The sequence below is a fragment of the Schleiferilactobacillus harbinensis DSM 16991 genome (assembly GCF_000425885.1).
Lineage (GTDB): Bacteria > Bacillota > Bacilli > Lactobacillales > Lactobacillaceae > Schleiferilactobacillus > Schleiferilactobacillus harbinensis.
In genome coordinates, this window is the sequence record NZ_AUEH01000009.1 from 1 (window position 1) to 56,396 (window position 56,396).

Below are 56,396 nucleotides of genomic sequence, written 5' to 3' on the forward strand. Positions count from 1 at the left end.
TGCCAATTCGATAAGAGTGCATGATCCCGTATTCGCCAAGTACTACGACAAAAAATACGGGGAGGTACCAAAGTATCAACACCGACGTGCTTGCATTATGACCGCTCGCAAGCTCGTACGCGTGATCTATAAGCTGTTATCTGATCATGAGCTGTACGTGCCTGCCAAAGTGGTCTAACGCGGCAAGCGACAACTTAGAAAGCTAGGACTACCCAGAAAAATCATCACGTTCCTGGGCTGGGGGAGGTATACGCCATAAGCTCTTACTAACCATCAATTTTCTTCCTGCACCTTCTTGACTTCAGACCGCAAGTCTCATATTAGGAGCACCGGTGTCGGCTTCTCCACTCAGAGAAGGGCTGACGCCTACAAACGACTACACTTCCTAGTTTAAGGGTGGCGTGTAACAAGTCATTGGTGATTTCTGTCATCCTTGCGCCGCATCCGGGTAAAGATTGTGTCACGTGTCAAAACAGGGTAAAAAATAGACCGAAACAGTGAAATTCTGTTTCGGTCTAGGGGTGCTGGTTATTTGCCGATCTCTTGGAAGTACTCTTTGATAAACTGCTTCATGAACGCTGTCCGCTCGGTTGCCATTTGTCGGCCAATTGGCGTATTCATCGTGGCGGCCAGCTTAAACAGCTTTTCGTAAAAATGATTGACGATCGTGCTGGGCTGGCGGTAATTGGCGGCGGTCAGTTCTTGGCGGGGCGGAATATGCGGGTCGTAGTCGGGATTGCCATGAGTGGCGCCGTAGCGGATAGCGCGGAAGATGCCGACAGCGCCCAGGGCATCCAGGCGGTCGGCGTCTTGGACGATCTGGCCGGCTAGAGGCAAGTGTTGATGGGTCTCGATGTTTTTACTAAAGGACATGTGGTCAATGATGAAGGTGATTTGATCAATGCGCTCCTGGGTTAACCCCACTGCGGTGCGCAGCGTTTGGACCAGCGCGGCTTTGGCCGCCGTGGTATTGGCGACCAGCTTTTCATCATAGTAATCATGCAGATAGGCCGTGCTTAACACCAAGTCCTGGTCAGCATCGGGATAAGCCGTTAACAGCTGGCGGGCATTGGCCGCCACCCGTTGAATATGGGCAAAATCGTGGCCGGACTGATCGCCGGCCGCTTGCTGGCGGGCTAGGTCAATAATTGCTGGTAAGTGATCCATCGAAACGCTCCTTTAATTAAGCCGCCGGGGTGGCCGGTGCCGCAGGCGTACTTTCAATATCTTCGGTCTTGGTGGTATTCGCGGCCGTTGGCTTGGTCGGTGCCGGCTCTTTGTCGTCTGGCGCAGGCTTAGTCCGGTCATCATCCTTAGGCGGATCGGCCTTGGCCCGGATATCCGCCTCAATGGCGGCGGCCGTATCGGGATGATCATTCAAGAACTTCGCGGCATTCACTGGCCCTTGGCCTAAGCGCGTATCCTGGTAAGAATACCAGCTGCCGCTCTTTTTAACGACCGCGAAGGCATCGCTGCTGCCCAGAGCGATCATATCCGCATTCTTTTCAATGCCGTGACCGAAGTACATGGTGGTCTCGGCCACCTTAAACGGCGGGGCAACCTTGTTCTTCACCACTTTAAGTTTGCTGACGAAGCCGACGTTTTCCTTACCGTCTTTGACAAACTCGCCCCGGCGCACCTCCAGCCGAATCGTGGCGTAAAACTTCAGCGCCCGACCGCCGGGCGTGACGTCTGGGCTGCCGAATTGCACGCCGATCTTTTCCCGCAGCTGATTGATGAAGACGACCAGAGTATTAGTCTTGTGCACTTCCCCAGCGAGGGAGCGCAGAGCCTGAGACATTAAGCGGGCTTGCAGACCGACGTGGTTGTCCCCGATCTGACCTTCAATTTCTGCCGCCGGTACCAGCGCGGCGACCGAATCCACGACCACCATGTCCACGGCGCCGGAGGTGACCAGTTTCTGGGTAATCTCCAGCCCCTCCTCGCCGCTGGCGGGTTGGGACAGCAGCAGGCTGTCGATGTCCACGCCCAGCGCCTTGGCGTAAACCGGGTCCATGGCATTTTCTGCATCAATGTAGGCGACGGTGCCGCCCTCTCTTTGGCATTCCGCCACCGTCTGCAAAGCGATGGTCGTTTTCCCGGTACTCTCAGGACCGTAGACCTCAACGATCCGGCCCCGGGGGAACCCGCCGACGCCCAAGGCCATATCCAAGGATAGAATACCGCTGGAAATGGTTTGGATGTCCATGTTGGGCTTCTCCCCCATTTTCATGATCGCGCCTTTGCCGTATTCTTTCTCAATATCCGCCAACGCTTTTTGCAATGCCTTGGCCCGTTCCGGTTTCTCCTTGAGCTGCACGAGATCCTGTGTTTTCGCAATTGTCTTGGCCATGCGATCGCCCGCTTTCTTCACTCTCCATTATACAAACAAATGTTCTTGATTACCACCGCAAGCAATTAAAAAACTGGCCCCGCAGGACCAGTCAATAAGTAGTAGAAATCAGAACGCCCGGGTCAGCAGGATGACGCCGAAGATCAGCAGGTACGCCGCCACCAAGTAGGCCAGGGTAATCACGGAATACAGCGGATTAAACAGCATTGCGATCCCGACAATAATCCCCAGAATCCCCATCACAATATTAAACGTACGGTGCAGGGAGAAATCCGCCGCCGCAATGGAGGCAATCGAGTCCACCAGGAACCACGCGGCGAACAAATAAGCCATGAACAAAGTGCTCAGCAGGCTGTTGGCAAACAACAGGATAGCGAACAGGATATCCAGGATCCCAGTCAGCAGCACATAGGTCGGCCGCTTGACGCCGGCCTTGCCCATGTCATACCACACGGCGATGTCCATCACGCCCTTGAACAGGATCCCCAGGGCGAAGGCCCAAACAATCCCGCTAATAGCACCGCCGGGCCGGCTGAACGCCCATAAGCCCAACACGATGAAGATGGCCCCTAAAATGGCCAATGGCCAACGGAACCGTCGGCGGGGAGAATCGAATCTATCCATAATAATACAAACCCCCTTTTTCTTTCTATTTTCATTTTACCATATTGACCGCCAAGCAGACCGTTTAGTGGGCGAAGCTGGAAATCGGCAGGGCGGGCGAAACCAGGGTACAATTAGAGGATACACAATGGAGGGATCAGGATGTTCAAATCGACGATCTGGCGAATGCTGCGCTTCTTTGCCCGCCAACTGGCTGACGCCAAACATTACTTAGCCCTGGTGATGGTCATGCTCGTGGCTACCGCCGGGATTCAATACGCGATTCCGCGGATCACCCAAACAGTGATCGATAAAATCATTCCCCAACAGGCGGTGTCTCTGCTGCTGCTCAGCGTCAGCGGGCTATTGGGCCTGACCGCCGTCAACGGCCTGCTATCCGCCGGCAGCAGCTACTTACTGGCCCGGGTGTCGCAAAACGCGGTCTCCCGGCTGCGCAACACCCTGTTCACCCATGCCCTGGGGCAGGACTTCGCCTTCTTTGAAACCAGCAAGACAGGGGACTTGATGGTGGTGCTCACCAGCGACGTCAACGCCCTGCAAGGATTACTGTCACCCAACGCCTTGGGCCTGGTGGGCAGCGTGCTGACCGCGCTGATCGTCCTCGTCATCATGTTTACCCAGAACGCCCTGCTGACCGGATTGATCGTGCTCACTTTTCCAATTCTATTTATGGTTAATCTCTTCTTCACCCGCTTAATTCGCGGCGCTTGGCGGCGGGTGCGGCAATCTTCCGGGGTAATGAACAACCAGATTCAAGAAAGCCTGGCCAATATCCTGCTGATCAAGAGCATGGCGACGGAAGACCAAACCGCCGATACCTTTGCCCAAGTCAATGAGGATAATCGGAAAAATCAGCTGGCCGCCACAAAGTATTTCGCCGAGTTCTCTCCGCTGATCGACTTTGTCGACTATCTGGGTACCGCCCTGATCATCGGCGTCGGGGCTTACCAAGTGATGGGCAAGAACTTCACCGTTGGCGGTATCGTCGCCTACCTGTCCTACTTAGCGATTCTGCAAGCCCCGGTGCGGTCCTTAACCAACTTGATCGATCGATTCCAGCAAGCCGTCGTTTCCTACGAACGGATCGAAAATCTGATTGCTCAGCAGCCCCAAGTCATTGATCCGCCTCTCCCGCAAACGCTGGCGCCATTCCATGATGCCGTGGCGTTTCAACATGTTGATTTCCACTACAGCAACAATGTTGCGATTCTCAAGGATGTATCTTTCACCCTGCCCAAGGGCGAAACCGTCGCTCTGGTTGGCTCTTCAGGCGCCGGTAAAACCACCATCACCAAGTTGCTGGACAGGTTCTACGATGTCACCGCCGGTGCGATTACTTTTGACGGCACCGACATTCGCCAAGTCCGCCGCCATGATCTGCGCCGCCAGATTGGTGTTGTTACCCAGGATGTGTTATTACTGGACACGTCGATCCGGGATAACATTGCCTACGGGCTGGGCTCGGTCACCGATGAAGCCATCTGGTCCGCTGCTGATGCGGCCAACATCACCGACTTTATCAAGTCCTTGCCGGACGGCCTGGATACACGGGTCGGCGAACGGGGCGTGCGCTTATCCGGCGGGCAGAAGCAGCGGATCGCCATTGCCCGGATTTTTCTCCAGGATGCCCCCATTGTGATTCTTGACGAAGCGACCGCAGCCTTGGATAACGAGACGGAACGCTACATCCAAGACTCCTTTGATCGGCTGATGACCAACCGGACCAGTCTGGTGATTGCCCACCGATTATCCACCATCCAACACGCCAGCGAAATCTTGGTTCTGGAGCATGGCGAAATCATCGAACGCGGCACTCACAAGGAATTATTAGCTAAGAACGGCCGCTACGCCCAGCTCTACGCCTTACAGTTCAAGTAATCTCAGAGTCGGAAAAAACTTCCAACCAATTTTAGCAGACAGTTGACACAAGTGCTAATTCCTGCTAACATAATAAGTGCAGTGAGGGAAAAGGACATCGGTTCTGATCCCCATTGGTACTTTACGAAAGGAAGTTTTCTGTTATGGCGAATGATATGATGACGCGTCGGAATAACAATGATTTGATGAGTGACGATCCGTTCTTGGATAGTTTATCCCATCGTTTCTTCGGCCCGATGTCTAATTGGATGGATTGGTTTAATCCGGCAATGAACACCACAGCTGTTAATGGATTGCGGACTGATGTGAAGGAAACTAAGGATAATTACATCACCCGCGTTGATATTCCGGGTGTCGACAAGAACGACATTAAACTGAATTATCACGATAACGTATTGAGCATCAATGTGGTCAAGAAGGACGTGGCAGACCATGCCGATAAAGATGGCAACGTCTTAATGTCCGAACGCAGCTACGGTGCAATGAGCCGTAGCTATCAACTGCCTAACGTTGATGTGAATGGCATTAAAGCCGAATACACTAATGGTGTGCTGACAGTTACCCTGCCAAAGATGTCCGTGGATAACGAACACAATCACAACATCGACATTCAGTAACTTTGATCCACGCCCAGCGGCCTGAGCGGTGACTGGACGCAAACGATCAAGTGTGACAGATAAACCGAATACCAAAAGAAATCCCAAGCTAGCAGTGAAGAAACTGACTGGTTTGGGATTTTTTGCAAGGACTCATACGCTTATTCAGAACCGCAAACATCAATGCTGTTTGCGGCAACGTAAAGAAGTGCACGCTTGAGACATACAAGTTATTTAGTATTTAATCAGCAAGGGTCAATTAGGTTGCTAGAAACATAGTATTGACGCTGTTTCTAGTGATGCAGGAAAGCTCACACTTGAAACATACAAGTTATTTAGTATAAAATACAAGAGAAGAGAAAAGGGCCCCATTGGGATGAGGCCCGATACAAGCCGCTTTAAAGGCGGTGGCAAAAGCTAAGTTGACTAACGAGTCGTCTCGAACTTCGCCAAAAGTTCAATCGGGACGGCTTTTTTTGTTACTTGTCGTCGTGGTGCATGATGGTTGCGACGAGTAACCCGAACGCAGTCATCAGCGACAACGTTTGGAAAACGCTCACTGGCTGTGAAACCTTTCTGCGGATTCTTCCATGTTCCCATAGCCTCACCTCACAAGGAAAAGACAGCCACCGTCCTTAAAACTTCCTGCTGAAATAGTATATCAGAAAAATCCTAGTGAGCCTATAAAAGGGCGCTCAGGGTCGTTGACTTACGACCCTGGGCGCCCTCAATTGATTTGCCTACCCGCGAATAATCCGATCCCGAAACTTCTCCTGAACCTTATTCGCCAAATTCTGCATCAGCATTCGTCCCTGACTGCGGAAGGCCGCTTGAAAGCCGCCATCTGGTGCGGGGATCGTCGTCAGCACCTTGCCGGTGGCGTCCTCTGTAATGGTCAGCTGATCATCCGCAAAATGGGTGGTGACGTAGGACCCTTCCAGGCCCTCCATCAAGATCTCCTGGACGTAATCCGTGATCGCCTGCTGGATCACCGCGTCCACCGTCGTTTCAATATTGCGGGACTGCAACTCTTTGGCCCGTTGTTCCGCTTGGGCCAAATCTTCTGGAATCGATACACTTGCCATTATCGTCCGCTTCTTTCTGAACCTAGAAAATTCCCCCGTGGACCGCGGCGACATCAGCTACCGTAATGAACGCCTCCGGGTCAATGGCCAGGATCTGCTTCGTCAAGGACTGATAATCCGCCTGTTCCACCACAATCATCAACATTTCCCGCCGTGCTTCAGAGAAACCGCCGGTCACGGGTAAAACCGTTAACCCGTGGGGTAATTGTTCGTTCACGACCTGCTTAATCTGGGGCAGGGCCGTATTGCTCATCACGAACACGGTCTTTTTCCGGTCCAGCCCAGTTTCAATATAATTCATGATAATGCTGGTCAATACGATGGAGAAAACGGCGAGGATAAAGGCTTCGATCCCGCTGACAAAAATGTTGCCCAGGGACACGATCAAGTCGACGACCAGCAGCCCCACCGAAGTTTTCACCCCGAAGTATTTCCGGAAGATCAGCGGGGGCACCGTCGTCCCGCCGCTGGAGGCGTCAATCCGGTACAGCAGCGCGACGCCGACGGCAAAAATCGCACTGCCGACGATGATTGCCAGCAACCGGTCATTGACGATTTTAACCTGAGGAATAATACCCAACATCAAGGGCAGCGCAAAACTGCCCAGGATGATCCGGCCAGTCGTCGCCTTGTCCAGAAAAATAAAGGCTGCCACCAGCATCAGCAGATTCACCGCCAAAGTGGTCAGCGCTACTGGCCAGCCAAAGGCCACTTCACCGAGGACTGCGATCCCTGTCGCCCCGCCGGCGGCCACGTTATGCGGCGCGTAAAACAGATTGATACTGACTGCAATGATTGCCAGGGCCAGGGCAAACACAACATAACGGCCCACAATATGATTGGTAATTTTACGCATAGATTCCCTCTTTCTTGGTACAGATTAGGTTGGTGCCTATATTTAAATTTTAGCATCAATTTCATGGGCAAGGCTAGTCGGATGCTCGGATAATATGCTATGCTTAAGGTTCTCTAAACGGACAGCTCAGGGATTTCTAGAAGATCGGCCGGCAAGCTCTGCGTGACGCGCGCCAGCCCCTTCCCGACTCAGGTAGTCGGTCAGCGATTCCTGGCTGGACCACATAATGGAAAGTGGGATATAAATGAAAATCGTAGTCTTAGCCGGCGGCCGCAGCACAGAACGGAACGTCTCTTTGTCGTCGGGGGCGAAAGTCGCCAACGCTTTGCGGTCCAAGGGCCATGAAGTTGCCTTGGTTGATCTGTTTCTCGGCTTGGATCTGGAACATGCGGGCGCCGTGGAGTCCCTTTTCACGAAAGAACAAAGCCAACCCAAATACGAAATCTCCGATGAAATCTTGACCGATGAAGCGATCAACGCCCTGCGCACCGACGGCACCCGCGGCCTGTTCGGCAAAAACGTGATGGCGGTCCTGGAACATGCCGACATCGTCTACATGGGTCTCCATGGGGAAGATGGGGAGAATGGCAAGGTCCAGGCGGTCCTGGATCTGTCTGACATCAAGTACACCGGTTCCGGCACCTTGGCCTCCGGCGTCGCCATGGATAAAAAGGTCTCCAAGGAGATCATGAAGTATAACGGCATCCCCACGGCGGACTTTATTGCCGTGCGGGAGGATCAGCGCCATTCGTTCACGATTCCCTTCGGCTACCCGATCGTGATCAAACCCAGCAACGGCGGCAGCAGTGTGGGCACCCACATCGTCCATACCGCCGACGAACTGGACGCCGCACTGGATGATGCCTTCCGCTTCGACGACGAAGTAGTCATTGAAGAATTCATCAAGGCCCGGGAATTCTCGCTGGGAATCGTCAACGGCCAGGCCATGCCGGCGATTGAGATCCAAGTCAAAGACGGCTGGTACGACTTCAAGCACAAATTCCAGCCGGGGCATACTGATTTCATCACCCCGCCAGATATTCCCGATGATGTGCATCGCGAAATGCAGCAACTGGCCTTGAAGACTTTCTCCGTCTTAGGCATGGCCAATTACGGCCGTATCGACTTCTTCTGGAACGCCGACGGACTCTATGTCATCGAAGCCAACTCCCTGCCCGGAATGACGCCGCTGTCCCTGCTGCCGCAAGAAGCGGAAGCGGCCGGCATCCATTACGCTGACTTGTGCAACAGCATCGTCATGGGCAAGTGGAATCTGTACCAGCACAGCAAGCGCTAATCGTTTCATATATTCATTTAGATCGCATCTGATTGGGCGCCCAATCAGATGTTTTTTTACATCATCAATTACGCAGAAAAGTCATGATTTGGTCCTGTTTTCGCCCCTGCTTATTACTTTTTTCTTCCGATTTGTTCGATATAGTAAAGACAATCAAGAGAACGAAAGGAAGACATCCAAATGAGTAAAAAGAATGATCAGACGACCGTTAAGAATCATTACCAATCCAAAATCGTCCTGTTAGCCTTATCCACTGCCCTGCTCGGCGGCGGGGTTGGTGGCGGTGTCGTTTATGCAGTCAACCAAAATCAGCAAACCGCCACCACAGCCGCCGATACGACCACCAGCACTGCCGCCACCACGAATCTGTCCACCACGACAGCAGCCAGCGGCACCGCCAGTGCGGCCTATAAGAAAGTCGCTAACGCCGTGGTTTCTGTCATCGCGACCCAAACCAGCACTGACAGCGGCCAATACGCCGGTTACGGGTATGGCGGGTACGGTCAGGGGCAATCCCAGTCCACCACTTCTGAAAGCGAAGGCAGCGGCGTCATCTTCAAGAAGAGCGGTGACAAGGCCTATATTGTCACCAACAACCATGTCGTTGACGGCGCCAACAAACTGCAAGTCCTGCTGAACGATGGTACCAAAGTCACCGCGACGCTGGTCGGCACCAGCGCCAGCAAAGATATCGCCGTCTTGGCCATCGACAGCAGCAAAGTGACCACCACAGCCAGCTTCGCCAATTCCAGCACCATCAGCGCCGGTGAATCTGTCTTGGCCATCGGCTCCCCGCTGGGGTCCGAATACGCCAATACCGTCACTGAAGGGATCGTCTCCGCCACCAGCCGCACCGTGACTGTTGCTGAAGATGATGATAGTCAAAGCACCACAACGATGAAGGCCATCCAGACCGATGCGGCCATCAACTCCGGCAACTCCGGCGGCCCGTTGATCAACCTCAACGGTCAAATCATCGGGATCACCTCCATGAAGCTGTCCGGGGAAACCTCCAGCGGAACCACCGTAGACGGCATGGGTTTCGCCATTCCCAGTAACGTCGTCGTCGCCACGATCAACAGCATTATGAATAGCGGCAGTCAAGCGTCATAACCTGACCCTTACCCGCGGTAATCACAACGCCGGCCATCTTTCCCAGTTCAGGGAGAAATGACCGGCGTTTTTGTCCGATTATTTGCGGTCCAAAACGATTTGGTGCGCGCTGACCAAAGTAATGAGATACTCCGGCGCAGCGGCTAAAATCGCCCGCACCTGATCAATATCTTGAGTGAAATGAGTACCGATCGGTAAGTGATTTTCAGTCAAGGTCAAACCGATCGGGAACCGTTTGGTCTTCTGCAACTGTTTCTCAATATCCTCTACCTGTTTACTCTGCATATAGGGCATGGACGCACTGGCCGCGGACGGGCCGCTCACGAACATGCCGGTCAGTGCCCCGCTTGCCATGCTGCGCAGCGAATTTTGATTGAAATGCGTGGATAAACCAAATACCAAATCAAGCAATGCCGGTTCAGTGATCGTAATCGGTGTTTCCTTCGCCGCCATGGCGGCAACAAGCTCTGTAATCGTCATTTTTCTCCCCTCCTCAGGGAATCGGGCCGAGTGGTCTTTGCCAACACCAAAAGTATATACCGATCATGTGCCGAACGACACAATAAACACTCAGTGATCCATGCGCTGCAGGTAGGCATCCGTAGCAACCACCGTGGAGAAAGGATCCGCCGCAATCGTTACCCACTCATTCCGGCCGGCACCGCGGGGATGGCCCAATACCGCACTTTGGACGTGCTGCCGGGTAGTCCTCACGTGCAGCGTATAGTAGCCATTCTCCGTGGCCGTCGCCGAGCCGACTGCCCCGCCAAACAGCGTATCGCCCTTCTTGAGATACGTCCCGTTGGTCGGCTGCCCAGGCGTCACTAACCTGCTGGTCCGCTGATAGCGGATCGTTGTTTGACCAGCCCGAAACGCATCAAACAGCGGGGCGCTGGTCGCGGCAATATACCGGTAACTGCCCATCAGCTGCTGCGCAACCGCCGCTTGCTGCCGAGCATCAATCGGCAGCTCTGGTGTCCGTGATCCATCTTGGATAATATGCACCGCCTGCCGGCGCAGCACTCGGTCCAGCTCCGGACTGCGTGTTTGCTGCACCGTATACGTAAACCGTACGGTCACCGGCGGCCCCCAAATGGCAAAGGCCAAGACCAGCACCCCGACAACCAGCCCAACGATGACCAACACTCGCTTTTTCACGCCCATCCCCTCCCACTTTTTCTACTTTGAGTATGGCTGAAAGCGTTACCTTAAGCAAAGAAAATGCCCACGTTCCCTTGTGCCCTTCTTCCCCAACTGCGTATAATTGAAAGTGCATACACGGGTGCTGCAGCGCACCCCATCTTGAGGAAGGAGATTCATTTCATGACTTTTCGTCAACTCGGATTATCTATCTATCCCGATCACAGCAATTTCGCAGAGGATGCCAAGTATTTAGACCTGGGTCACAAATACGGCTTCACCCGGATTTTCATGTCCATGCTGGAGGCCACCGACCCGGAAGCCACCAAGGCCAAGTTCAAGAAAATTATCGACTACGGTAACAAGCTGGGGTACAAAACTGTCCTGGACGTTGCCCCGCACATTTTCGACCAGCTGGGCATCAGCTACTCTGATCTGAAGGTCTTCGCCGATTTAGGTGCCGCCGGCGTACGTTTGGATACAGGTTTCGATGGCGCGACAGAAGCGATGCTGTCGTACAATCCCTATGGTTTGATTATTGAGTTGAACATGAGCAACGACGTGGCCTATTTGGATAACATTCTGAGTTATCAAGCCAATGAGCCGTTTATTTACGGCTGTCACAATTTCTACCCGCAAACCGGGACGGGGCTGACCTATGATTTCTTCGTCCGGGCCAGCGAACGCTTTAAGAAGCACGGCATCCACACTGCTGCCTTTGTTTCCAGCAAACACGGCGATCAAGGTCCGTGGAACGTCAACGACGGCCTGCCCACGCTGGAACAGCACCGGCACCTGCCCATCGCTGTCCAAGCGAAGCAGCTTTTCGCCACCGGCTTGATCGACGATGTCTTGATTGGCAATGCCTATGCCAGTGAAGACGAATTGAAGGCGCTCAGCGAACTGAATCGCTACCAGCTGCAATTCGACATTGATTTCGTCCCGGCCGTTAATGCGGTGGAAAAGGACGTGGTCTTGAAGCCCCAGCACTTCCGCCGCGGGGACGTCAATGCCCTGGTCGTTCGGTCCACCATGCCGCGGGTCACTTATCAGGATGAACCCAACCCGCCCCATGACAATACTATCGAATTCCAGCGGGGCGACGTACTGGTCGGCAACGATGATTTCGGCCACTACAAGAATGAATTGCAGATTGCGCTGGAACCCCATCGCGATCCGCGCAAGAACAAGGTCGGCCGGATCAACGAAAACGAGATCAGCCTGCTGGATTACGTCCACCCCTGGACCAAGTTCCGCTTTGAAACTCATCATGAATGATTAACCAACCAAAAAAGGCGATGCGCCGTTTTCTCTTGTCCAGAAAACGCGGCATCGTCTTTTTTAACGGTCAGAAATTGACTGTGACATATTTCGCATCGATCCATTGGTTACCTCCTACTTCATACCAGGTTCGGCCAACGCTGTCCTTGGCGACGGCGTTCACCAGCCAGCGGGTACCGTTGGGCAGCATCCGTTTGGTGAACCGCGCACTGGGACCATAGCCATTGAAGAGGCCGACCCCGCCGCGATAATCAACCGTTGCCACCCGTTTCGGTGCCGCTGTCTTGATCAGGGCGGGCGTCAAGGTCGCTGGATTGGACGGTTGATACACAGTGGGATACTGCGCGCTCAACCCATTCTGGTGAGCGTAGTTAAAGTAAGCCGCCGCTGCATTATATTGACTGGCTGAAACGTTGCCGCCAAAATCCAAGGCATTGTAGACAATGTAATTGCCATCCGTGTCTTTCTTCAAGGCAAAGGCAATGCCCACATCGGTAAAGTACGGGTTCAACAGATTCTTCCGGTGACCATAATCGGCGACCCCATAATCGTCGTAATATTGGGCTACCGTCTCCACGGCCAGGGTCTGGTCGTCCGTGATCGCGGGCTTGCGCAGATTGCCGAACAAGCGGGTCACGCCCACCGGCGTCGAAGCCAGGTTCTCGCCAGTAAGGGCGAAGCCCAGTTTGTTCAATACCGTCGGCTGCAGCGGATCATGCTGCAGATGCGGCAGTTGCGCATTCTTCGCCACGATACCGTTGGACCAAGCCAGCGTGATCGTATTGTTCAGCTTCAGCGCCGGTAAATGGTTCTGCGCCCGCAGCCGATTGATCTCGGTGAGAATCAAGTTCTTGACCACCGTGATATTCGGGGTATAGGCGGTCGGCTCAGCTGCTTCCACCAAGTGCGGGGCCATGGGCAGCGAGACCCACATATTCCCGCCGCCGGCTAATGCTGTGATGGCGCCCACCACGGTGAATGCTGTTAATGCCGAATGTTTTTTTGTTGTGATCATCATTGATCCACTCCTTGCTATCCTCCACATCATGATTATCTTAGAAATACAGAGTTTAGAACCATCAATATCTGATGAGTTGCTAACAGATCCCGCCAAGTCTCCCACAATCGCCTCAGTTAACCGCGCCGGCCGGCGGATTACTTCACTTGTGCCCACTTTTGGCAATGGATCACTGTTAATTGCCCCTGCATCCCAGAATGTGTCTTCGTTTTTGCAGTACCTGATGGGTTGATTTCACAAACTATTGATAGAAATGCCTTTTTGTCGCCATTTATTCTCATTGTTGATTGTGAATAAAAATACTGGTCGAATAAGCGCCAGAATACCGCCGGGCAGCCCAACATCGTACAATAGGAACAGAAAGAAGGGATCGGCCCATGACCAAAAAAACGCATCGCCGCTGGCCGCGAGTGGTCGGTTGGACCGCTGGTGTCCTCAGCGCCATGGCAATCGGCGGCACCGTGTGGTGGCAAAGCCAGCTCAACGCCATTCGCCACCTGACCGTCCGGCAAACAGACATCGCCACGGTATTCATTCCCGGTTATAACAGCAACTCTTGGACATTTTCGCCCATGATTCAGCGCTTCGCCCGCTACGGCATCGCCACTGATGCCATGACCATCAACGTCAGCGCGAATGGCCACCTGGCCATTACCCGCCGGGCGGCCCTGAACCAGCGCAATCCGCTGATCAATATCATTTTTGCGGATGCCCGCAATCCAGAGAAACAGACGACCCAATTGCACCGCATCATGACCAAACTCTACACCGATTACGGGGTGCACCAAATCAACTTAGTTGGCCACTCCATGGGCGGTTTTCTAGCCACCCGTTACATTACCCAGCCGCCCACCGCCCAGTAGCCGGCAGTGGTCCGCTTTGTGAACATTGCCTCCGGCGGCGCCCGGGCTGACAGCGATCTGGCCGATTTTCCCAAGAACATTGCCGTGCTGGCCATCGGCGGCAATATTTGGGGCACCCGCAGTGACTGGCAGGTACCGCTGGCTTCCGTCCAGCATTTTGCCAAGACCATTCCCCAGGCCAAGCTGATCACAATCACCGGGTCCCCGCTCACCGCCTACCACAGTGCCCTGCACCAGAATCCCCAGGTGGATCGGGATATCGCCCAATTTCTGTTCCACTGATACAGATTTCGATTTAAATAACTACAGTTGTCAGTCAAAACTCTTGTAATCGGTTCCACGATATGATAGATTGTAACCATTAAGATTGTAAGCAATCAATTCCCATCCTGGGGTGGGCTCAGTCAAACCATTAAAGGAGTTAATTCATTATGCAAAACACAGTTCCGAACCCTGTACCAGAAAAGAACCAAACCGGCGCCGGCGTGGGGACCGTCCCGGCGTCTGTGGCCATGCTTAAAGTGATCGAAGCCTGGGGTGTCGACCACATGTACGGTTATCCGGGCGGCTCGTTCAACTCGACCATGAACGCCCTGGATATCGAAAAGGAACGGATGCGCTACATCCAGATCCGCCATGAGCAGGTCGGCGCGCTGGCCGCTGCGGCGGACGCCAAACTCACTGGTAAGATTGGGGTTACCTTCGGCTCCGCCGGCCCAGGGGCCACGAACCTGCTGACGGGACTGTATGATGCACGAGAAGACCATGCGCCGGTTTTGGCTCTGATTGGTCAAGTCCCCCACACCAACATGAACTACAACTACTTCCAGGAATTCGACGAGAATCCAATGTTCGCCGACGTAGCCGCCTATGCCCGCTTAGTCATGACGTCGGAAAGCCTGCCCTACATCGTGGACAAGGCAATTCGGGAAGCCTACAAACACCAAGGCGTGGCCGTTGTGGTCATTCCCAACGACTTCGGCTACGTGCAAATTCCGGACGAGCTCTACAGTTCAGTGTCGCCCACTGACCATAAGGATCGCCCGCTGCCCCAACCCACCGATTTAGAAGTGGATGCCGTATTAGAAATGGTCAAAGCCGCCAAACGGCCGGTCTTCCACGTGGGCCGCGGCATTCGGGACAATGGTGCCAAGCTGGTTGAATTGTCGAAGAAATTACAGATTCCCATCACCGTGACTGGACTGGCCAAGGGCTTGATTCCGGACGATTACGAAGGCAATCTGGGCATGTTAAACCGGGCCGCCTCCAAGGCCGCCGACGAGATCTTCGCCGTGTCTGACCTGGTCATCGCCATTGGCGCCGACTTCCCCTTTGCCAACGCCATCTATCGCACCCACCCGTTCAAATTTGTCCAAGTTGACGTGGATGAAGCCCAATTCGGCCGCCACCACTACTTGGATCAGGGCGTTTGGTCAGATGCCGGGGCCTTTGTCGATAAGATGCTGGTCCGCAGCACCGACGCCGAACCCTCATCCTTCTTCCAAGCCGCGGTCGCGGATATGCAAAACTGGCAAGCCTACTTGGATCACATGCTGGATCGAGAAACCAGTCCGCTGGAATTCGAGCAGATCTACCGGGAGATCAACAAAATTGCTAACGACGATGCTATCTACTCCATTGATGTCGGCGACAACATCATCAACAGCTTCCGCTATCTGAAACTCACCCCGAAGAATAAGTGGGTTATTTCCGCCCTCTTTGCCTCCATGGGCTCCGGTGTCCCTGGAGCCTTGGCTGCGCAATTGAGCTTCCCCGACCGCCAAGTCTTCCACATTGCCGGCGACGGTGCCTTCTCCATGGTCATGCAGGATTTGATCACCGAAAAGAAATACGACCTGCCGATCATCAACATCATTACTTCCAACGCCAGCCTGAACTTCATCAAGTCCGAACAGGACGACATTCCGATGAACCACAGCGGTATCTTCATCGAAGACCAAGACTTCGCGATGATTGCTCGGGGCATGGGCGTAGAAGCCGTGACCGTACGTGCATCCAGCGATTTGCCTGCCGCCTTCGCCAAGGCCCTGGAAGTCACCCAGGCCGGCCGGCCGTTCCTAATCGACGCCAAGATCACCGACAAGCGCGGTATTCCAGTAGAAGAACTGGAATTGAAGCAGCAAGACGGTACCTGGGTCGAGACGGTTAACCCGTCCTACAATGCCAACCGCGCCCTGACCCATATCAGCAGCGTCCAAGAATTCTTCGCCGAGTACGACGGCGGTGAATTGAAGAGTTTGCCAGAGATTTTTGCAGAACATAATGTACCGACTGACAAGTAATTTGTTTCAGTAAGAAATAAGCCCGGCACAACAACAGATAATCGTTGTTGCGCCGGGCTTTTATGTATCAACAGAGTCCTCAGCGAGCATCTCGCCGGTCTGCCACCTTAACTTCGTCATCCAATTTGCGTCCCTCTTCAGCAAACCCCGCCGCCATGCTGGGGTCTTTCTCAATCATCGCTTGAATGAGGCGGTCAATTTCAGTCATTGCCATTTTCTCCAACCCGGATTTCTAAAACAAAAGCAGGGTTGAATTTTGCTTCAGCCCTGCTGATAAGTATTCGGCACCCCCGCAGATTACTTAATCCACGGTCGATCAACTTCGTCGTTTTTGACCATCTGGGTGTACTTGCCAAAACCATACTGCTTCACATTGTCCAAATCCCGCTTGTCGATCAAATGCTTGGGATCATTGACGTTGAAGGCCCAGCCATGGGCCAGCAGCAATGGCATCAGTGTGTCTGGATCAGTGTACATATCATAATCATCCAAGTATTCCGCCCGTTGGACGTTCTTAGACAGGTGATCATAGGTCCAAACCTCACCAGTCGCCAGCTTCACTGCCTCTTCGGCACTCGCCGCTTGCACGATGGCCTGACATTGATCCTGATTGGGACTGCTGATCAAATACGCTTTGGTATTGGGACCTTTTTCGTTAACAAACAGAATATTCTTTGCTTTTTGCATGATCTAGAAATCCCCCTTAATCATTTGTGCTGTACTCCACTAACAGTCTAGCATGTCCAGTGGATAGGGGTTACTATTTCGCCTCATTCGCCATGGGGCTTGCCGCGGGAAACATGGTCGGCGTGGGCCAGCATTTCGTTGATGATGTCCAAAATATGGGGATCATCCAACCGGTAAAAATTAGCCCGGCCTACCCGGTGGGCGCTGACCAGCTGGTGCTGGCGCAATTGGGCTAATTGGTGGGAAACCACGGACTGTTCCAGATGGAGCAGCGCGCCCAGTTGGGTGACGTTCATTTCCTGCTGCTCCAATACGTACAGCATCTGTAACCGGGTGGGATGACTGAGTAGGCTGAAAATGCGTTCTGCTTCTTTCAGCTGACGCTTGCTGATTAATTGCGGGGTGGCCGCTGACTCTTGGTCCGACATAGGGGGGCTCCTTTCATCTGTTCCGAGAAACATATGTTGTAATTAACATATGTCGGTGGTATCATGCTTTGCGAAGGGAGCAAAACATTATGCTGAATACTATTATAACGGGTGTCACGGCCTACATTTCTACCTCACTGGATTATTTGCTGATTTTGATGGTCGTCTTCGGGGGGACACCCAAGCACCAGCGGGGTCTGGTGTACGTCGGCGACCTTGTCGGCACCAGCATTCTGGTGGGCATCAGTCTCATTTTAGCCTATGCCCTAGGCTTTGTCCCCCAGCCCTGGCTGCTGGGCCTGTTGGGCCTGATCCCGGTCTACATGGGCATCCATTTGCTGCTGGGCGAAGAGGAGGACGCGGATGAGAAAGTCGACGCGGCCATGGCACAACACATGAATGTCATCTGGAAAGTTGCATTGATCACCGTCACTACTTGCGGTGCCGATAATATCGGTATCTATGTCCCGCTGCTCACCCAGCTCAATCAGGGTGCTTTGCCGCTCCTGCTCATGACGTTTCTCGTCATGCTCACCCTGTTTTGCGCCACCGGTTTGCTCCTGAGCCGCATCCCCCAAATCGCCCATCTGTTGGACCGTTATGGCCGCTATATCACCGCAGCGGTCTATTGCCTCATCGGGTTCGGAGTCCTCTGGGAGGGCGGCACCGTGCAGCATCTTTTACATCTTTAAGCCTCGTTTTGTCAAAAACTGGTATAGACCTCGTCACAGTTCCGTCAAAGTAGTAAAGAAATCCTGAAAGCGGAGACATTTCCCTTGCGAAACTGGGGTGCGTATTGCTACAGTTAACTATGGAAGGAATTGATGTCAATGCCAAAACAGACTCAAGATTTGTCGTCGCGCTCCGGCGGCTTAGCTGAATACAAGCAAGCCGTGAAGAAATTGCATAGCCCGCAACAGTTCGCCAAGGAAATGGCCGCGTTGGGGTTTACCCAATTTCAGAAAGGACCAAACCGGTGACGATTCGTCAGCCAAATCAACTTAAACCGACCTAGGGCCGCCGACCAAGCAATTGGTCAGCGGCCCTAGGTTTTTAGTTTGGTTTCTTTGACAGCGCTCTCTATCCGCGGTATCTTTTAGCCAATGGGTATTGCTATTGGTCTAGGAAAAGGAGCTGATTATCATGTCCGCACCCCCGTCGGAACACCCTGCCGTACCAGAGGCACCGATCAATTATCGCCAACTGGGCCTTTTCTGTTTACTGTATTTCATCAGTTTTCTTGCCACTGTCGGCTATACTTGGCTCTCCTGGCCACTCTATATCGATGCTGGGATCACCATTATTATTAATGTGGGATTGCTTGTCTTGGTCCTGCGTACCTACGGCGCTTTCCTAAAACAGGCTTGGCCCGCCTTCCGCTACCACATTGGCCGCCACCTCGCATTGACCTTTGCCTGGATGATTGGGCTGAAAATCATCAATGCAATCGTAACAGCCATTGTCACCGCGGTCTCAAATACTACTGCGATTTCAGTTGTCCCACCCACGCCGGAACTTTTGAAAACCGCGTTCTGGCTCATCTTATCCTCGGCCCCAGGCTTACTGATTGCACCCTTTATTGAAGAAATCTTCTTCCGCCACTTGCTCTATTACCAATGGCGCGGCCGTAAAATTGCGCCGGTCATGTTCTGGCTCTCGGCGACCGTCTTTGGCCTGTGGCACTGGAGCAACGTCGCCGGTCAATGACCGCAATTGATTCCCTACGCCGTCATTGGTATTTTTCTCACCCTGATTTATCGGCACAAACACAATATCTGGTACAACATCATGACCCACTTTTTCTATAATCTGGTTGCTGTTGTTCTGCTGCTGATTCTATCCTTGATCCTGTTTCTTCGTTAAGAAAGGCGGTCCCGCTCATGGATAATCGCAATCCCATCAACGAACCAGCACCATATGTTGACTGGCGCAAATCTGGTTTAGCGCTGCTTATTCTCGTTGCTGAAATAGCCATCGAACTGCTGGCCCAAGCGTTCAAAATCAATCTCCTCGCCCAGTCGATCATTCTTTCCGCGGCTGGTCTCCTGACCATGGTCGGCATGATGTACCTCTACTGGGACATTTTGCGGCCAGCCTGGACGGCGTTTCGTACCCACCTGTGGCGGCGGTTGATTCTGCTGCTACTGCTTTCCATCGGTATCAAAATAGTCGTTGCCATTATCATGCTCATTTTAGCGTTGGCCTCACCGCTGAAGTCGTCGCCGACCACCACGACCAATATTGCCCCCATTGCGATGAATACCAAAGCGCTCTTCTTCGCGCTGACCCCATTCTTGCTGGCCGCGCCGTTTTATGAGGAAATATTCTATCGGCACGTCCTGTATTATCAATGGCGGGCCCGCCGCGGCTGGGGTGTGATCATGCTGTTCATTTCTTCTGTTCTCTTCGGCCTAGCCCACTGGAGCAACGTCGGCGGCCATGCGCTGTTAACTGTCCCATTCATGCTTTTGGGGTTGTCTTTTGCCTTGATTTATCGGCGGCAACAAAACATTTGGTACAATATCATTACCCACTTCATGTACAACGCCTCCACCGTATTGTTGTTGGCCGTGGGTCTATTGCTGGTTTAGGAAAGAAGGCTCCCCCCATTGGACTATCTGATCATCGAAGATGAACCCACCCTGCGGCAAACCCTGGCCACCTACTTTGCCCGCAATGCCGCCGTCACGGCGGTGGGCAGTTTGGCGGCGGCGACCCAAGCCGTCCAACAGCAGAATTACACTCTGATCATCCTCGACCTCACCCTGCCCGATGGCGACGGTCTGGCCTGGCTGCAAGAATGGCAGCCTTTGCTCAGCAGCAAGATCCTGGTCCTCACTGCTAACGACAGCGAACGCACCACGTTGCAGGGGTTGGCCTTGGCCGATGATTATGTGGTTAAACCAGTGAGCCTGCGGATATTGCAGGCCCGCATTGCTAAACTCCTGCCGCCGGCCACGGTAACTTATCACGGGGTCACTCTGGACAGTACGGCCCGGACAGTGACGTATGCCGGCCAACCAGTCAGTTTAAGTGCCAACGAATACCGGCTGCTGGCCTACCTCTTCGCCCATCCCAACGCGATTCTCACCCGGGAGCAGCTCCTCGCCGCGGTCTGGGATATTCAAGACGCCTTCGTTGAAGACAACACCCTGACGGTGGCGATTAAACGGCTGCGGCAAAAACTGGAAGCCGTACCCAGTCAGCCGCAATTGATCAAGACGGTGCGGGGAATGGGGTATTTTCTCAATGGCGAAGATTAATTGGTGGCGCGCCCCGGAGACCCGCAGTGCCTGTTTATTGGGCGTGGGCCTATTGGTGATATTCGGCGTGAGCGAGGCCGTGCTGTGGTGGTTAGCCGACACGAGCCCCGTTCCTTTTGTGGTGCTCTTTATTGTAGCCGCGATCCTGACCGGCCTCTGGATCATCCGTTGGAGCCGGCGGACCATGGCCGGTCTGCAGCAGGCCAGCGACCAGTTAGCCGCCGCCAGGCACGGACAGGCCAACTATGCCATTGCGCTGAACGACGAGGGCCTTTTTTCACAACTGAACAATCAGGTCTACCACTACGTGCGCCAAACTGAAGCACTGCGCAGCGACCTGCAGCGGGATCGGGACCAGCTGAGTCAGGCAATTACCGATATTGCCCACCAGTTGCGCACCCCCATCGCCACCATCGGCAACCTCAGCGAGTTATTGGCGGCAGATAACGTCCCGCTGACCAAGGCCGAGCTGATCCGGCAAAACGACCGGCTGGCCCAATTAGTCGCCCAGCTGATCCTGCTGGCCCGCATCGACACCCACACCCTCAGCCAGCAAAAGCAGCCGATCCTAGTGGATACCCTGTTGAAAAGCAGTCTCAACCCGCTGCTGCCGCTGATTAGTGATAAAAATCTCAAAATCGCATGGCAAGTCCCGGCCACGCTCCAAGTCCAAGTCAACCCGGACCTGTTTCGCGAGGCGGTGATTAACGTCTTGAAAAACGCCAGCGAACACGCCCCGGCCGGCTCCACCCTGACCATCGCCGCGGCGGAAACGCCCATGGCGGTCACCATCAGCTTCACCAACCAAGGCCCCGCCATCGCGCCCACGGACCTGCCCCGCCTCTTCGACCGCTTCTATCGCGGCGTCCACAGCGATCCCAACAATATCGGCATCGGCCTGGCCATCGCCGCCGGCATCGCCCAGGCCAGCGACGGCCACCTGCAGGCGGCAAACACAACCGCAGGCGTGACTTTCACTTTCTCGCTATACAAGTAAGTGCAGGCTGTCACTTAGCCGTCACTTTCAACGCGTATGCTGGAAGAAGATAGAAAGGAGAGTGGCCGGCATGGCAATTTTGACCGCGCAGGAGTTAACCAAACAATACTCAGGGGAGGAACAACCGGCCCTGAACCACGCCAACCTGGCGATCGAGGCCGGGGAATTCGTGGCGATCGTGGGACCGTCCGGCTCCGGCAAATCCACCCTGCTGCACTTGCTGGGCGGGGTGGACAAACCCACCAGCGGCACCGTCCACCTGTACGACACCAACGTCTTTGAATTGAACGAAACGCAGCTCGCTATTTTTCGCCGCCGCCAAGTCGGCCTAATCTACCAATTTTACAACCTCTTACCCGTCCTCACCGTACAGGAAAACATTACGCTGCCAGCAGATCTAGACGGGCGTAAAGTACCCGCTGATGAATTGGCCGAACTGTTAGAAATTCTTGGCCTTACCGATAAGGTCCAGTCCCTGCCCAGCGAACTTTCCGGCGGCCAGCAGCAGCGCGTCGCCATTGGCCGGGCGCTGGTCAACCATCCCGCCATCGTCCTGGCTGATGAACCCACCGGCAATCTGGACAAGCGCAATTCCCAGGAGATCATGGACCTGCTCCGAGCCGCCAATACCAAGCGCGGCCAGACGCTGGTCGTCATCACCCACGATCCCGAGATCGCCGCGCAAGCCGACCGGGTGATGACCATCACCGACGGCCGGCTCACGGGAGGTGGCGATGATGGGCATCATTAACCGGATCACCAAACGGACCTTACAGGGAGAAATGGGCCGGACACTGCTGACGATTTTTTCCATGGGGATTGCGGCAACGCTGGTGATTGCGACACTGGTGGGATTTACCAGCAGTCAGAATAGTTTGTATCAAAAACAGTTGAAAGACACCGGCGGTATGCAATTTGTGATTCGTAACGTGCCCCGGGAGAATGCAGCAAAACTCCGGCGCAATACCGCATTTCAAAAATCGTTGGCCTTCGCCGAATTAGGCACGATGAAGCTGCCTAAAAGCATTGACGCCTATGGTGATCCGGCTCCCTTGGTGGCCATGGACAAAGCGGCACTGCGCCAGCTGGTCCAATCGCAACTCGCGGTTGGCCGGTTGCCGAGAAAGAGTACAGAGTTAGTCATTCCCACTGACATTGCCTTGAACCAATCCGCGATCGGCAAAACCATCACAGCGCAAACTCAATCTGGGCCTAAACGCTTTACGATCGTTGGGGCGATCAACAGTTACCATACGTTTAACAGTGCCTATTTATGGATCACTTTCACCAACTCGGTCACATCGGCCAAAACGGTCAGCGTGGCCGGTGCATTGACTGACGTTAACCGCATTCGGTCACGCCTGGCGGCACTCGCCCAGCAAGCTGGAGTCAAGCGCCCCAAGGAGAGTGTCCTCTTCAACGAAAGAGCATTGAGCCTGCTGGGCGCCGGTACTAATCTCACCGATAAGGCGACCATTGTCGGCCTGCTCACCATAATTCTGACAATCATTGGGCTCGCCGCTGGCATGATGATCTATACCAGCATCAATCTCAGTGTCCGTTCCCGTATTCAGCGGTACGGCTTATTGCGTTCCATTGGCGCAACACCGAAACAAATTCGCCAACTCGTTTATCGAGAGGGACTAATTTTGGTACTACCCGCACTGCTTCTTGGCTACCTCGCCGGCATTGCCGGCCTAGCGGGGGTTATGGCCTTCCTGAATCAGCGCTTTGAAGCGAGCGGTGCAGGAATCCATCTGTACTTGACGATGAGTCCTTGGCCTCTGGTCGGCAGTGCGCTATTCATGATTTTAATCACGTTTTTGGCCAGTGCTCGGCCAGCCGCCAGAGCCTCACGGGTCGCCCCTTTAGCTGCTGTCCGGGACAACATGAGTACCGCCCGCTTACGTCAACGTCATTTGCGCCCCGGTCTTTGGCAGCGGCTGATGCCGACGCCGTTGAGCCGGCTGGCCGCCAAGAATTACCGCCGTAATGGCGGCACCCGCTGGACTATGATCGTTACTTTAAGTATCTCAATTTTGATTTTTGTCGGCTTCACTAGTTTTGCCCGCTCCGTTTTACGCGACACCAGTAATGATTATGGCGGGAGCACTGATATTATTGTCCAGGCCAATAACATTGCGATGGCCGGTCCGTTAAAACAAATCCAGGCCTTGCCAAACGTCAAAAGCGCGATTGCGGTTAAGCATGATAGTCTGGAATTGAAGAAACGAGAATCTGGATTCGACAGTCAGTCCGTTGACGTCTTGGTTGTCCCCAAAACCGTCTTTGCCCAATACTTCAACAACCGCATCACGCTGCTTAACGCTTCTCAACGGCGAATGAACAAGGACGGCCAGCGCAAGTTATACTGGCTTTTCCCGGCTAATTTTACTGGGACACTAACATTCGCCCACAATACCGCAAAGCCCATTACTATCGCGCAAACTGTCGCAGCGGATACCCCGATCCTGCGTTCCTTGGCTAATTACAGTGGGGGTATCGTCATTTCAGAGGCGTACTATGCGGACCTTTTTAAAGGGAAAAGGAAAAACCCAATCCTCCAAACTGGATTCTATATTCTGTTAAAAGATCGTAAAAAGCATGTGCAGACAATGGCTCAGCTGAAACAAATTATTCCCACCAGCAACTCCTCTGACCAAGTCGCAAACAATGAGCAAAACACCAGTATCCTGACCGCGCTACAGGTTATGGTTTATGGTTTCCTCACTTTGCTCAGCTTAGTCAGTCTGTCAAATATCATTAACCACATCTTCGCCAATCTGCTTCAACGGCGGCGCGAACTGGCTATGCTCCAAGCCATCGGCACTACCCCCGCCCAGGTCACACGGATGTTAGGGATTGAAAATAGCCAGCTATTCCTTACCAGTCTCATCTGGGGCAGCGTGCTGGGGACTGCGCTCAGTCTGATGCTCCGCCAACAGCTTGGCGGTGCTTACGAGACGGCTTTCACCCTGCCCTGGCTGGAAATCGCCATCGTCACCCTCGTCCTGATCACCGTCTGGCTGATCTTCGAATGGGTCAGCTACCGCATGATCCGCAAACAGAATATCGACCACTGGCTGCGGCTCACCTGACCAGTGCAACAGAACCGGTGCTGGAGAAACTGCCCAACACCGGTTCTTCGTTTGGTAAAATAATATGTGATTAATATTGCTTGCCGTCACTTGTCCGTCACTTACGGCCCGTATGCTGAAAGATGGAAGGGGAGTGGCAGGCAATGACAACGACAATCATCAAAACCAGCCAGCGGATAGGAGGCGGCGTCGATGGGCATCATTAACCGCATCACCAAGCGGACCTTACAGGGCGAAATGAGCCGAACCCTGCTGACAATTTTCTCCATGGCCATCGCCGCGACGCTGGTCGTGGCCACACTGGTGGGGTTTACCAGCGGTCAAGACAGTCTGTACCACGCTGAACTGAAAAAGACTGGCGGCATGCAATTTGTGATTCGCGATGTCCCCCGGCAAAAGGCGGCCAAATTACGGCAGAATGCGGCAGTGGAAAAGTCCCTCGTCTTTGCCAACTTGGGCCGGTTCACCTTACCCAAAGCTCAGGGGGTCACGGACCCAACGACCAAAACGCCGGAACTTGTGGCCATGGATCAAACGGCGCTCACGCAATTGGCCAAACCGTTGCTGGTGAGCGGCCGGGTGCCGCGCAATCATACGGAACTAATTGTTCCCACAGATCTCGCGACAAAAAAATCGCTGCTCGGCCGGTCACTCACGCTCCAGACTGCCCATGGCGAGCAGCGCTTCACCGTCGTCGGTACGATGTACGGCTACCAACAGTTTGCCCGGGCGTACCGGTGGATCACCGCGAACAGCACCCGCAGTGCGGCCACGCCAACGGTCCACGTCGCTGGCAGCCTGACCTATATCAAACGGCTGCGCAGCCAAGTGGCGGCGTTGGCCGACCAGGCTGGCGTCAGGCCGCGTCAAACTAATATTATTTATAACGAAAATGCGCTGACGATCATCGGCGCTGGCGCCGATCTGATCAATAAAGCCGCCCTAACCGGCTTCTTAGCGCTCGTTCTGACCGTCATTGGGTTGGCCGCCGGCATCATGATTTATACCAGTATCAACTTGGGTGTGTGGGCCCGAATCCGCCGCTATGGCCTGCTGCGCTCGCTGGGCGCCACGCCCCAGCAGATCCGGCAGCTGGTCTATCGGGAGGGCATCGCCTTGATTCTGCCAGCCTTAGCCATTGGATATCTGGCGGCCTTGACCGGTCTCGCCGGGGTCATGGCCTTTCTCAACCGCCGGTTCGCGACGGCCGGCATGACCGATATGCACCTCGTCCTCAGCCTGCACCCTTGGCCGCTGCTCGGCAGTGCCCTCTTCATGCTGCTGATCACATTCCTCGCCAGTGCCCGGCCCGCCGCCAGAGCCGCCCGGGTCGCACCCTTAGCCGCCGTCCGGGACAATCTGACCGCGCCGCATCTGCGTGCCCGACAGTTACGGCCCAGTGTGTGGCAGCGGCTGATGCCCACCCCCTGGGGGCAATTGGCCGCGAAGAATTACCGGCGCAACAGCGGCACCCGCTGGACGATGATCACCGCGTTAACGGTCTCCATTGTCATCTTTATCGGCTTCACCAGTTTTATTCGGACCGCACTGCAGAGCACCACGATCACTTATGGAACCGGCATTGATGTATCAACCACGCTGGTCAATCGTACCGATACGGCGCCTTTGCAGCAGCTGGCGACGCTGAAAAATGTTAAAGAAGCCGCGGCGGTGCAGGTCAGTACCATCCAATTAGCCCAGCGGCCGCAGGGATTCAGCGATATCTACCTCAATCTGCTGGTGGTGCCGCCAGCGGTCTTTGCCCGCTACTTCGATAATCAAATGACGCTGTTGAACCGGGCCGTTACCACAGTGTCCGCCAGCGGTCAGCATCAAGAAAGCTGGGTCTTTCCCCAAACGGACCCGCCTAGTTCGCTGATCATTGACCGGCACACCACGCTGCCCGTTGCCCAAATGATCAAGGCCAATACGCCCATGTTGCGCGCCATCGCCAGTGATCGCGGCGGCCTGGTCATTTCCCAGGCCCAGTATGCGCGGCTCCGCAAAGGCCGCAGCAAAACGATGACCCCTGTGAGCGAAACAGTCTTCATGCTGCGCTTGCGTGATTTGAAGAAACACCGCAGTACCGCCGCCCAGGTGCAGGAGATCCTCTCCGCGCCCTACATTTACGATCGGATCGCCGAAAACCAAACCAACGACAGCTTTATCCTGGCGGCGCAAGTGATCGTCTATAGCTTCCTCGCTTTATTAAGTTTGGTCAGTCTGGCCAACATCATCGATCATATCTTTGCCAATCTCTTGCAGCGCCGGGGTGAACTCGCGATGCTGCAATCAATCGGCACGACCCCGGCCCAAGTCACCCGCATGCTGGGGCTGGAACATGGCCGGCTGCTCCTGATCAGTCTCTTCTGGGGCAGTGTGCTGGGCGCTGCGCTGAGTTACGCGCTGCAACGCCAAATCGGTTCGATTTATGAATTGACTTTCGTCCCACCCTGGTCCGAAATCGCCGCGGTCGCCCTCGTCCTGCTCACCGTCTGGCTCGTTTTCGCAGGCGTCAGCTACCGGCTGGTGCGCAAACAAAACATTGACCACTGGCTGCGCTTGACGTGACCAGGCAAAAAGAACCGGTGCCGAGGAGAAATCCCCAGCACCGGTTCTTCGTTTAACCACTCTTAAACGCGGCTCATATACCGCTTCAAGAACTCCTGCGTCCGCTGTTCCTGCGGATGTTCGAAGATCTGCTCTGGCGTGCCGCTTTCGGCCAGCACCCCATCATTCATGAAGCAGACAATATCCGACACATCGCGGGCAAACTGCATCTCGTGGGTGACGATGACCATCGTCAGTCCCGTGTGGGCCAGCTTGGACATGGTGTTCAAGACCTCGTCCACCATCTCGGGGTCCAGCGCTGACGTCGGTTCATCGAACAGCAGCACTTCTGGATCCATCGCTTCCGCCCGGGCAATGGCAACCCGCTGCTGCTGGCCGCCGGAGAGCTGATCCGGCTTGGCGTTAACGTAAGGTGCCATACCGACACTTTCCAATAACGCCATGGCGTGCGACCTAGCCTCAGCCGGATTCCGCTTCAACACAGTGGTCTGACCGACCATCACGTTTTGCAGCACATCCAGGTTATTGAACAGATTGAAACTCTGGAACACCATCCCGACTTTCGCCCGATACAGCGTGACATCGAAATCATCGGCTAAGATGCTTTGGTCATGGAAGCGAATATCGCCGCCGGTGGGCTGCTCCAACAGATTGATGTTCCGCAACAGGGTGGATTTCCCACTGCCGGACGCTCCGATGATCGACAGGACTTCGCCCTTATGCACATCCAAATTGATGTCCTTCAATACTTCGTGGTCTCCAAAGGACTTATGCAGGTTTTGCACTTGCAAGATCATTTCGTCTTTCATACTTAGGCGTCCTTTCTGCTTGTAGCGGCACCGATCTTCGGCGTCTCGACTTGCATCTGATTATTCATCACGTTATAGTTCTTCGGCCCATCCATGTGCTTCTCGATCAACCGGAACAGCCGGGAAATCGTGAAGGTCATGATCAGGTAAATGCCCGAAATGACCAGGTAGGTGTGGAAGAATTGGAAGTTCTGTCCGGCGATGGTTTCCCCGGAGAAGAACAGTTCAGAAACCGAAATGACACTCAGTACCGATGTATCCTTAATGTTCACGATGAATTCATTCGTCACGGCCGGCAGCGAATTCCGCACGGCTTGGGGCAAAATGACCTTGCGCATCATTTGGAAATGGGTCATGCCCAGCGCGTTGGCGGCTTCAAACTGGCCATCATCCACGGAGGTAATACCGCCCCGAATAATTTCAGAAATATACGCCCCGGTATTGATGGACACAATGATCAGGGCCGCAGCGGTACGGTCGATACTCAAGTGCAGCGCCTGGGCAGAGCCGTAATAAAGGACAGCCGCTTGCACGATCATTGGCGTGCCCCGGAAGACTTCGATGTACACGGCCAGCAGCCAATCGAAGAAACGCAGGATGCCCCGCTTACCCATGGAGCGCGGCCGGGGAATGGTCCGAATGATACCGACCAGCAGGCCGATGATGAAGCCGACCAAGGTCCCAACGACCGCCAGCAAAATGGTCATTCCGGTGCCCCGCAGGAGCATGCCGCCATATTGTTTCATCAAGCTGACGAACCAATTGCCGGTGTTGCCGGTGGACGGCTGATTGGCCACAGCTTCGTTCATGATCTGAGTCCGCTGTTTTTGGGAAATTCCGGCCAGCACTTCATTGATCTTAGCTTTGTACTCGTAACCCTTGCGCACCCCGATGGCCAAGTCGCTTTCATCAGGATTCGTCTTGAACCCTTGACCCTTGGCAAAGTGGATCATCTTCAAGTTGGGGTTCGCGGCTTCCGCGGAACTGCCTTCCGGCACTTCGGACGCATAGCCGTCGATCGTGCCGGATTCAATGGCCGCCCGCATCGCTGGGAAGTTATTCATCGCCGGTTCCTTGATAACCCCTTTGATTTGAGAAATGGCGTCGTAATCCGACGTGCTCAATTGGCCAGTGATCTTGGCCCCTTTGAAGTCCTTTAATGATGTCGCATTGGCGTACTTGCCGTCTTTCCGGACGACCATTGTCATGTTGGAAACATAATACGTATTGGTGAAGTCGATCGTCTTGCGCCGTTCCGGCGTCGGGGACATCCCGGCGATAATGGCATCGATCTTGCCGGACGTTAAGGCCGGCGGCAGGCCGTCCCAGTCAGTTTTCACGACCACCGGTGTTTTGCCCAGCGCCTTGGCGATCCGCTTGGCGATCTGGACATCATACCCGTTGGCGTATTCGTTAGAGCCTTGGATCTTCACGGCCCCATTACTGCTGTCGCTCTGGGTCCAGTTGAACGGGGCATAGCCCGCTTCCATCCCGACCTTGAACTCGCCGTTGTCCTTGCTGGCGGCCTGCACGGACGTATTGCCCGCAGCCGCCAAGCCGATTCCTAACAACCCCAGGACCGCTAGAGCGGCCCACCACTTCTTCAGTAAATGCGACATGCTAATTCTCTCCCTTCAATGTTTAAACACCACCGAGGGGAAATAGAGAACCAAAAAGGCCTTTGTCAAATTCGATAGAATTCAACAAAGGCCTAAGACTAATTCTTCATCGTTCAAGAACCAGAATAGCGCTCCTTGACCGGCGATGTTTTACTCGCTAATCAAGACAGTTCCGCAGGTATTCCCCAACGGCCCCAACAGGCAGTGCCACGGCGCACTGCCCATTTCGGCGAACTCTCCTCCGGTCCCTTCAGCGCATCCGCATGCTCCAGGGCCCTCATAGATTTCGCAACCTCTATTTCTTCGTGGTAGTTATTTAGCTGTCTGCCGATGATGTTAACGGAGTTTCATCCGGGTGTCAACCCTGAGTTTTCAGAAATTGCCGAAAACAGCACACAAAATCGGCTTGAATATGCCAAAAAAGCCGCTGCCCAGGCAGTGGTAAAAAGTGCAACCTAGTCCGTCGGCCGCTGTCCCCGCATTTGGCCGTAGTGCGCAAGGGCCAGCGCGGCAATCGTCCCGCCAGCCACGCCTAGCGCTGAGAGAGCGGTGGAAAATGTTTTAGACAATAGCACTGTCGCGCCGCCAACGATCAATATCAAAGTAAATCCATACTTGAGAAGAAACACTTGCAGCTTGCGCATCGTCATCGCCCCAATCTAAATGAGTGAATCTGCCAGCGTCGTTGTGTCGAGCTTGTTTTCTCATTGGCAATGAAAACGCTATCAATAGTTTTATTATATTAGGTGAATCAATGACCGTCAACTCTTTTGGCTTACGCTAGACCAATGAGTGCTATTCAGGAATACGGCCTGTCGCCACCATCTCTTGCACATCCGCCACGATTCGGCCTTTCACGCTGTCCGTATCAGGCGTGACCACCGTGCCATGCTGCCCCGCAGTCAGTTCTGCTGCGATGGGCTGGGCATGCATGACAAAGTTCTGGGTCCCGGCGGTCCGATAAAACAGCCATTCCGGTGAAATCGTTAAGTAGACGGCTCGGTTCAACGCATTGCTGTGCACTTTGGTCAGGGTGGCAACGATCTCGTCCCCTGGGGCGGCCGGGTCAAACCCATCCGCACGGACGAGCGTACTTCCCTGCAATTCAGCAGCGGTGAGTTTCTGTTGGCGCTGGGCATCCAGCTCGGCATTCTTGATCTTGCCGCCAGCAGTCAGAACACCGATTTCCTGACCCTTGAGAGCACTGTCTCCCTGGTACACGGCAGTCACAAAAAGGGTATAAACCGTATGCGCCGTGTTATCAAAAGTCGCAAAGTCGGTCTGCACAATGGTGCCGCGCAGCACGGTGTTGACCCGCTGGGCTTCGTCTTTCAGCTTGGTCGGCAGCGGTGTCAGATACGCGGCCCCGCTGTAAAATGGTTTCAATCCCTTGAGTGACGCCAGCAAGGCCGGCCGATTCTTCTGGGCCGTGTGCTGAGCGGCCGCCAATTTTCGGTCAAAGCGCGACCAATGCTGACCGCTCTTGGTCGTTGGCACGGTCGCCGCCTTCGCCGTGCGGTTCTCCAACCCGCACCCGACCAAAACTGCACTCGACAGCAGCAAAAGCGCCCCGCCGATAACTTGTTTTCTGATCTCCACTCTATCATTGCCCCCCATGTCGTGTAATCGTTCACATTTCGGCGTCCTCATTTTCCCACTAAACGGCGGTTGATTCAAGTCCGATAAAATAACTCGCTGGTGCGTGGATTTCAAACTCGACTTGCACCAATTTGGGGGACTCGCTATAATGGGGCCAATGTGCCATAATCTCATTTTCTTAGAAAGTAGGAATTGACCCATGGTTGTTGCCCAGCACCGGCCCACGCGGCTCCTCATTTCTCAGCAAGCCATTGCCCATAATCTGGCCGTTGTGCGGCAAGTGTCCGGTTGCCGCACCATTTTTATGGCCGTGAAGGATAACGCCTATGGCTTCGGCTTGCTACCGGTCAGCCGGGCCGTCCTCGCCGGCGGCGCTCAAGGATTGGCGGTCGCGGTACTGGACGAAGCCCTCGTGCTGCGCGCCGCCGGGATCAAAGCGCCGATTCTCATCATGTCCTTGCTGGATGCCCAATACGCCCAAGCGTGTGCTGACCAGCAGGTCATTGTGACCGTAGCCAGTTTGGCCTGGCTCCAAAAGGCGCAGCACAATCTAACCGGTACCGCGCCGTTACTGGTTTCCCTGGGCCTCGATACAGGGATGGGCCGCATCGGCTACCGGAACCGGGCAGAAATTGAAGAGAGTATCCGCTTTCTGCAGCAACACCCAACCCAATTTACCTACCAGGGGCTCATGACCCATTTTGCCGATTCGGACACCGTTGAAACAGATTATTTCCACCGCCAGGTGCGCCGCTGGCACGCCCTCACCGATGGCCTGCCCCAGCCGCCCATGGTCCACGTGGCCAACTCCGGCGCGGCGATGTATCACGCCGCGGAAGTTCCCACCGATATCATTCGGATCGGGACCGTGGTCTACGGGATGGAACCCTCAGAGGGCACGATGCGGCCCGACAATTATTTAGACCAGATCGAACGGTTGGAATCAGAATTGATCATGGTCAAGCACGTGCCCGCCGGTGAGGGCCTGTCGTACGGTCATACTTATGTCACCCCCACCGCGGAATGGATCGGCACCATCCCCATTGGCTACGGCGACGGGCTAAGCCGCAAATTGAAAGGCTTCCCGGTACTGATTCAGGGTAAAAAATGCCCGATTATCGGTAATCTGACCATGGATGCGCTCATGGTCCGCCTGCCCGGACCGCTGCCGGTCCATACGCCAGTCACCCTGCTTGGACAAGATGGCGATCAGCGCCTAACGTTAACCGATATGGCCCAGCACACCGGCATTGCACCGTGGGAATTATCGATTCGGTTTGCAGAACGGCTGCCCAGAAAATTAGTGGACTAAAATGAGCACCCGCGCCCTCTGACAAAAAAATCCTCAAACGCCAACTGATGGCCTTTGAGGATTTTTCAAAACCAATTATTTTATTGTTTCGGCGGGGTGTGCCGCGTTGTCCGGCCATGGGGCCGGACCGCCACGATCTTACCCGGGACGCCGCCTTGATCCAGCAGTTCATGGGCCTGCTGCACACCGGCAGCACTGAATGGTACATTGTCGGCAACGCGCATCGTCAGGCCATAGGTATCCGCCATGTGATTGAAATACATGAGAATATCATGGTCGCTGGTCTCCTGCTTGCCGCCGGCCGCTCGGAGGGTCACCCCGGCCGCGGCTGGGATCGTGCTGGTTTCGCCCACGGTGGTCACGATACCGGTCGGTTTTACCAGCCAAGCGGCCAACTCGCCGTTGGCCCCCATAGTGGCCGCGTCAACAACCAAGTCGAACCGCTGGGCCCAAGCGTTATCCCGCTTGGCGACCCCGTCGTAATAATACACATCGTCCGGCGTCAGCCAATGAATAAAATCTTTGTGCCGTTCACCAGCGATGGCCAGCACGCGGGCGCCAGCATATTTCGCCAGCTGTACCGCGAGACTGCCCACGCTGCCGCTGGCCCCAATGACGGCGACGTTTTGGTCCTTTTGCAACTGGCCCAAAGAATGGACCAGCGCATAGGCCACCGTGCCCACATTGGGCAGAGCGGCTGCATCCAGGAAGGACAGCGCGGCACTCTTCGGCGCCACTTTGGCCAAAGAAGCCGTCACTACTTCTGAGTACCCGCGCAGGGGCCGATGATTCATTACGATATCACCGATGGCATAGTCTGTTACCCCTTCGCCGAGGGCACTGATCTTCCCCACGACATCCTGACCGGGAATGATCGGGAACGGCAGCGGCCGGGCCGTGGCTTGATCGCCGCGGCGCAGGCTGGCGTCATAGGGATTAAAGCCGAAACCGATCACGTCGATGGCGACTTGGCCCGCTTTGGGCGTCGGGGTTGGTTTTTCAATGGTTTGGAAGACTGCGGGTCCGCCAAACTTGTCAAAGCCGAATGCTTGCATCGAATCACTGCTTTCCTTCAGTATCGTCAGGCTGCTCGAACCGGTCCAGCCAGAGGCGGGCCCCTTCAATTTCTTGCAGCGTGATCTGGTGGCCGGCATCACTGGCATGGGTAAAGACTTGCGCGCCCTGGTCAATGAAACCCTGGACCAAGGCGTTGAACGTGGGCACCGGGACAATGCGGTCGTCCCGGCCGTGGGACAGCCAGACCGGAATCCCGGCTAGCGGGGTATTATCCCGTTTAGGCACAGGATCACTGACGGCCATCGGATGCAGCAGGATCGCCGCGTGGAACACCGGCCCGCCCCGCAGCATCAAGTCTGCTGCAATGTTCGCCCCATTGGAATATCCGATCACGATCGGCGGCGCCGCCGGCAGATCGAGGTGTTTCAACAACGCCACCATACTCGTCAGCAGCCATTTTTCACCCGCGACCAGATCCTGAGCATCAAAACCGCCCGTGGGGGTATGTTTGAAGTACCGGGTCTGGCCGTTTTCTTGGATTCGGCCGCGCAGCCCAATCAACGGACTGTCCGGAAAAAGGCCAGCGCCAATGTCCAGCAGATCAGTCTCTTCTCCGCCAGTCCCATGCAGCAGCAGGACCGGGCTATAGTTCGCCCGCCCCGGCCGGTAGGTATAAAAGATATCGTCTCCTAATTGGGCCATGGGCTATATCTCCGTGTTCAGCGGGTGCAGATTGGCTTCAATCTCTGCCCGATGGGGTTCCAAAAATGGCGGCAGCTCCAAGTGAATGCCGGCTTCTTCGTAGGTTTCATCCTGCAAGAAGCCCGGGCCGTCGGTGGCAATTTCAAACAAAATCTGCGGTGCGGCCCGGAAGTATTCAGACTTGAAGTAATAGCGATCAATATAGCCCGATTGGGGCAAATCGAAGGACTTCAACCGATAGATCCAATAATCCAACCGGCCGCGATCCGGAACCCGCCAAGCGGCATGGTGCACGTTGCCGTAGCCCTCAACCGCCAGGGGCAGGTCTTCCCGATGTTCCAGGACGATCTGACCGCCATGCCCGCCGTCGTTGACTTCATACAGGGTAAACTGACCTTCTTCGGCTACTTTCTTGAAGCCCATCACGGTCCGCAGCAACAGGTCAAAGTGCTCCTGATTATAGACGGTGACCCGCACCGGGCCCAACCCCTGAATGGCGTATTCCGGCGGCACCGGGCTCTTTTGCCACGGCGTACCGCCAGGCACCCCGTGGTTGTCTTCGTCAGAAATCAATTGATACTGCTGATCATCGAAATCATGGAACGGCAATACCTTTGTCCCGAATTGGGTACTGATCGCTTCATGGGCCACGTTGTGCTCCGTGAACCGTTTTTCCCAATACGCCAGGGACGCGTCATTCGGAACCCGGAAAGAAACCCGGGAAATCGAATTGGTGCCTTTGATACCCTTAGGAATCCCCGGGAAATCAAAGAATGTCATATCCGTACCGGGTGCCCCTTTATCGTCTGTGAAATACAGATGGTACGTTTCCACATCGTCCTGGTTCACTGTCTTCTTGATTAAATGCATCCCGAGAATCTTGGCGAAGAAATCAAAAATCTTTTGACCGTCACTGGTAATGGCGGTGACGTGGTGCACGCCGAGCAGCGTATTTTCTGGTGCCAATGCGGTTTCACTCATCTTAACGGGCTCCTCCCCTATTGACCGGTAGTGACTGAGAAATTAATCCTTAACTGGATCGTTGGCCAATTCTTTACCTGCATCCGGACCAGCATCCAAGGTGACGATCCGGTCGACATTGATGATGACCGCGGCTAGCGGTTGCGGCAATTTAGTTCCTTCAACGAATTTCTTGGCGGCTTCCATGTACGGGCCGTCAGTGTATGTCTTGGCCTTGCCCTCAACCCGGAAACCCTTCAGACCGGGGGTTGGGTGGAACGCCACGGCGGCTTTGCCGGTGGCTTGGATATTGTGCCAGGCTTGGCGGCCGGTTTCTTCGTTATAAATCAGGTGCTCATCATCATAGACCCGCATGGTTCCCTTAGGACCGACTTGGGGATTACCGTTTTCATCGGCAGTGGCCAAGAAAGCCAAGCCCTTATCCATTAAGTCCTTCATCTCTGGTGTCAGTTTTGCCATTAAATAACACACCCTTCAAAAATATTTGATGCGGATCGGCGCACCTTTGGTAAATTGCCAGTTATTATAAAACAGTTGCTTGCAATCCACAATACTAGCGTAGCACGTTTCTTACTTTTATTCAGTGGGCACGCTCACAAAAATTCTAAAAATAACAAAATCCAGCCCGATATGACCGCTGGGCTGGATTTTTTGGAATTTATTCATTATGCTGCAGCGCCTTTTGCAGTACCCCCACCAAATGGGTCGCGGCGGTTTGGTGGCCGGCCAGATTGGGGTGAGTGCCATCGGTTGTATCAATGTCCCAATCCTTGGTTTCAATAATTTGCAACCGATCCCCCCGCCTGGCCACATGCCGAATCGGTTCAGCGAAGGCTTGGTTAAACGGGATCATCAGAAAAATTGGTACATCATCGTAGACGCCCCGCAGTTGGGCGGCTAACCGGACATACGCTGTGACAAACTGCTCCACAGGATAGCTGCGATCATTGGTTCCCAGATTGATGATCACCGCATCCTGATCGGTATCCACCGCCCAGGGCGTGCGGTTATCCAGATGGCCGAAGAAATCCTTCGCCCGGGGTACCCCGCCGGTCCCTGGTTTCAAGACACCGGCGGCGCTGTAGGCAATGCGGGTCTCTTCCGCATCCATGCGGGCTACCGTGAGGGCCGCATACGCGGCCTCCGCCCGGTAGTCTTTGCTGGGCTGCTTGCCCGTCACCCAGCAGCCGGCAGTGATCGAGTCGCCGATGAACGTCAGGCGCGGGCCAGCCGGGACAATGGGTGAAAACCAGCCGCCGTTGGGCAGGGTGACCCCGGTAAAGGCAAAGCCTGCATCCTGGTCAGCCGCCCAGACCGGATCGTTATCCGTATTCCCCGACATTACCACCGTGATCTGGTGGGTCGTCGGCGTGGTGGCCAGCATCACCGGCGCGTGGGCCAAATCAAAATGCACAAACCGGCCGTTGTCGATTTGAATTGCAATTTGACTGGGAACCGGCCGCGGTGTTTCCACAAAATGCAGAATCGTACTGCTGGCTCCGTCGATCTGGAAATGAACGGCGGCTCCGAGATTCGTCGTGTACATCGCGTCCTGTTCAGCAACGCGCCGGGGAACCCAGCGGCCGCTAAAATGAATCCCTGGAAATAATCCGTTCGCACTCCCTGCTGCCCATTCCATCAACTCAACCTCCCTGTTTACCAGTGCTCGTGGTCCCACGACCGGCCATCGATTTCGCCGCCGGTCGTCGTGATCCGCCGCTGCTGAGCTTCCGCAAAATCCGCCAGTTCCAGCAGTACCGCCCGGTCAACGTAATCTGCCGTCTGCTGAGCCTGCTGGCGAATCGCGGCCGCTAGCGCATCCTGTTGTTCTCCGTCCATCATAACGCATCATCCTCTTCCCGCCGCATTTCAGCCAACGTATCATGTAAATCCGCCAACTGTTCCTGCTGGGCGGTCAAGGCCGCCGCCCAAGCCGCGTAATCGCTGTGGGCACTGGCATGCTGCGTCAGCCACGCCGCAAACCACTGGGCCCGGTCCGCGAAGTGCGCGCCAGCGGGCAGGCTCAGGTACTGGGCATAGGTGACCAGCAGATGCTGGCGCTCCCGCTCCGTCATGTACCCAAATTGGGCCACTGGGAAAATCGGCAGCAGCTGCATCTGAGCGGCCAGCCCCAAGGCGGCGATGGGCCGCAATAATTCACTGAGGGAGAAATGTTCCCGGCCGCCCAGCCGGTAATCCTGCTGCGCCTGACTGAAGGTCACAACGATGCCCAGCTCCTTACCAGCCAAGGGGGGCGCTTCCCCCGGCCGGCCAGACACAAAGGGGGTCGTCCAAACAGTGTCGAGCCACTGTTTGAAGACCCCAGGCATACTATACCAGTATAAAGGAAATTGAAAAATCAAACGGTCATAACGGCGCATTTCACCCTGCAGCCGTAAAATTTCAGCCGAATCTGGAACCCCTTGCGCACTGATATCCCATTCATCCGCATCCGTCAGCGCCCCGGCCGCCGCCTGCAAAAAAGCCTGGGTACCCGAATGCGCCAAATCTGGGTGACCAATCAAAACCAGTGTCCGCATCAGCGATACTGATTAAGGAATTCGGTCGTGCGGTCGAAGGCGAGGCGGGCGTTCTTCGAGCGCAGCGTGAATTGATATTCATGATAGACAGCTTGGTCCGGCCCAAAGAATAACGTAGACACCGGTACGTCGTTGGCCTTCAAGACCGAGGCCAGTTTCTGGGCATGGCCTTCAAAGGAGCCGGTATTGCCGTCTGTTAAGAACGTCGGCGGATAATCCGCTGTGACCTGATCGGTGGTTGACGACTGGCGCGCCATATCGGAGTTGACCCAGTCCCGGCTGCCCATGTAGGCCCAGCCGAGCTGATTGACCATGAACTGCAAGGCCTTGTTTTGAATCGTGGCCAGCGTCTTCATGTCGTACGGACCGCAATAAAGCACCGCCGCAATGATCTGCTTCGGCTGCAGTTGCGGGGTCAGATTCATATCTTTGGCTAACGCCGGATTGGTCTGGACGGCGATATACTGCGAGGCCATCTGGGCCCCCGCGGAATCGCCGCCAATAATGATCTTGTTCATGTCCAACTGCGGATAGTCCGCTTGATGGGTCTGGAAGTAGTGGATCGCTTCGCCCAGTTGGATGATCTGGTCGGGATATTGGGCATTAGGCGCGACCTCATAATTAACGGCGACCACGTTATAGCCTTGGGTCGCAGTCATCTTATAGGCCCAATCCCGCACGCCTTCTTTACTGCCGGAGACAAACGCCCCGCCGTGCAGCCAAAAAATCACGGGTTGCTTGCCCTGGTTCTTCTTTGGTGTATAAAGATCCAGAGTGTTGTTCGTGTACTTAGACGGATAAACAATGTTGCTGTGCCGGTCCACCTGCCGTTCATACTGGTCCCAGCCCTTAGGCGACGGGCCCACCTTAGCCAATTGCGGCATCTGGGCGATGATGGAGGCGAACAGCTTCGGCGACGTGTTAAATGAAATCACGATCCCGGTGATAAACGCAAGCAGAACAAAACCGATCCATTTGCCAACACCCTGCAAAATACGCAGTACCTTTTTCATGGGTGGACTCCCTTCACAGATATAGCTTCATGTTAATTGTACAAGCTAACCAGGACCCAACGCAATGAATTGGCTTACATGTTACGAAACTGTTAGATATTACAGCTTTTGCCGGTTCAGCACCGCCACCGCCCCAATGACCAGCAAAACCGCGGCGGCCACTGCAACGGCCATCCCAGGGGCGATCTTCACGAGCGTTTTCGTCCCCTGCGTAATGGCCATATTATCGCCGATCAATGTGACTGGGTTATAGTTCTGCGCGGCTTTAAAGAGATTCACGAGGTACAGCACGCCCATCACTAAGATGGTGAACAGCAACCCGCTGTAACTGTTCCGAGCCAGAGTCGAGCCGAATAGAATCACCGCCAGAAAGAACATACCAAACACCAGCAGCGGTAAAAAGCCCAAGAAAATGTGGGGCGTCTTATGGTCTGGAAAATAATAAGCGGTATACCCCCAGGTGACTAGGAAGCTGGCGGTTAAGATCACGACCCACTGCAGCAGCAGACTGATGTATTTGCTGCAGACCACGACCCAGCGGGGCAGGCCCTTCGTGACCAGATTGACCAGCGTCCCCTTGCCCAGCTCTTGGCTCATGGTGCCGCTGAACATGATTGCTACTACAAAGATCCCCATCTGCCCGATATTTTTATAGAACTGGGTCCAGGAATCCACCGAGGTGGGTTTGGGCAGCTGGATACCCAGGCTTTTACCGAAACTCATTTTCATGATGTCCGGAGTCAGCTTGGCAATCAGCGGACTCATCAAGGCGAAAATCAAGAACACCACCGCCAGAATCAAAAAACGATAGGTGCGCCAGGTTTCCAGCAGTTCTTTTCTAAGCATCGTGGGCAGCGTGCGCATCACCAATCACCTCCAAAAAAATTTGTTCCAGTGTCGGGTTCTCCTGCTGCAGACTAACCGGCGCAATATTGGCCGCCACCAGGGCCCGTAAGATCTGGCTGACCGTGGCGGCATAATCGCCATGATACGTCACGGTCACTATTGTGCCTTGGGCCTGGACAGCCAGCGGTGCCAACGCCTGGCGACAGCGCTGGGCGGTCGCCCCATCTGCCAGCGTCAACACGATTTGGGAACGACCGAACTGCTTGTGCAGATTGACCAGGGTATCGCAGGCCTGCAGCCGACCGTCGTGGAGAATGCCTACCCGGTCGCTGATCCGCTCCACGTCACTGAGGATATGGGTGGAAAAAAGCACCGTGACCTGGCCCCGCAACGACGCCAGCAATTCCAGGAACTCGTTGCGCCCTGCTGGATCCAGCGCACTGGTCGGCTCGTCGCAGATCAGCAGCCGGGGTTCATTCAATAACGCCTGGGCAATGCCCAGCCGCTGTTTCATTCCCCGGGAGAACCCGCGGATGCGGTGTTTGTCCGGCTTTAAGCCCACCAAGTCAAGCATCTTAGCAATCCGCTGGCGGCGCTGATCAATCCCGGTAATGCGAGCACACAAATCGAGGTACTCAGCAGGTGTCATATAATCGTAAAACGCCGGGACATCCGGCAAGTAGCCCGTGATTCGGTTGGTCTTGGTCGCGCCGAAGGTCACCGGCTCGCCGCCAACGGTGATCGTGCCCTTATCGGGCTTTTCTAACCCCAGGATCATGCGCATCGTCGTGGTCTTGCCCGCGCCATTTTCGCCGACAAAGCCAAAAATTGAGCCTGTCGGAATACTGAAGTCCACGTCTTGCAGCACGTGCTTGCTGCCAAAGGATTTCTGCACGTGCTGGACGGTCAAAATGTCATCCACGGGAATCGTCTCCCCGACCAAAGGCAAAATACACGATTGGCCCGATGATTTGGAAGACGACCACGATGATGATCCACAAGACTTTGTTGCCGAACCGGTAGTGGGGATGGCGCAGCACATGGATCAAGGCCGTGATCATCAGCGCCAGTTCCAAAATAATGATGGGAATAAAGATGGGTAAATATTTAATCAACAGTTGCCAATTATTGTTCATGATTTTTCTCCTTCAATTGCTGCTGCAAGGCCTGTAACCGGGGATCATCCTGATACGGGGCGAGCAGCGGATTAGCCAGCACAAAATCCCGCAAGCTGGCCTGCACCTGGATCGGATCTCGGGGCAGCTGCGTGCCCAGATCCAGATGGTCCAGCCAATCATCGATCTGGTCAAAATAGTCATCGCCGTGCAGTTTCACGGGAAACACCGTGCGGGTCAGCAGCGCGACAAAGGCCGTCAGCGCCTGGAACAGCGCGTCCGTCTGCTTTTGTTGGGCAAAGCCGGCGGCGGCAGAGAGTTGAAAATTCATCATCGCCACCGGATTCAACTGGTCGAAGTGGAACACGGCAGCGACACCGGTGCCGCGCCGATAGGTTTCCGCAAACTTAGGCGGGTCCCCTATCAATAGCTGCAAGTAATTGGCGAACTGGCTCATCATGATGCTGAGGTCTTGGGCCAGGGCACTTTGATAGACGGCCTGGGCTTCTGGAATTTGCTGCAATTGCTGGAACGCCGTGGCGATCAGACTCTCGGCCGGCAGGTAAGCCGGCGTGCGTGTGCCCAGTAACGCCAGTGCTTCTTTGGGTTTGTTCTGCATAATCAAGGTGTACCCCTCTAAGCTGCGGGCCTGGGTCACCAGAGCGACATCCTGGGCGTTTTCCCGCACCCGCACGAAGAGCTTTTACGCCTCTGGCGCATACAAGGCCAGCTTCTCTTCATTCGTTTTGCCGGGCAGCAGATCGTAATGGTTCAGCAGCAGCAAACCCATTTGTTCAATAAATGGGTAACAGGCATAATACCGCCGAACAAAACTGCGAATCTTGCGCAGCACCTCGGCCCCGGAATCAGTTTCAAAAGCCGCCTTTAACGACCCGTAAATGGTCCGAATTTCTTTTGCTGATAACTGCGGCTCGTAATCCAGCAGATCATCGATCCGTAAATCAAAGTAAGCCGCTAGGGCCGGCAGGAGGGTAATGTCCGGATAGGTCTGGCCGGTTTCCCACTTGGAAACCGCCGCCTTGGACACGCCGATAAAATCGGCCAGCTCCTGCTGGGTGATCCCCCGCTCTTTGCGCTGGACCACTAAGACCGGCCCAATATTCACTCGCATCACGTTTGCCTTCTTTCTACACTGCTTATTCTAAGGGCCTGGGCAGGGAAAGTATATGGAGTGGTTGTCAACTAATTCGCCTAAAAATCAACCAGTGGGATACAAGTATACAAATAGCGCCCATGGGACACAGAGCGTATCCCATGGGCGCTATGGCGTATCGGCTAACTGTCAGCGGCCGGATTAATTATGCCGCAGCTGTTCGTTCGGGTAGATCACGACTTTGAGCGAGTCGCCCTTATCCGTCCGGGTCTTTTCCAACGCATCCTTCGTTTCACTTAACGGATAGAAATCCGTCAGCAGATTTTCGGCTAACGCCATATTCTTTTCCAAGATCTCCAAGCCCAGCGCATACGTATTGGCATAGCGGAATACACCGAAGACTTGCGTCTCGTGGTCCGTCATAAACAGAATATCCAGCGGAACGGCATCGGTGGTCGGCACACCAATGTATGCCAGTTTGCCGCCGCGCTTCAACGTGCGCAGTGCCGTCCGTTCCGCCTTGGGATTGCCTGATGCTTCAATGACGAAATCCACGCCTTCGCCATTGGTCAGCGTCGGAATCACGTCCCGCGGATCTTCCTCTAAGGCATTAATGACCCGATCAGCGCCCATCTTTTTGGCCGTCGACAGTCGCAGCGCTTGCGTATCACTGACGATGATCTGTTTCGCACCAAAGGTCCGGGCCGCCAAAATCGCCAGCAGCCCCACTGGACCGCCGCCTGAAATGAAGACCGACGAACCCGGCTTAATGTCCAGCAATTGCGCCGTATGGATGCTCACGGAGAACGGTTCATTCAAGGTCGCAATTTCGTAGCTCATATTATCGGGAATGGGGAATAAGAAATCTTGCGGATAGACGATCAATTCAGACAGATCCCCGTTAACCGGCGGCGTCGCCATGAATTTCATATTCGGGCAAAGATTATAACGCCTTTAATGGTTAAAATCGGTGCGGCGGACTGTTGCTGCAGAGCCGCGGTATAACCGGCATAGCGATAGCGGCCAATAATATCCTGCTGCGGATCAGCCCCGGCAAAGGCAACACGCCGATAGCCACGCTGAAACAGGAGATTAGTCGCTTGATATCCGATTTGAAAGTCGTCCGACGAGATGGAAGAAATATTCAAATCACTGGCACTGGCAACTTCTTGGGGATAAATATTGGCTCGGCGCAGTGTATCAATAATCGCTTGATCAGGCCGGACGGACAAAAACATGACCGCAAATACGCGGCGCTCAATCATATTTTGCACCGTCTTGGCAATAACGGCTTGATCATCCCGAGCAGCATACATGATCATCACATCCATCGCCAGCCGGTTGGCCTCTGCCATGATGCCCTGAATGACTTGATCGTTGGCGTTCGTTTCTGCCGGGTAATTAATGACGCCAATCGTATGGTTGCGCTGACTCGCCAAATCCGCAGCCGATCGATTTTTGAAGTAACCCAAATCGGCCGCTGCATCATGCACCCGCTTCGCCGAAGCGGCGCTATACCGGCCGCGCTGATTGAGGATGCGGGAGACGGAGGCGGTGGATAAGCCGGTGGCGGCGGCGATATCTTTGATCGTCACTTTCACAATTAATCAACTGCTTTCTACAACGTAATAAGTACTGTCGCTAGTATTATACGCATTCCTGCGGCAGCCGGCACCTGCTGGTTACAGCTTCGTCGCGGCCACCAAGGCCTCATGCTGCTTGATATGGTCAAGATACGGTTTGTTTTGTGCCAGCAGCAGCAAGAACAGCGCCTCCACGGCGCTCATCGCCGCCACCCGGGAAAAGAAATACTCCGATTGCAGAATCTGCTGCCGGACAGCTGTGATCAGATGCAGATCGGCTTGCAGCCCGATCGGCGAATCTGCTCGGTTGGTGATGGCAATGACCGGCACGCCTTGATCCTTGGCCACCGCCATTTGCTTCAATAAATTCCGAGTCTCGCCAGAGTTGGAAATCACCAGCATCACTGCCTGCTTCGGTAAATTCATCGTCTGCCCGATCGCCGTTTCCCAAGACTGGTCGGCCACCGCCAGAATGCCCAATTGATTGAATTTATACACCGCGTCGGCGGCCACCGGGAACGTCCCGCCCGCCGCGATGACCTGGACCATGCTGGCGGTTTGCAGCGCCTGCAAAATCCGGCGCACCGTCGTTGCCGGCGTCCGGCTCAAGGTCCCGGTGATCTCCGCCACCTTATTCTGGGCGATGCCTTGCAGCGACTTTTCCAAGTCATTGGGATCCACTCGGCGATAGTAGCTGTCCTTATCCTCCGCCACCTTAGCCAATTCAATTTTCAATTCATGGAAACCGGCCAGTCCAAGAGTCCGGCAAAACCGGGATACTGAGGCATCACTCACCGCCGCGGCCTGGGCCAGTTCTGAAATCGTCATGTTCACCGTCTTGCCCGGGTCGGCCAGGATGACCGCTGCAATTTTGCGTTCCGTCGCCGAGAGCCCCGGCTGCCTGCTGTAAAGTACATCAATAATATTTTCAGCCATTCGCCACCACCGCCTTAAATTATTTTCTAGACTGCCAAAATCGTGAAAATCCTTCTCTCCCAATCTAACCCGGGAAACCATGAAAATCAAATTCGCAGATGACCGCTTGACTAAATTTATTTTCAAAGATATGATTTATATGAAAATTAGTTTCTCACATAGCCAAAGAAAGCAGATGATTTTTATGACTCCGAGTATTCAACAGGCGTTACGCCTCATCCACCCCGGCATGATCGTCAGTCTGGGCGGCGGACGGCATATGCAAGCCCTCGCCGACGCCCTGGCGCAAACACCGATCCCCGGCATCCAGCTCACCAGTCCCTCGGAATTGACCCTGGCCTATTGTCAGCAGCGCAACCTGCCGCTGGCCGCTGTGCCGACCCGCATCGATATGGCCTTCGACGGCTGCGACAGCGCCGACACCAATCTGAATCTGCTAAAAAGCAACGGCGGCATCCACACTTGAAAAAAACAATGCTGAAATGGCCGCTGCCTACATCATTCTAGCCCCGGCCGAACGGGTCACCGCGCAGCTGGCCGCGACTGTGCCGCTATGCCTGGAAGTGGTCCCGCCCTGTGTCTCCCAGGTGCTGCGCACGGCGGCCCAGTTAGGCTTGCGTGCTAAACAGCGGCTGGCCGACAATTACGCCGGCTATGTGCGCACCAGCCTGGGCAACGCACTCATCGATTGTTTTGCGCCGGACTGGGACCAGATTGCCGACCTGAGTACCGCGCTAAGCCAAACAAACGGTGTCATCAGCACCTCGTATTTCTCCGGCTTAGCGTCCCTGATTCTGGCTGAAGCCGCTGATGGTTCAGTCACACAAATAAAGAAAGGTGACAAATAATGACACAGTACAATTGGGGCATGATTGGGACCGGCTGGATCGCCCACGAAATGGCCGATGCCTTAAACACCGTGAACGGAACGATTTATGGGGTGACCGATGTCAATCCGGACATGTTGAAGAAATTTGCAGCCGAAAAGCACATTCAGCACACCTATGCGACCGCTGAAGCGATGATTGCCGATCCCAACATCGACGTCATCTATATCGCCACGCCGCACACGTATCACTACCTGTATATTAAGGAAAGCCTGAATGCCGGCAAGCATGTCTTTGCGGAAAAGGCGATCACGGTGAACGCCAAGCAGTTTGACGAAGTCCAGCAGTTAGCGCGGGCGAAGCACCTGATCCTCACCGAAGGCTTAACCTTGATGCACATGCCGCTGTATCAACAAGTGCACGCGCTCATCGCTGCTGGTCAATTGGGCGATATCCATTTAGTCCAAGTGAACTTTGGCAGCTTGAAGGACTACGATCCCAAAAACCGCTTCTTCAATAAAGCCTTAGCCGGCGGCGCACTGCTGGATATCGGCGGCTACGCGACGGCCTTTGCCCGCTCCTTCCTCGCTTCTCAGCCCAACGTCACGCTGACCACGGTCAAGTTCTTTGAAACCGGCGTGGACGAACAATCCGGGATCATCCTGAAAAACCCGGAGCAGCAGATGGCCGTGATGGCCCTGTCGCTGCGGGCCAAGCAGCCCAAGCGGGGCGTGATCGCCGGTACCAAGGGGTATATTGAAATCGACAACTATCCCCGAGCCACCGAGGCCAAGGTGACGTACACCGCCGATGCCCACGAGACCACCACCACCGTCCTGCAAGCTGGGAACGCTGATGACGCGCTGGTCTACGAGGTGCAGGATATGCAGCGTTACATTGACGCCGGCCACGATGACGGTCAGTTGCAGTTATCCCATGATGTCAGCCATATTATGGATGACGTACGCAACGCCTGGGGGATGAAGTTTCCCTTCGATTGATGAGCCTAAAAGCGGTTTGTCCCGAAAAACATGAGCTGCATATGTAGTACGCTGGACACCTTAATGAGACCATTTAACTCATTTTGTAGTATACTTGGACGTGTGATAGGCAAGGATTTGAGCACGACAAGGAGGCGTTAGTAAATGGATACGAAAGAACCTAAGCGCCGGATTCAAGCTAAAATTGATGCGGATACCGCAGATCAAGTGGACGATGTATTGCGGCGGCTTGGTTTATCCCCGAGCACGTTGGTTAATGCGCTCTATAAGCGGGTTGCTGCAGAGCATCGGATTCCCTTCGAGCTTGAGTTAACACCGCGGGAGGTGGCCGCATCCCGTTTGGCAGATGCCGCTAAGGATGTGCGTGCTGAGACGGCGACAACGCAAGAAGAACTCGATAGGTGGTTGACGGAAAGTGGAGACCGGTGATCTGTGTTTGTTTTATGTGCCCTACCCAGAGGATTCAAGCGGTGACGGTAAAACTCGCCCGGTCGCCGTTCTAGCACTGAGCGATGGTGAGCATGTATTGCTGTACACCGTCACAACGAAGTACGAAAATAAATCAGCAACAATTAAGAAGCAGTATGCGCCGATTAAACAATGGCAACAGGCTGGTCTGGATCATCCCTCATGGATTGATGTTCGGGGTGTCTTGCGGGTTCCCCGTAAACTGTTGGAACAACGGCGTGTCCTGTGGGTTGGCCGATTGACGGCCGAAGACATGACTATTTGGGCTGATTACATTCGGCGTCGCGGTAAACGCGCATAGCGAGATCGTTAGAAATGGTAAAAAAAAATCCACGCTGATCCGTGGATTTTTTTCCTATTTAGAAATACGCTTTAACGAATAGATACGCCGCCAAGCCAAAGGCACCAAAAGCAATCAGGGTACGCAGCAGCTTGACCGGGGCATGACGCACCACGACCGGGCCGCAATACCCGCCAACGAGGAAGCCCAAGCCCAGCGGGATGACCAGCAGCCAATCCACCTTGCCCCGGGCGGCGTAAATCACCGTCGCCACAGCATTCGCCATAAAAGCCATGACGTTTTTAAAAGCATTTAACACTGCGAACCGTTGGGGCAAAGTGAGGGTCAGAATCGCCAGCAAAATAACTCCGCCAGCGGCACCGAAATAACCAGTATAGGCACCCACAAGAAAAATTCCCAATGCCTTAGCCGCCACTCCCCATTTGTTTTGGTCCCGCAATGCCGCAATTGGCTTGCGCGCCGCCTGGCGGCCGGACACCAGCAGCAATATCCCCGAGATCAAGATGAAGAACGGCACCACGTGCTCGAAGGTACTGGCCGGTTCCACCAAAAGCAGCACCGATCCGAGAATACCGCCGCTCAACGCCAGAGCCACCAGCCCCGCGACGGTCTTGCCCTCGCCCCGCAATTCTTTGGTGGAAGAGGCAGTGGCCCCGATCCCAGAAAGAACCAAGCCCGCGGTATTGGTCACGTTGGCCACCACCGGCGGAATACCGATCAGCAACAGCGCGGGATAAGACACCAGTGAAGCCAAACCGGCGATAGACGCCAGCAAACCGCCCAGCACGCCAGCGATGATCAGAAATACGAAAACACCAATTGTCATAGGGTATCTCTTTTCTCAATCAGATACCGCCAGTATTGGCCTGGAAGTGAAGACAAGTCAAGTGTCACTTAGTCAGCAATTGGCGCACCGGCACTGTGAAAGTGCCAACTTGTTGACGATTCGGCCGCCGGCCCGGAATTTCCAGCCTAAACTTAACGACAGCGTCCGCTGGCGCATCCTTTAATGAGTGCTGATCGCCTAGGCTGCCGTAGGATTTTGCAAAAATGGACTGAAACTGGCTGGTGACTTGCCCCGCATTCGTCTTGGTGCGTAAAAACTGCCCGCCGCTGCCGAGTTCCAACAGGCCCAGATTATTCTGGCCGTCATACACCGTCGCTTCAGAAATCCAGGCGGCTTCACTGTAGTTCTCCAACCAGCGCGCACTTAGGCCGGCTTGGCTAAAGACCAGCGTATAGTTCACCACCAGGGCTTCCGGCGCTTGCTGAATGGTGGTCAAGCGGCCAGTGATCTTCCCACCGTGGATTGCTTTCACCGTGCTCTGCTGATTAATCACGGTCTCTTGCAACGGCCGTTGGGTCACCGGCAACTGTTTGAAGGCCAGCGTCTGCTGGGTGCCATTAATTTTCCCCAGCTGCAGATTGATCGCCTGCACTGGCGTGGTCCCCTGGGTGTAAAAAGCAATCACTTGCCGGTAGTGGCCCAGCGCGACTTTGCCAAAATTGCTTTCTGTATCAATAATATGCTGACCGCTGACCTGATCCACCTGCTCGGTTTGCCGGCGCAACTGGTCCGGCTGCATGCCCGGCCCGGTGTAATCAATTAAAACGGCCACGACCCCCGCCGTACTGAGCGTACCAATGGGCTGAACCTGGACGTTGCCGACCCTCTGCGCTGGTACGCTCACTTTGTCGTACAGACCCTGATTGTAGAGATTTCCCAGCAACATGTTCATCGTCGGGTCAAAATTATGCGTTTTGGCCCCATCTTGGTCCAGCAACTGGGTAAAGGCCGGCACAATCCCCCCGGCTTGAATGGTCGCGGGGGTGATGGCAGCCCCCAACAACAGCACCGCAACTGCCAAGCCGATTGTGATCCGGCGCCGGTGCTGTTTGCGCCGGGGCGCTGCCGCCTGAATCCCTTGGGTAATGGCCGCATCCACCAGGTTGGTCGGTACTGAGATTTGCTCAGTTATTTTTTGAAAATCCGTCGTCGTACTCATGAATGACCTCTCCTTTCTCCCGCAATCCCTGCAGGGCGCGGTTCAACCGGCTCTTGACGGTACCCACTGGCAAATGGAGCACCCGGCCAATCTCCTGCAGTGTTAAATCATTGAAAAAACGCAGGATCACCACGTCCCGCAGTTTCGCCGGCAGGGCGGCCAAATCCTGGACCAGATCCAGATGCAGCACGGCCGCATTGTCCGGACTCGCCGCTGCAGCGGGCGCTTCGTCCCCAACCGGTTTTCTGCTCCGCATCAGCCGATAGGCGCTGTTGATCAGGATCCGGATCAGCCAGGTGTCAAAGTATTCCGGATGCCGCAGCCGCTTGATACTCAGCATGGCCTGCAGCGCCGTCTCCTGCACCACATCCAGCGCGTCCACTTGATTGCGGGTGTAGAGAAACGCTGTGCGGTACAGTTTATCCTGCCGGGCTCGCAGCAGCCGGCCCAACGCCGCCCCATCACCCGCCCGGGCCTGACTAATCAACTCGCTTTCTGCCATAACCAACCTTCTTTCTTTGCGTTACATCAATTAGTAACCGCGGGGCAGCAAAAGGTTCCATTGACTGCAAAAAAGCAGCGGCTGGGCACATTGCTGTGCCTAACCGCTGCCTTGTATCACTTATCCGCACTCAACAACAATTCATCATCGGTCAGCTCTTCCTGGCTGGCCTTATTGAACAAGTCCAGCAGTTGGGGCACGGTCAGATGTTTCTTCTCTTCCCCCGCAATGTCCACCACGATCTTGCCGTGGTCCAGCATCAACAAGCGGTTGCCGTATTTGATGGCATCCTGCATGTTGTGGGTGATCATCAGGGCGGTCAGGTCTTCTTCGTTCACCAGCTGCTCGGTGAGGTGCAGCACAGTGGCGCTGGTCTTGGGATCCAAGGCCGCGGTGTGCTCATCCAGCAGCAGCATCTCCGGCTTTTGCAGAGTCGCCATAAGTAAGGTGATGGCCTGCCGCTGACCGCCGGAAAGCAGTCCGATTTCGGTATCCAACCGATCTTCCAGACCCAGATTCAGCCGCTTCAAAGCCGCCTGGAACCGCGGGCGGGCTGAGCGCGGGGTGCCGAAGCGGAACAGGGAGTGGTGTTCGCCGCGCTTGGCGGCCAGGGCCATATTCTCGGCCACAGACAGCCGTTGCGCGGTGCCCATCTTCGGGTCCTGGAAGACTCGGGCGATCCAGCGGGCCCGCTTGGTGACGGAATCGTAGGTAATATCCTTGCCGTCCAACACGATTTGACCGGTGTCGATGGGCAGCGTGCCGGCGATGGAATTAAGCAATGTGGACTTGCCCGCCCCGTTGCCGCCGATGATCGTCACGAACTCGCCTTCGGTGATCGTTAAGTTGATGCCTTGCAGAGCGTGGGTCTCGTTGATCGTGCCTTGCTCGAAGTATTGATGCAGGTCGCGGATGGTTAATACCGGTGTGTTTTTCATTTTGCCTTGTCCTCCTTAGCGGCTTGGGCATTCAACGACTTAATATGGATGCGGTTCGCCCGGCGCCGATTGTATTGCTTGGTCAATTGCCGCATTAGCGGGACTGCCAGCAACACAGTCAACAAGGCCGCGTAGAACAGCCGCAAATCGTTAGGGTCAACTCCGGCCCAGAGAACCAGCGCAATAATTAACCGATAGATGATGGCCCCGATAATAATCGTCAAAATCCGTTTGCCCAGCGTCAGATTCCGCACCAGCACTTCGCCGATGATGATCGCCGCCAGGGCAATCACAATGGTCCCCACCCCCATGGAGATATCCGCATACCCGTTGGACTGGGCCATCAGGGCCCCCGCCAGGGCGATCAGTCCGTTGGAGATCATGTAGATCACGATCTGCATGTTGGCCACGTGCACGCCGTTAGCGGCACTCATGTCCGGGTTATCCCCCACAGCCCGGGCGGCCAGACCCATTTCGGTATTGAAGAAAAGCACCAGCAGCACCATGATCACCGCCACCAGCAAGGCGCCCACAATGATCACCTGCATCGTGCTGCTGAATTGAGCAAAGGCGCTGAACACTGTCGTTTGGTTCAGCAGCGCGATGTTGGCCTTGCCCATGATCCGCAGGTTGATGGAATAGAGGCCGGTTAGGGTCAAAATCCCAGTGAGCAGCGCCGGAATCCGCAAGCGGGTGTAGAGCAAGCCGGAAACCAGGCCGGCCGCCATCCCGCCGAGCATCCCGACCAGGGTAGCCAGCCATGGGTTGGCGTGGTTGGCGATCAAGCTGGCCGCAAATGCCGCGCCCAAGGGAAAAGCCCCCTCGGCCGTCATATCGGCAATGTCCAGGATGCGGAAGGTGAGATAGACCCCGATGGCCATAATTGACCAAATCAGGCCCTGGGAGATGCTTGATAACAATATATCCATGATGTCGGTTTTCCTCCAATATTTAAGGCTGATTACTTAACGATTTTCGCCGGATCGACGTTGAACAGTTTAGCGAACTTAGAATTGACTACCAAACTGATATCCTTGGGCGTTTCCACCGGCAGGTCAGCGACTTTCTGGCCCTTGATGATCTTGACCGCCATCTGGGCCGTGCGGGCGCCGAGCTTAGTGAAGTCAATACCGTTGGTGGCCACGCCGCCCAATTTCACCATCGGGCCGGTGGCCGGAATGACCGGGACTTTCTTCTCCTCGGAAACCTTGCCCACCGTGGCCATCGCGGCCGTTAACACATTATCCGCGGGAATATAGATAGCGTCTACCTGACTCGCCAGGGCCGTGGTGGTTTGCTGGACATCCGCCGTAGTGGCGACTGTTTTGGCGACGAACTGCAACCCCTGCTGCTTGATCGCGGCCTTGGCTAATTTAATCGCGTAAACCGAGTTGGGCTCGGCGGCGTTATACAGCAGGCCAACCTTCCTGGCTTTGGGAAACAATTGGCGCAGCAATTTGATTTGGCCGGCGACTGGGACCATGTCGCTGGTCCCGGTGAAATTGCTGCTGGGCTTCGTCAAACTCGTGGTCAGGCCAGCTGATACCGGATCGGTGATCGCTGTGAAACAGCTTCGGCGTGTCCTTGTCCGCTTGGAGCAGGGCTTGGGCGGCTGGCGTAGCAATGGCTAAATTCAAAGTGTTTTTATCCTTAGCCAATTTTTCGCTCATGCTCTTCAAGTTGGCCTGATCGTTCTGGGCGTTGACGTAATCAATCGTCAGATTCTTGCCTTGAACGTAGCCCTCCTTTTTCAATTCCGCAATGAAACCTTTGCGGGCCTGATCCAGGGCGCTTTGGTCCATTAACTGTAAAATGCCGATCTTCACTGTTGGTTCTTTGGCGCTGGCATTGCTTTTCTGATTACCGCAGGCACTGACCAACAGGGCCAGGGCCAAAGTCAAGACGACCCACAACTTGCGCTGCTTTCCCATAATGTTCCCCCCATTCCGGCTATTTATTGACGATCTTGGCTGGATCCACGTTGAACAGCTTGGCAAATTGGTCATTGACTACCAGACTCACGTCCTTGGGGGTTTCCACCGGCAGATCGGTGACTTTCTTGCCCTTGATGATCTTCACGGCCATCTGGGCGGTTTGGGCGCCCAGTTTGGTGTAGTCGATCCCATTAGTGGCCACGCCGCCCAGTTTGACCATCGGGCCGGTGGCCGGGATGACGGGGACTTTCTTTTCTTCAGACACTTTGCCCACCGTGGCCATGGCGGCGGTCAGCACGTTGTCGGCCGGGATGTAGATGGCATCCACTTGGCTGGCCAAAGCGGTCGTGGTCTGTTGGACATCAGCCGTCGTAGCCACGGTCTTGGCAACGGACTGCAAGCCGAGTTTCTTGATGGCGGCCTTCGCTAATTTAATGGCGTAAACCGAATTGGGTTCGGCGGCGTTGTACAGCAAGCCGACCTTCTTCGCCTTGGGGAACAATTGGTGGAGCAATTTGATCTGCCCTGCCACGGGCACCATGTCGCTGGTGCCGGACACGTTGCCGCTGGGCTTTTGCATACTGGTGGTCAGTCCGGCGGACACCGGATCCGTGATGGCGGTGAACAGTTGCGGGGTATCCTTATCCGCTTGCAACAGAGCTTGGGCGGCCGGGGTGGCGATGGCCACGTTCACGGTATTTTTGTCCTTAGCCAGCTTCTCGCTCATACTCTTCAGATTGGCTTGATCGTTTTGGGCGTTGACGTAATCGATCGTCAGATTCTTGCCCTGGGTGTAGCCTTCCTTTTTCAGTTCAGCGATGAACCCTTTCCGCGCTTGATCCAGGGCGCTCTGGTCCATCAGCTGCAGAATACCCACTTTCACCTTGGCATCCTTGCCGCTGGCACTGCTTTGTTTCGTACCGCACGCACTGACCAGCAAGGCCAGTGCGACCGTAAAGACGAGCCATAATCCAGTATGCTTTTTCATGATAAAAATTCCTCCCGGCGGCCGTTTCACGTGAAACAGCCGCATCTTCTATTTATTATTTTGCGTCGTTAACGACTTGGGCGGGGTCGATCTTGAAGACCTTCGCCAATTTTTTATTCACGACCAGCGTGATATCTTTGGGTAATTGTACTGGGATCGCGCTAGCCTTTTTGCCCTTGATGATTTTGATCGCCATCTGGGCGGTTTGGGCACCAAGCTTTTCATAATCGATTCCGTTGGTGGCAATCCCGCCGGCGGGAACCATGGTGCTGGCGGCGGGGACGACCGGGACCTTCTTTTCGGCAGAAATCTTGCCCACCGTGGCCATGGCCGTGGCGACGACGTTATCCGCCGGTACGTAGATGGCATCGGCTTTGCCGGCCAGCGAGGTCATCGCCTGGGACACGTCATTGGTGCTGGCCACGGTCAGCGACGTACTCTTCAGCCCCAACTTGGCAATGGCCGCTTTGGCCATCTTCACCTGCACCAAGGAATTAGGTTCCGCGGCGTTATATAGCAGGCCGATGGTCTTGGCCTTGGGGAACAATTCGTGGAGCAGCTTGATCTGCCCGGATACCGGCACCAGATCACTGGTGCCGGTGACATTGCCGCCGGGATGCTGCAAGCTGGTCACCAGCTTGGCCTCCACGGGATCGGTGATGGCGGTGAACAGTTGCGGCGTATCTTTGTCGGCTTGCAGCAGCGCTTGGGCGGCCGGGGTCGCAATGGCCAGATTCACCGTGTTCTTATCCTTGGCCAATTCTTCACTCATACTCTTCAGGTTGGCTTGATCGTTCTGGGCGTTGACGTAATGGATCGAAATGTTTTTCCCATCCTTGTAGCCGGCCTTGGCGAGTTCCGCGATAAATCCTTTGCGGGCATCATCCAAAGCGGTTTGGTTCATTAATTGCAGGATGCCAATCTTAATTTTCTTACTGTCCTGACTGCTGCCTTGCGCCGGCGACCCGCAGGCCCCCAGAACCAGCAACAGGACCAAGCTCACTACCGTTAAAAGCCAATATCGTTTTTTCATGATGATTTCCTCCATAGTCTGTCTTCTGCTTCCCGGCCAGACATCCGCAGGCATAAAAAATGCCGTTCCCATCGATTGAATACAGACAATCGACGGAAACGGCTCAAAAAATGATTCTTTTTTCGCACCGGCCACATCGATTATCTCGATCTATGTGGCGAATGCACGAAAATTCGTACGGCCATCATAGATACAAACGCTAGGTTTGCATCCATAATGGCTACAAACCAGCTATCTAAAATAGCCGTAATAAAATCGGTTATTGAGTTGTGTAATGGCTGCGTCTCGCATGCGTAACACACTCCTAAATGAGCAAATGCTCATGTATTTGTTATGTCCATTACCTTACACTGCGGCCAAATAGGTTGTCAACCCCTGGCCGTGAACTTTTTCACGCCAACGTCAGCGAATCCCCGTCAGGACCGGTATAATGGAGGTTAGAAAACTTTTTTGGGAGGATTCAACATGATTGAGCAGCACCCGTTACCCCATGGTCAGGAATGGATCGCCATGATGACCCCCACCACCGCAGATTATCAGGACTTAGAAAAGAAATACGGCCTGCCGCCGCGTTTTGTGCCGTACCTTAACGACATGCGGGAACGCGCCCGGTTGGAATACGACCAGGCCAGCGGCTACTGGCTGCTGGTGTTCCGCTTCGTGAATAAAGAAGCCGCTCCCGGCGGTTTTTTGACCCTGCCCATCACCTTCGTCTTCAACGCCAGCCGGCTGATCAGTGTGATTCCCGACACTGATGGCACCACCGTCGTCAGGCAGCTGCAGGAAGTGATCCAGAGTGCCGCCGAAGCGGACACCTCGATCTTTATGCTGCTGTTCGACCTGCTCTTCGCCCTGAGTACCGATTACTTCGACGTCCTCGACAACATCAACGACGAGCGGAGCAAGTTGGAAAACTGGCACAAACGGCCGACCAACGAACAAGTCGCTGCCCTCACCCGGTTAGCCCAGCAGACGGTCTATTTGACGACCGCAGAAAACAACAATTTGATTGCCATCCGCCGGTTCATGATGGCGACAAATTCCGTGGCCGATCCGTTGGCCCTGAACGCGGAAGAAAAGGAACGGCTCGACGACGTGCTGATCGAAATTCAGCAGGGCCAGCAGATGGCCCAGATCGCCGCGGACATCATCGACCGGGTCACCGACGGCTTCAGCAATGTCCTAAACAACAATCTGAACGGCACCATGCGCTTCCTCACGGTGTGGAGTATTGTCCTGATGATTCCGCCGGTGATCACCGGGTTCTATGGGATGAACGTTGCCCTGCCCTTCGCCAACCGGCATGATGCCTGGCTTTGGACGATTATTTGGTCACTGGTGGCGATCATTGTATTGGGGATTTGGTATATTTTGTACGATAAACGGCGCCGGTAGACAGAAAGAAAGAGACTGGGGATAAAACTCCGTCCTAGTATGCCGTGCCAAAGCTTCGCAAGCTGCGGCACTAGATACGCTAGGAAATCAGAGTTTTGTCCCCAGTCTCTTCCTGCTTACTCCCACGTCCTCGTCTCTTCCTGGTATTGTGCCACCGCCCACTGGCTGTGCACATAAGCAGCCCGCTGGGCGCTGATGTGTTTGCTGTCGGACTTAGCCTGATCCAGCAAGTCCTGGGCCATTTTGATCTGCTGGCGCAGGACATTGGCGCCGGGGGCCGCGGGATCGGCGGCCTGGTGGGTCAGAGCGGCGAGCTGGGCCTGCAAGCTGGTTACTTGGGCTTTGAATGTGCGCTGGACCTTTTCC

General features: G+C 54.8%; 59 protein-coding genes, 4 pseudogenes and 1 riboswitch (1 of these 64 running past the window's edge). Of the genes and pseudogenes, 23 read left to right on the top strand and 40 right to left on the bottom strand.

Annotated elements, in window-relative coordinates; all coding sequences use genetic code 11:
* Positions 1-528: 528 nt before the first annotated feature.
* The 3 genes from H627_RS0103970 to H627_RS0103980 form a co-directional block, all read right to left on the bottom strand.
* Positions 529-1,167 carry an HD domain-containing protein gene (locus H627_RS0103970; protein ID WP_027827893.1) on the bottom strand — a complete coding sequence of 213 codons (639 nt, stop codon included), beginning with the start codon at positions 1,165-1,167 and terminating at the stop codon, positions 529-531.
* 16 nt (positions 1,168-1,183) lie between these two features.
* Positions 1,184-2,353, bottom strand: coding sequence for a recombinase RecA (recA, locus tag H627_RS0103975; protein WP_027827894.1), 1,170 nt, complete (start codon positions 2,351-2,353; stop codon positions 1,184-1,186).
* Between the two features lie 108 nt (positions 2,354-2,461).
* Positions 2,462-2,977: an HdeD family acid-resistance protein gene (locus tag H627_RS0103980; protein WP_027827895.1), complete on the bottom strand. Its 516-nt coding sequence runs from the start codon at positions 2,975-2,977 to the stop codon at positions 2,462-2,464.
* Between the two features lie 141 nt (positions 2,978-3,118).
* Here H627_RS0103980 and H627_RS0103985 point away from each other — a divergent pair, with 141 nt between their 5' ends.
* Entirely contained in the window at positions 3,119-4,855 is a 1,737-nt protein-coding gene (locus H627_RS0103985) for an ABC transporter ATP-binding protein (protein WP_027827896.1), read from the top strand.
* Between the two features lie 143 nt (positions 4,856-4,998).
* Complete coding sequence (locus tag H627_RS0103990; RefSeq protein WP_027827897.1) at positions 4,999-5,472, top strand: Hsp20/alpha crystallin family protein; 474 nt, start codon at positions 4,999-5,001, stop codon at positions 5,470-5,472.
* A 458-nt stretch (positions 5,473-5,930) separates the two neighbouring features.
* On the opposite strand, the gene H627_RS21020 is transcribed toward H627_RS0103990, so the two are convergent.
* The 3 genes from H627_RS21020 to H627_RS0104000 form a co-directional block, all read right to left on the bottom strand.
* On the bottom strand, positions 5,931-5,984 hold the full coding sequence (locus H627_RS21020) for a hypothetical protein (protein WP_478383183.1): 54 nt from the start codon (positions 5,982-5,984) through the stop codon (positions 5,931-5,933).
* A gap of 207 nt (positions 5,985-6,191) precedes the next feature.
* Positions 6,192-6,536 (bottom strand): hypothetical protein, encoded by a 345-nt coding sequence (locus H627_RS0103995; RefSeq protein ID WP_027827898.1) that lies wholly within the window; start codon positions 6,534-6,536, stop codon positions 6,192-6,194.
* 22 nt (positions 6,537-6,558) lie between these two features.
* Entirely contained in the window at positions 6,559-7,392 is an 834-nt protein-coding gene (locus H627_RS0104000) for a YitT family protein (protein ID WP_027827899.1), read from the bottom strand.
* A 244-nt stretch (positions 7,393-7,636) separates the two neighbouring features.
* Between H627_RS0104000 and H627_RS0104005 the strand changes: the two genes are divergently transcribed.
* Positions 7,637-8,689: a D-alanine--D-alanine ligase family protein gene (locus H627_RS0104005; RefSeq protein ID WP_027827900.1), complete on the top strand. Its 1,053-nt coding sequence runs from the start codon at positions 7,637-7,639 to the stop codon at positions 8,687-8,689.
* A gap of 180 nt (positions 8,690-8,869) precedes the next feature.
* Positions 8,870-9,802: a S1C family serine protease gene (locus H627_RS16875; RefSeq protein ID WP_051225151.1), complete on the top strand. Its 933-nt coding sequence runs from the start codon at positions 8,870-8,872 to the stop codon at positions 9,800-9,802.
* Between the two features lie 78 nt (positions 9,803-9,880).
* Here H627_RS16875 and H627_RS0104015 read toward each other — a convergent pair whose 3' ends face one another.
* Together H627_RS0104015 and H627_RS0104020 are read right to left on the bottom strand one after the other, a co-directional pair.
* Positions 9,881-10,282, bottom strand: coding sequence for a hypothetical protein (locus tag H627_RS0104015; protein WP_027827901.1), 402 nt, complete (start codon positions 10,280-10,282; stop codon positions 9,881-9,883).
* A gap of 90 nt (positions 10,283-10,372) precedes the next feature.
* Complete coding sequence (locus tag H627_RS0104020) at positions 10,373-10,960, bottom strand: hypothetical protein (RefSeq protein ID WP_152319417.1); 588 nt, start codon at positions 10,958-10,960, stop codon at positions 10,373-10,375.
* 165 nt (positions 10,961-11,125) lie between these two features.
* Here H627_RS0104020 and H627_RS0104025 point away from each other — a divergent pair, with 165 nt between their 5' ends.
* A complete protein-coding gene (locus H627_RS0104025; RefSeq protein ID WP_027827903.1) occupies positions 11,126-12,220 on the top strand; it encodes a DUF871 domain-containing protein in 1,095 nt (364 codons plus the stop codon).
* 70 nt (positions 12,221-12,290) lie between these two features.
* Here the strand turns inward: H627_RS0104025 and H627_RS19080 are convergent, their stop codons facing one another.
* Positions 12,291-13,241, bottom strand: coding sequence for a CAP domain-containing protein (locus tag H627_RS19080; RefSeq protein WP_162143222.1), 951 nt, complete (start codon positions 13,239-13,241; stop codon positions 12,291-12,293).
* Positions 13,242-13,618: 377 nt separating this feature from the next.
* Between H627_RS19080 and H627_RS19085 the strand changes: the two genes are divergently transcribed.
* The 3 genes from H627_RS19085 (at position 13,619) to spxB (ending at position 16,407) form a co-directional block, all read left to right on the top strand.
* Positions 13,619-14,104: an alpha/beta hydrolase gene (locus H627_RS19085; RefSeq protein WP_051225152.1), complete on the top strand. Its 486-nt coding sequence runs from the start codon at positions 13,619-13,621 to the stop codon at positions 14,102-14,104.
* Between the two features lie 6 nt (positions 14,105-14,110).
* Complete coding sequence (locus H627_RS19090; protein WP_081674646.1) at positions 14,111-14,386, top strand: alpha/beta hydrolase; 276 nt, start codon at positions 14,111-14,113, stop codon at positions 14,384-14,386.
* A 230-nt stretch (positions 14,387-14,616) separates the two neighbouring features.
* Positions 14,617-16,407 carry a pyruvate oxidase gene (gene spxB / locus H627_RS0104040; protein WP_051225168.1) on the top strand — a complete coding sequence of 597 codons (1,791 nt, stop codon included), beginning with the start codon at positions 14,617-14,619 and terminating at the stop codon, positions 16,405-16,407.
* A 79-nt stretch (positions 16,408-16,486) separates the two neighbouring features.
* On the opposite strand, the gene H627_RS20595 is transcribed toward spxB, so the two are convergent.
* From H627_RS20595 to H627_RS0104055, 3 genes are all read right to left on the bottom strand, one after another.
* Positions 16,487-16,615 (bottom strand): hypothetical protein, encoded by a 129-nt coding sequence (locus H627_RS20595; RefSeq protein ID WP_258456850.1) that lies wholly within the window; start codon positions 16,613-16,615, stop codon positions 16,487-16,489.
* 89 nt (positions 16,616-16,704) lie between these two features.
* Positions 16,705-17,094, bottom strand: coding sequence for a hypothetical protein (locus H627_RS0104050; RefSeq protein WP_027827906.1), 390 nt, complete (start codon positions 17,092-17,094; stop codon positions 16,705-16,707).
* Between the two features lie 83 nt (positions 17,095-17,177).
* A complete protein-coding gene (locus H627_RS0104055; RefSeq protein WP_027827907.1) occupies positions 17,178-17,522 on the bottom strand; it encodes an ArsR/SmtB family transcription factor in 345 nt (114 codons plus the stop codon).
* A gap of 89 nt (positions 17,523-17,611) precedes the next feature.
* On the opposite strand from H627_RS0104055, the gene H627_RS0104060 reads away from it, so the two are divergent.
* The 9 genes and pseudogenes from H627_RS0104060 to H627_RS0104105 all read left to right on the top strand — a co-directional run bounded on the left by H627_RS0104060 (position 17,612) and on the right by H627_RS0104105 (position 27,451).
* Positions 17,612-18,214, top strand: a complete 603-nt coding sequence (locus H627_RS0104060; protein WP_027827908.1) for a cadmium resistance transporter — start codon at positions 17,612-17,614, stop codon at positions 18,212-18,214.
* Positions 18,215-18,352: 138 nt separating this feature from the next.
* Entirely contained in the window at positions 18,353-18,502 is a 150-nt protein-coding gene (locus H627_RS19965; protein ID WP_155827895.1) for a hypothetical protein, read from the top strand.
* A 163-nt stretch (positions 18,503-18,665) separates the two neighbouring features.
* Positions 18,666-19,385: pseudogene (locus H627_RS0104070) on the top strand (CPBP family intramembrane glutamic endopeptidase).
* A 17-nt stretch (positions 19,386-19,402) separates the two neighbouring features.
* Entirely contained in the window at positions 19,403-20,113 is a 711-nt protein-coding gene (locus H627_RS16890) for a CPBP family intramembrane glutamic endopeptidase (protein ID WP_051225154.1), read from the top strand.
* 18 nt (positions 20,114-20,131) lie between these two features.
* Positions 20,132-20,785 carry a response regulator transcription factor gene (locus tag H627_RS0104085; protein ID WP_027827910.1) on the top strand — a complete coding sequence of 218 codons (654 nt, stop codon included), beginning with the start codon at positions 20,132-20,134 and terminating at the stop codon, positions 20,783-20,785.
* A complete protein-coding gene (locus tag H627_RS0104090; RefSeq protein WP_027827911.1) occupies positions 20,772-21,782 on the top strand; it encodes a sensor histidine kinase in 1,011 nt (336 codons plus the stop codon). The genes H627_RS0104085 and H627_RS0104090 overlap by 14 nt, the downstream gene beginning before the upstream one ends.
* 70 nt (positions 21,783-21,852) lie before the next feature.
* The gene (locus tag H627_RS0104095) at positions 21,853-22,533 is read left to right on the top strand and encodes an ABC transporter ATP-binding protein (protein ID WP_027827912.1); all 681 of its coding nucleotides are present in this window, start codon (positions 21,853-21,855) and stop codon (positions 22,531-22,533) included.
* Positions 22,517-24,880: an ABC transporter permease gene (locus tag H627_RS0104100; protein ID WP_081674650.1), complete on the top strand. Its 2,364-nt coding sequence runs from the start codon at positions 22,517-22,519 to the stop codon at positions 24,878-24,880. The genes H627_RS0104095 and H627_RS0104100 overlap by 17 nt, the downstream gene beginning before the upstream one ends.
* Positions 24,881-25,072: 192 nt before the next feature.
* On the top strand, positions 25,073-27,451 hold the full coding sequence (locus H627_RS0104105; RefSeq protein WP_027827914.1) for an ABC transporter permease: 2,379 nt from the start codon (positions 25,073-25,075) through the stop codon (positions 27,449-27,451).
* A 62-nt stretch (positions 27,452-27,513) separates the two neighbouring features.
* Here H627_RS0104105 and H627_RS0104110 read toward each other — a convergent pair whose 3' ends face one another.
* From H627_RS0104110 to H627_RS0104130, 4 genes are all read right to left on the bottom strand, one after another.
* Positions 27,514-28,260, bottom strand: coding sequence for an amino acid ABC transporter ATP-binding protein (locus tag H627_RS0104110; protein ID WP_027827915.1), 747 nt, complete (start codon positions 28,258-28,260; stop codon positions 27,514-27,516).
* 2 nt (positions 28,261-28,262) lie between these two features.
* Entirely contained in the window at positions 28,263-29,879 is a 1,617-nt protein-coding gene (locus H627_RS0104115) for an ABC transporter permease subunit (protein WP_027827916.1), read from the bottom strand.
* A 118-nt stretch (positions 29,880-29,997) separates the two neighbouring features.
* A riboswitch (Lysine riboswitch) is annotated at positions 29,998-30,185 on the bottom strand.
* Between the two features lie 149 nt (positions 30,186-30,334).
* Positions 30,335-30,523, bottom strand: coding sequence for a hypothetical protein (locus H627_RS0104125; RefSeq protein WP_027827917.1), 189 nt, complete (start codon positions 30,521-30,523; stop codon positions 30,335-30,337).
* A 151-nt stretch (positions 30,524-30,674) separates the two neighbouring features.
* Positions 30,675-31,478, bottom strand: a complete 804-nt coding sequence (locus tag H627_RS0104130; protein ID WP_027827918.1) for a hypothetical protein — start codon at positions 31,476-31,478, stop codon at positions 30,675-30,677.
* Between the two features lie 199 nt (positions 31,479-31,677).
* Between H627_RS0104130 and alr the strand changes: the two genes are divergently transcribed.
* Positions 31,678-32,790 (top strand): alanine racemase, encoded by a 1,113-nt coding sequence (alr, locus tag H627_RS0104135; protein ID WP_027827919.1) that lies wholly within the window; start codon positions 31,678-31,680, stop codon positions 32,788-32,790.
* An 80-nt stretch (positions 32,791-32,870) separates the two neighbouring features.
* Here alr and H627_RS16895 read toward each other — a convergent pair whose 3' ends face one another.
* The 15 genes and pseudogenes from H627_RS16895 to H627_RS0104215 form a co-directional block, all read right to left on the bottom strand.
* On the bottom strand, positions 32,871-33,845 hold the full coding sequence (locus H627_RS16895; protein WP_051225155.1) for an NADP-dependent oxidoreductase: 975 nt from the start codon (positions 33,843-33,845) through the stop codon (positions 32,871-32,873).
* A gap of 4 nt (positions 33,846-33,849) precedes the next feature.
* Positions 33,850-34,509, bottom strand: coding sequence for an alpha/beta hydrolase (locus H627_RS16900; protein WP_051225156.1), 660 nt, complete (start codon positions 34,507-34,509; stop codon positions 33,850-33,852).
* A gap of 3 nt (positions 34,510-34,512) precedes the next feature.
* A complete protein-coding gene (locus H627_RS0104150) occupies positions 34,513-35,490 on the bottom strand; it encodes a ring-cleaving dioxygenase (RefSeq protein WP_027827920.1) in 978 nt (325 codons plus the stop codon).
* A gap of 42 nt (positions 35,491-35,532) precedes the next feature.
* Positions 35,533-35,949 carry a pyridoxamine 5'-phosphate oxidase family protein gene (locus H627_RS0104155; protein ID WP_027827921.1) on the bottom strand — a complete coding sequence of 139 codons (417 nt, stop codon included), beginning with the start codon at positions 35,947-35,949 and terminating at the stop codon, positions 35,533-35,535.
* 199 nt (positions 35,950-36,148) lie between these two features.
* Positions 36,149-37,129: an SGNH/GDSL hydrolase family protein gene (locus H627_RS16905; protein ID WP_051225157.1), complete on the bottom strand. Its 981-nt coding sequence runs from the start codon at positions 37,127-37,129 to the stop codon at positions 36,149-36,151.
* A 17-nt stretch (positions 37,130-37,146) separates the two neighbouring features.
* The gene (locus H627_RS16910) at positions 37,147-37,332 is read right to left on the bottom strand and encodes a hypothetical protein (RefSeq protein ID WP_035439928.1); all 186 of its coding nucleotides are present in this window, start codon (positions 37,330-37,332) and stop codon (positions 37,147-37,149) included.
* A complete protein-coding gene (locus tag H627_RS0104175; protein WP_027827922.1) occupies positions 37,329-38,030 on the bottom strand; it encodes an NAD(P)H-dependent oxidoreductase in 702 nt (233 codons plus the stop codon). The genes H627_RS16910 and H627_RS0104175 overlap by 4 nt, the downstream gene beginning before the upstream one ends.
* A complete protein-coding gene (locus H627_RS0104180; protein ID WP_027827923.1) occupies positions 38,030-39,043 on the bottom strand; it encodes an alpha/beta hydrolase in 1,014 nt (337 codons plus the stop codon). Before H627_RS0104180 ends, H627_RS0104175 begins: the two co-directional genes overlap by 1 nt.
* A gap of 99 nt (positions 39,044-39,142) precedes the next feature.
* Positions 39,143-39,907 (bottom strand): ABC transporter permease, encoded by a 765-nt coding sequence (locus H627_RS0104185; protein WP_027827924.1) that lies wholly within the window; start codon positions 39,905-39,907, stop codon positions 39,143-39,145.
* Positions 39,882-40,811 (bottom strand): ABC transporter ATP-binding protein, encoded by a 930-nt coding sequence (locus tag H627_RS0104190; protein WP_035439929.1) that lies wholly within the window; start codon positions 40,809-40,811, stop codon positions 39,882-39,884. Before H627_RS0104190 ends, H627_RS0104185 begins: the two co-directional genes overlap by 26 nt.
* Positions 40,804-41,025, bottom strand: coding sequence for a PLDc N-terminal domain-containing protein (locus H627_RS0104195; protein WP_027827926.1), 222 nt, complete (start codon positions 41,023-41,025; stop codon positions 40,804-40,806). The genes H627_RS0104190 and H627_RS0104195 overlap by 8 nt, the downstream gene beginning before the upstream one ends.
* A pseudogene (locus tag H627_RS20865) lies at positions 41,015-42,136 on the bottom strand (helix-turn-helix domain-containing protein). Before H627_RS20865 ends, H627_RS0104195 begins: the two are co-directional and overlap by 11 nt.
* Before the next feature lie 183 nt (positions 42,137-42,319).
* Entirely contained in the window at positions 42,320-43,039 is a 720-nt protein-coding gene (locus H627_RS16920; protein ID WP_243892619.1) for a zinc-binding dehydrogenase, read from the bottom strand.
* Positions 43,040-43,044: 5 nt separating this feature from the next.
* Positions 43,045-43,719 carry a LacI family DNA-binding transcriptional regulator gene (locus H627_RS16925; RefSeq protein WP_051225158.1) on the bottom strand — a complete coding sequence of 225 codons (675 nt, stop codon included), beginning with the start codon at positions 43,717-43,719 and terminating at the stop codon, positions 43,045-43,047.
* 81 nt (positions 43,720-43,800) lie between these two features.
* Entirely contained in the window at positions 43,801-44,637 is an 837-nt protein-coding gene (locus H627_RS0104215; protein WP_027827927.1) for a MurR/RpiR family transcriptional regulator, read from the bottom strand.
* Positions 44,638-44,821: 184 nt separating this feature from the next.
* Here H627_RS0104215 and H627_RS16930 point away from each other — a divergent pair.
* The 4 genes and pseudogenes from H627_RS16930 (at position 44,822) to H627_RS16940 (ending at position 47,234) form a co-directional block, all read left to right on the top strand.
* A pseudogene (locus H627_RS16930) lies at positions 44,822-45,485 on the top strand (ribose-5-phosphate isomerase A).
* Positions 45,485-46,465: a Gfo/Idh/MocA family protein gene (locus H627_RS0104225; RefSeq protein WP_027827928.1), complete on the top strand. Its 981-nt coding sequence runs from the start codon at positions 45,485-45,487 to the stop codon at positions 46,463-46,465. Before H627_RS16930 ends, H627_RS0104225 begins: the two are co-directional and overlap by 1 nt.
* A gap of 144 nt (positions 46,466-46,609) precedes the next feature.
* Complete coding sequence (locus H627_RS16935; protein ID WP_051225159.1) at positions 46,610-46,894, top strand: type II toxin-antitoxin system RelB/DinJ family antitoxin; 285 nt, start codon at positions 46,610-46,612, stop codon at positions 46,892-46,894.
* Positions 46,881-47,234 (top strand): hypothetical protein, encoded by a 354-nt coding sequence (locus tag H627_RS16940; RefSeq protein WP_051225160.1) that lies wholly within the window; start codon positions 46,881-46,883, stop codon positions 47,232-47,234. Before H627_RS16935 ends, H627_RS16940 begins: the two co-directional genes overlap by 14 nt.
* Positions 47,235-47,292: 58 nt before the next feature.
* Here H627_RS16940 and H627_RS0104240 read toward each other — a convergent pair whose 3' ends face one another.
* The 8 genes and pseudogenes from H627_RS0104240 to H627_RS0104275 form a co-directional block, all read right to left on the bottom strand.
* Positions 47,293-48,060 (bottom strand): sulfite exporter TauE/SafE family protein, encoded by a 768-nt coding sequence (locus tag H627_RS0104240; RefSeq protein ID WP_027827929.1) that lies wholly within the window; start codon positions 48,058-48,060, stop codon positions 47,293-47,295.
* A gap of 64 nt (positions 48,061-48,124) precedes the next feature.
* Positions 48,125-49,240, bottom strand: a complete 1,116-nt coding sequence (locus H627_RS0104245) for a hypothetical protein (protein ID WP_027827930.1) — start codon at positions 49,238-49,240, stop codon at positions 48,125-48,127.
* Positions 49,206-49,742, bottom strand: a complete 537-nt coding sequence (locus H627_RS16945) for a sigma-70 family RNA polymerase sigma factor (RefSeq protein WP_051225161.1) — start codon at positions 49,740-49,742, stop codon at positions 49,206-49,208. Before H627_RS16945 ends, H627_RS0104245 begins: the two co-directional genes overlap by 35 nt.
* A 116-nt stretch (positions 49,743-49,858) precedes the next feature.
* A complete protein-coding gene (locus H627_RS0104255) occupies positions 49,859-50,680 on the bottom strand; it encodes an ABC transporter ATP-binding protein (protein WP_027827931.1) in 822 nt (273 codons plus the stop codon).
* Positions 50,677-51,609, bottom strand: a complete 933-nt coding sequence (locus H627_RS0104260; protein ID WP_027827932.1) for an ABC transporter permease — start codon at positions 51,607-51,609, stop codon at positions 50,677-50,679. The genes H627_RS0104255 and H627_RS0104260 overlap by 4 nt, the downstream gene beginning before the upstream one ends.
* Positions 51,610-51,641: 32 nt before the next feature.
* Positions 51,642-52,611: pseudogene (locus H627_RS16950) on the bottom strand (ABC transporter substrate binding protein).
* Positions 52,612-52,630: 19 nt separating this feature from the next.
* The gene (locus H627_RS16955) at positions 52,631-53,602 is read right to left on the bottom strand and encodes an ABC transporter substrate-binding protein (RefSeq protein WP_051225162.1); all 972 of its coding nucleotides are present in this window, start codon (positions 53,600-53,602) and stop codon (positions 52,631-52,633) included.
* 55 nt (positions 53,603-53,657) lie between these two features.
* A complete protein-coding gene (locus H627_RS0104275; protein ID WP_035439942.1) occupies positions 53,658-54,635 on the bottom strand; it encodes an ABC transporter substrate-binding protein in 978 nt (325 codons plus the stop codon).
* 465 nt (positions 54,636-55,100) lie between these two features.
* On the opposite strand from H627_RS0104275, the gene H627_RS0104280 reads away from it, so the two are divergent.
* Entirely contained in the window at positions 55,101-56,030 is a 930-nt protein-coding gene (locus tag H627_RS0104280) for a magnesium transporter CorA family protein (protein WP_051225163.1), read from the top strand.
* Between the two features lie 116 nt (positions 56,031-56,146).
* Here H627_RS0104280 and H627_RS19095 read toward each other — a convergent pair whose 3' ends face one another.
* Positions 56,147-56,396, bottom strand: the 3' portion of a protein-coding gene (locus tag H627_RS19095) for an HNH endonuclease (protein ID WP_051225164.1). The gene runs 656 nt beyond the window's last position; the window shows 250 of its 906 coding nt (coding positions 657-906); its start codon lies beyond the right edge, outside the window; it ends in the stop codon at positions 56,147-56,149.

Excerpts from the sequence above, each read along its gene's own strand:
- H627_RS0103970 (WP_027827893.1), bottom strand. The coding sequence starts at position 1,167 with ATGGATCACTTACCAGCAATTATTGACCTAGCCCGCCAGCAAGCGGCC.
- recA (WP_027827894.1), bottom strand. The coding sequence starts at position 2,353 with ATGGCCAAGACAATTGCGAAAACACAGGATCTCGTGCAGCTCAAGGAG.
- H627_RS0103980 (WP_027827895.1), bottom strand. The coding sequence starts at position 2,977 with ATGGATAGATTCGATTCTCCCCGCCGACGGTTCCGTTGGCCATTGGCC.
- H627_RS0103985 (WP_027827896.1), top strand. The coding sequence starts at position 3,119 with ATGTTCAAATCGACGATCTGGCGAATGCTGCGCTTCTTTGCCCGCCAA.
- H627_RS0103990 (WP_027827897.1), top strand. The coding sequence starts at position 4,999 with ATGGCGAATGATATGATGACGCGTCGGAATAACAATGATTTGATGAGT.
- H627_RS0103995 (WP_027827898.1), bottom strand. The coding sequence starts at position 6,536 with ATGGCAAGTGTATCGATTCCAGAAGATTTGGCCCAAGCGGAACAACGG.
- H627_RS0104000 (WP_027827899.1), bottom strand. The coding sequence starts at position 7,392 with ATGCGTAAAATTACCAATCATATTGTGGGCCGTTATGTTGTGTTTGCC.
- H627_RS0104005 (WP_027827900.1), top strand. The coding sequence starts at position 7,637 with ATGAAAATCGTAGTCTTAGCCGGCGGCCGCAGCACAGAACGGAACGTC.
- H627_RS16875 (WP_051225151.1), top strand. The coding sequence starts at position 8,870 with ATGAGTAAAAAGAATGATCAGACGACCGTTAAGAATCATTACCAATCC.
- H627_RS0104015 (WP_027827901.1), bottom strand. The coding sequence starts at position 10,282 with ATGACGATTACAGAGCTTGTTGCCGCCATGGCGGCGAAGGAAACACCG.
- H627_RS0104025 (WP_027827903.1), top strand. The coding sequence starts at position 11,126 with ATGACTTTTCGTCAACTCGGATTATCTATCTATCCCGATCACAGCAAT.
- H627_RS19080 (WP_162143222.1), bottom strand. The coding sequence starts at position 13,241 with ATGATGATCACAACAAAAAAACATTCGGCATTAACAGCATTCACCGTG.
- H627_RS19085 (WP_051225152.1), top strand. The coding sequence starts at position 13,619 with ATGACCAAAAAAACGCATCGCCGCTGGCCGCGAGTGGTCGGTTGGACC.
- spxB (WP_051225168.1), top strand. The coding sequence starts at position 14,617 with ATGCTTAAAGTGATCGAAGCCTGGGGTGTCGACCACATGTACGGTTAT.
- H627_RS20595 (WP_258456850.1), bottom strand. The coding sequence starts at position 16,615 with ATGACTGAAATTGACCGCCTCATTCAAGCGATGATTGAGAAAGACCCC.
- H627_RS0104050 (WP_027827906.1), bottom strand. The coding sequence starts at position 17,094 with ATGCAAAAAGCAAAGAATATTCTGTTTGTTAACGAAAAAGGTCCCAAT.
- H627_RS0104055 (WP_027827907.1), bottom strand. The coding sequence starts at position 17,522 with ATGTCGGACCAAGAGTCAGCGGCCACCCCGCAATTAATCAGCAAGCGT.
- H627_RS0104060 (WP_027827908.1), top strand. The coding sequence starts at position 17,612 with ATGCTGAATACTATTATAACGGGTGTCACGGCCTACATTTCTACCTCA.
- H627_RS19965 (WP_155827895.1), top strand. The coding sequence starts at position 18,353 with ATGCCAAAACAGACTCAAGATTTGTCGTCGCGCTCCGGCGGCTTAGCT.
- H627_RS16890 (WP_051225154.1), top strand. The coding sequence starts at position 19,403 with ATGGATAATCGCAATCCCATCAACGAACCAGCACCATATGTTGACTGG.
- H627_RS0104090 (WP_027827911.1), top strand. The coding sequence starts at position 20,772 with ATGGCGAAGATTAATTGGTGGCGCGCCCCGGAGACCCGCAGTGCCTGT.
- H627_RS0104095 (WP_027827912.1), top strand. The coding sequence starts at position 21,853 with ATGGCAATTTTGACCGCGCAGGAGTTAACCAAACAATACTCAGGGGAG.
- H627_RS0104100 (WP_081674650.1), top strand. The coding sequence starts at position 22,517 with ATGATGGGCATCATTAACCGGATCACCAAACGGACCTTACAGGGAGAA.
- H627_RS0104105 (WP_027827914.1), top strand. The coding sequence starts at position 25,073 with ATGGGCATCATTAACCGCATCACCAAGCGGACCTTACAGGGCGAAATG.
- H627_RS0104110 (WP_027827915.1), bottom strand. The coding sequence starts at position 28,260 with ATGAAAGACGAAATGATCTTGCAAGTGCAAAACCTGCATAAGTCCTTT.
- H627_RS0104115 (WP_027827916.1), bottom strand. The coding sequence starts at position 29,879 with ATGTCGCATTTACTGAAGAAGTGGTGGGCCGCTCTAGCGGTCCTGGGG.
- H627_RS0104125 (WP_027827917.1), bottom strand. The coding sequence starts at position 30,523 with ATGCGCAAGCTGCAAGTGTTTCTTCTCAAGTATGGATTTACTTTGATA.
- alr (WP_027827919.1), top strand. The coding sequence starts at position 31,678 with ATGGTTGTTGCCCAGCACCGGCCCACGCGGCTCCTCATTTCTCAGCAA.
- H627_RS16895 (WP_051225155.1), bottom strand. The coding sequence starts at position 33,845 with ATGCAAGCATTCGGCTTTGACAAGTTTGGCGGACCCGCAGTCTTCCAA.
- H627_RS16900 (WP_051225156.1), bottom strand. The coding sequence starts at position 34,509 with ATGGCCCAATTAGGAGACGATATCTTTTATACCTACCGGCCGGGGCGG.
- H627_RS0104150 (WP_027827920.1), bottom strand. The coding sequence starts at position 35,490 with ATGAGTGAAACCGCATTGGCACCAGAAAATACGCTGCTCGGCGTGCAC.
- H627_RS0104155 (WP_027827921.1), bottom strand. The coding sequence starts at position 35,949 with ATGGCAAAACTGACACCAGAGATGAAGGACTTAATGGATAAGGGCTTG.
- H627_RS16905 (WP_051225157.1), bottom strand. The coding sequence starts at position 37,129 with ATGGAATGGGCAGCAGGGAGTGCGAACGGATTATTTCCAGGGATTCAT.
- H627_RS16910 (WP_035439928.1), bottom strand. The coding sequence starts at position 37,332 with ATGATGGACGGAGAACAACAGGATGCGCTAGCGGCCGCGATTCGCCAG.
- H627_RS0104175 (WP_027827922.1), bottom strand. The coding sequence starts at position 38,030 with ATGCGGACACTGGTTTTGATTGGTCACCCAGATTTGGCGCATTCGGGT.
- H627_RS0104180 (WP_027827923.1), bottom strand. The coding sequence starts at position 39,043 with ATGAAAAAGGTACTGCGTATTTTGCAGGGTGTTGGCAAATGGATCGGT.
- H627_RS0104185 (WP_027827924.1), bottom strand. The coding sequence starts at position 39,907 with ATGCGCACGCTGCCCACGATGCTTAGAAAAGAACTGCTGGAAACCTGG.
- H627_RS0104195 (WP_027827926.1), bottom strand. The coding sequence starts at position 41,025 with ATGAACAATAATTGGCAACTGTTGATTAAATATTTACCCATCTTTATT.
- H627_RS16920 (WP_243892619.1), bottom strand. The coding sequence starts at position 43,039 with ATGGCGACGCCGCCGGTTAACGGGGATCTGTCTGAATTGATCGTCTAT.
- H627_RS0104215 (WP_027827927.1), bottom strand. The coding sequence starts at position 44,637 with ATGGCTGAAAATATTATTGATGTACTTTACAGCAGGCAGCCGGGGCTC.
- H627_RS0104225 (WP_027827928.1), top strand. The coding sequence starts at position 45,485 with ATGACACAGTACAATTGGGGCATGATTGGGACCGGCTGGATCGCCCAC.
- H627_RS16935 (WP_051225159.1), top strand. The coding sequence starts at position 46,610 with ATGGATACGAAAGAACCTAAGCGCCGGATTCAAGCTAAAATTGATGCG.
- H627_RS0104240 (WP_027827929.1), bottom strand. The coding sequence starts at position 48,060 with ATGACAATTGGTGTTTTCGTATTTCTGATCATCGCTGGCGTGCTGGGC.
- H627_RS0104245 (WP_027827930.1), bottom strand. The coding sequence starts at position 49,240 with ATGAGTACGACGACGGATTTTCAAAAAATAACTGAGCAAATCTCAGTA.
- H627_RS16945 (WP_051225161.1), bottom strand. The coding sequence starts at position 49,742 with ATGGCAGAAAGCGAGTTGATTAGTCAGGCCCGGGCGGGTGATGGGGCG.
- H627_RS0104255 (WP_027827931.1), bottom strand. The coding sequence starts at position 50,680 with ATGAAAAACACACCGGTATTAACCATCCGCGACCTGCATCAATACTTC.
- H627_RS0104260 (WP_027827932.1), bottom strand. The coding sequence starts at position 51,609 with ATGGATATATTGTTATCAAGCATCTCCCAGGGCCTGATTTGGTCAATT.
- H627_RS16955 (WP_051225162.1), bottom strand. The coding sequence starts at position 53,602 with ATGAAAAAGCATACTGGATTATGGCTCGTCTTTACGGTCGCACTGGCC.
- H627_RS0104275 (WP_035439942.1), bottom strand. The coding sequence starts at position 54,635 with ATGAAAAAACGATATTGGCTTTTAACGGTAGTGAGCTTGGTCCTGTTG.
- H627_RS0104280 (WP_051225163.1), top strand. The coding sequence starts at position 55,101 with ATGATTGAGCAGCACCCGTTACCCCATGGTCAGGAATGGATCGCCATG.